The 55446-nt window shown below is 63.8% G+C and carries 61 protein-coding genes (1 of these 61 only partly in view); 30 read left to right on the top strand and 31 right to left on the bottom strand.

Annotation, left to right across the window (positions count from 1 at the left end):
- The 3 genes in view from QM797_RS24295 to QM797_RS24285 are tightly spaced (at most 32 nt apart) and all read left to right on the top strand, a layout consistent with a single transcriptional unit that may run on beyond the window.
- Positions 1–588: the 3' portion of an MlaD family protein gene (locus tag QM797_RS24295; RefSeq protein ID WP_283278243.1), read on the top strand. Its footprint begins 441 nt before the window's first position; the window shows 588 of its 1029 coding nt (coding positions 442–1029); the start codon falls outside the window, past its left edge; the stop codon is at positions 586–588.
- Positions 585–1529: an MlaD family protein gene (locus QM797_RS24290; RefSeq protein ID WP_283278242.1), complete on the top strand. Its 945-nt coding sequence runs from the start codon at positions 585–587 to the stop codon at positions 1527–1529. Before QM797_RS24295 ends, QM797_RS24290 begins: the two co-directional genes overlap by 4 nt.
- A gap of 32 nt (positions 1530–1561) precedes the next feature.
- Positions 1562–2167, top strand: coding sequence for a hypothetical protein (locus tag QM797_RS24285; RefSeq protein WP_283278241.1), 606 nt, complete (start codon positions 1562–1564; stop codon positions 2165–2167).
- 38 nt (positions 2168–2205) lie between these two features.
- Here the strand turns inward: QM797_RS24285 and QM797_RS24280 are convergent, their stop codons facing one another.
- Together QM797_RS24280 and QM797_RS24275 are read right to left on the bottom strand one after the other, a co-directional pair.
- Positions 2206–2970, bottom strand: coding sequence for a class I SAM-dependent methyltransferase (locus tag QM797_RS24280; RefSeq protein ID WP_283278240.1), 765 nt, complete (start codon positions 2968–2970; stop codon positions 2206–2208).
- Positions 2967–3527, bottom strand: coding sequence for a carboxymuconolactone decarboxylase family protein (locus QM797_RS24275; protein WP_283278239.1), 561 nt, complete (start codon positions 3525–3527; stop codon positions 2967–2969). Before QM797_RS24275 ends, QM797_RS24280 begins: the two co-directional genes overlap by 4 nt.
- 91 nt (positions 3528–3618) lie before the next feature.
- Between QM797_RS24275 and QM797_RS24270 the strand changes: the two genes are divergently transcribed.
- Positions 3619–4548 (top strand): ABC transporter substrate-binding protein, encoded by a 930-nt coding sequence (locus QM797_RS24270; RefSeq protein ID WP_283278238.1) that lies wholly within the window; start codon positions 3619–3621, stop codon positions 4546–4548.
- Between the two features lie 4 nt (positions 4549–4552).
- Here the strand turns inward: QM797_RS24270 and QM797_RS24265 are convergent, their stop codons facing one another.
- The 6 genes from QM797_RS24265 to urtA form a co-directional block, all read right to left on the bottom strand.
- Positions 4553–5221: a GntR family transcriptional regulator gene (locus tag QM797_RS24265; RefSeq protein ID WP_283278236.1), complete on the bottom strand. Its 669-nt coding sequence runs from the start codon at positions 5219–5221 to the stop codon at positions 4553–4555.
- Between the two features lie 11 nt (positions 5222–5232).
- Positions 5233–5925, bottom strand: a complete 693-nt coding sequence (gene urtE / locus QM797_RS24260) for an urea ABC transporter ATP-binding subunit UrtE (protein WP_283278235.1) — start codon at positions 5923–5925, stop codon at positions 5233–5235.
- Positions 5918–6748: an urea ABC transporter ATP-binding protein UrtD gene (urtD, locus tag QM797_RS24255; RefSeq protein WP_283278234.1), complete on the bottom strand. Its 831-nt coding sequence runs from the start codon at positions 6746–6748 to the stop codon at positions 5918–5920. The genes urtE and urtD overlap by 8 nt, the downstream gene beginning before the upstream one ends.
- A complete protein-coding gene (gene urtC, locus QM797_RS24250; RefSeq protein WP_283278232.1) occupies positions 6745–7836 on the bottom strand; it encodes an urea ABC transporter permease subunit UrtC in 1092 nt (363 codons plus the stop codon). The genes urtD and urtC overlap by 4 nt, the downstream gene beginning before the upstream one ends.
- The gene (gene urtB / locus QM797_RS24245) at positions 7833–8717 is read right to left on the bottom strand and encodes an urea ABC transporter permease subunit UrtB (protein WP_283278231.1); all 885 of its coding nucleotides are present in this window, start codon (positions 8715–8717) and stop codon (positions 7833–7835) included. The genes urtC and urtB overlap by 4 nt, the downstream gene beginning before the upstream one ends.
- Positions 8718–8788: 71 nt before the next feature.
- Positions 8789–10066 (bottom strand): urea ABC transporter substrate-binding protein, encoded by a 1278-nt coding sequence (gene urtA, locus QM797_RS24240; protein ID WP_283278230.1) that lies wholly within the window; start codon positions 10064–10066, stop codon positions 8789–8791.
- A gap of 207 nt (positions 10067–10273) precedes the next feature.
- On the opposite strand from urtA, the gene QM797_RS24235 reads away from it, so the two are divergent.
- Together QM797_RS24235 and QM797_RS24230 are read left to right on the top strand one after the other, a co-directional pair.
- Positions 10274–10795: a hypothetical protein gene (locus tag QM797_RS24235; RefSeq protein ID WP_283278229.1), complete on the top strand. Its 522-nt coding sequence runs from the start codon at positions 10274–10276 to the stop codon at positions 10793–10795.
- Between the two features lie 225 nt (positions 10796–11020).
- The gene (locus QM797_RS24230; RefSeq protein WP_283278228.1) at positions 11021–11455 is read left to right on the top strand and encodes a hypothetical protein; all 435 of its coding nucleotides are present in this window, start codon (positions 11021–11023) and stop codon (positions 11453–11455) included.
- Between the two features lie 19 nt (positions 11456–11474).
- Here QM797_RS24230 and QM797_RS24225 read toward each other — a convergent pair whose 3' ends face one another.
- Entirely contained in the window at positions 11475–12494 is a 1020-nt protein-coding gene (locus QM797_RS24225) for an agmatine deiminase family protein (protein WP_283278256.1), read from the bottom strand.
- Positions 12495–12517: 23 nt separating this feature from the next.
- Positions 12518–13504 carry a nitrilase-related carbon-nitrogen hydrolase gene (locus tag QM797_RS24220; protein ID WP_283278227.1) on the bottom strand — a complete coding sequence of 329 codons (987 nt, stop codon included), beginning with the start codon at positions 13502–13504 and terminating at the stop codon, positions 12518–12520.
- An 82-nt stretch (positions 13505–13586) separates the two neighbouring features.
- Between QM797_RS24220 and QM797_RS24215 the strand changes: the two genes are divergently transcribed.
- From QM797_RS24215 to QM797_RS24190, 6 genes are all read left to right on the top strand, one after another.
- Positions 13587–14183 carry a TetR/AcrR family transcriptional regulator C-terminal domain-containing protein gene (locus QM797_RS24215; protein ID WP_283278226.1) on the top strand — a complete coding sequence of 199 codons (597 nt, stop codon included), beginning with the start codon at positions 13587–13589 and terminating at the stop codon, positions 14181–14183.
- A 98-nt stretch (positions 14184–14281) separates the two neighbouring features.
- On the top strand, positions 14282–14491 hold the full coding sequence (locus tag QM797_RS24210; RefSeq protein WP_283278225.1) for a helix-turn-helix transcriptional regulator: 210 nt from the start codon (positions 14282–14284) through the stop codon (positions 14489–14491).
- A gap of 1 nt (position 14492) precedes the next feature.
- Positions 14493–14975: a DUF2029 domain-containing protein gene (locus tag QM797_RS24205; protein ID WP_283278224.1), complete on the top strand. Its 483-nt coding sequence runs from the start codon at positions 14493–14495 to the stop codon at positions 14973–14975.
- Positions 14976–15043: 68 nt separating this feature from the next.
- On the top strand, positions 15044–15664 hold the full coding sequence (locus tag QM797_RS24200) for an MFS transporter (protein WP_283278223.1): 621 nt from the start codon (positions 15044–15046) through the stop codon (positions 15662–15664).
- A gap of 26 nt (positions 15665–15690) precedes the next feature.
- A complete protein-coding gene (locus QM797_RS24195; RefSeq protein ID WP_283278222.1) occupies positions 15691–16254 on the top strand; it encodes an MFS transporter in 564 nt (187 codons plus the stop codon).
- Between the two features lie 18 nt (positions 16255–16272).
- Positions 16273–17061, top strand: coding sequence for a MerR family transcriptional regulator (locus QM797_RS24190; protein WP_283278221.1), 789 nt, complete (start codon positions 16273–16275; stop codon positions 17059–17061).
- Positions 17062–17072: 11 nt separating this feature from the next.
- On the opposite strand, the gene QM797_RS24185 is transcribed toward QM797_RS24190, so the two are convergent.
- From QM797_RS24185 to QM797_RS24165, 5 genes are all read right to left on the bottom strand, one after another.
- Positions 17073–18590, bottom strand: a complete 1518-nt coding sequence (locus QM797_RS24185; protein ID WP_283278220.1) for an APC family permease — start codon at positions 18588–18590, stop codon at positions 17073–17075.
- Positions 18583–19473, bottom strand: coding sequence for a universal stress protein (locus QM797_RS24180; RefSeq protein WP_283278219.1), 891 nt, complete (start codon positions 19471–19473; stop codon positions 18583–18585). The genes QM797_RS24185 and QM797_RS24180 overlap by 8 nt, the downstream gene beginning before the upstream one ends.
- A 28-nt stretch (positions 19474–19501) precedes the next feature.
- Entirely contained in the window at positions 19502–21439 is a 1938-nt protein-coding gene (locus QM797_RS24175; protein ID WP_283278217.1) for a primary-amine oxidase, read from the bottom strand.
- Positions 21436–22875 carry a gamma-aminobutyraldehyde dehydrogenase gene (locus QM797_RS24170; RefSeq protein ID WP_283278216.1) on the bottom strand — a complete coding sequence of 480 codons (1440 nt, stop codon included), beginning with the start codon at positions 22873–22875 and terminating at the stop codon, positions 21436–21438. The genes QM797_RS24175 and QM797_RS24170 overlap by 4 nt, the downstream gene beginning before the upstream one ends.
- A gap of 97 nt (positions 22876–22972) precedes the next feature.
- Positions 22973–23650 carry a TetR family transcriptional regulator gene (locus tag QM797_RS24165; protein WP_283278214.1) on the bottom strand — a complete coding sequence of 226 codons (678 nt, stop codon included), beginning with the start codon at positions 23648–23650 and terminating at the stop codon, positions 22973–22975.
- A 70-nt stretch (positions 23651–23720) separates the two neighbouring features.
- On the opposite strand from QM797_RS24165, the gene mqo reads away from it, so the two are divergent.
- Positions 23721–25043, top strand: a complete 1323-nt coding sequence (gene mqo, locus QM797_RS24160) for a malate dehydrogenase (quinone) (protein WP_283278213.1) — start codon at positions 23721–23723, stop codon at positions 25041–25043.
- 9 nt (positions 25044–25052) lie between these two features.
- Positions 25053–26048 carry an MBL fold metallo-hydrolase gene (locus tag QM797_RS24155; RefSeq protein ID WP_283278212.1) on the top strand — a complete coding sequence of 332 codons (996 nt, stop codon included), beginning with the start codon at positions 25053–25055 and terminating at the stop codon, positions 26046–26048.
- A 209-nt stretch (positions 26049–26257) separates the two neighbouring features.
- Here QM797_RS24155 and QM797_RS24150 read toward each other — a convergent pair whose 3' ends face one another.
- On the bottom strand, positions 26258–26845 hold the full coding sequence (locus QM797_RS24150) for an LLM class flavin-dependent oxidoreductase (RefSeq protein WP_283278210.1): 588 nt from the start codon (positions 26843–26845) through the stop codon (positions 26258–26260).
- A 17-nt stretch (positions 26846–26862) separates the two neighbouring features.
- On the bottom strand, positions 26863–28275 hold the full coding sequence (ramB, locus tag QM797_RS24145; RefSeq protein WP_283278209.1) for an acetate metabolism transcriptional regulator RamB: 1413 nt from the start codon (positions 28273–28275) through the stop codon (positions 26863–26865).
- A 147-nt stretch (positions 28276–28422) separates the two neighbouring features.
- Between ramB and QM797_RS24140 the strand changes: the two genes are divergently transcribed.
- Complete coding sequence (locus tag QM797_RS24140) at positions 28423–28827, top strand: SPW repeat domain-containing protein (protein WP_283278207.1); 405 nt, start codon at positions 28423–28425, stop codon at positions 28825–28827.
- A gap of 84 nt (positions 28828–28911) precedes the next feature.
- On the opposite strand, the gene QM797_RS24135 is transcribed toward QM797_RS24140, so the two are convergent.
- The gene (locus QM797_RS24135; protein ID WP_283278205.1) at positions 28912–29814 is read right to left on the bottom strand and encodes a DUF559 domain-containing protein; all 903 of its coding nucleotides are present in this window, start codon (positions 29812–29814) and stop codon (positions 28912–28914) included.
- Between the two features lie 532 nt (positions 29815–30346).
- Here QM797_RS24135 and aceA point away from each other — a divergent pair.
- The 4 genes from aceA (at position 30347) to QM797_RS24115 (ending at position 34153) form a co-directional block, all read left to right on the top strand.
- Entirely contained in the window at positions 30347–31636 is a 1290-nt protein-coding gene (gene aceA / locus QM797_RS24130) for an isocitrate lyase (RefSeq protein ID WP_283278204.1), read from the top strand.
- A 163-nt stretch (positions 31637–31799) separates the two neighbouring features.
- On the top strand, positions 31800–32675 hold the full coding sequence (locus QM797_RS24125) for a 3-hydroxybutyryl-CoA dehydrogenase (RefSeq protein ID WP_283278202.1): 876 nt from the start codon (positions 31800–31802) through the stop codon (positions 32673–32675).
- Between the two features lie 65 nt (positions 32676–32740).
- Positions 32741–33016, top strand: coding sequence for a DoxX-related protein (locus QM797_RS24120; RefSeq protein WP_283278201.1), 276 nt, complete (start codon positions 32741–32743; stop codon positions 33014–33016).
- A gap of 96 nt (positions 33017–33112) precedes the next feature.
- Positions 33113–34153 carry an NAD(P)-dependent alcohol dehydrogenase gene (locus QM797_RS24115; protein ID WP_283278200.1) on the top strand — a complete coding sequence of 347 codons (1041 nt, stop codon included), beginning with the start codon at positions 33113–33115 and terminating at the stop codon, positions 34151–34153.
- 79 nt (positions 34154–34232) lie between these two features.
- Here the strand turns inward: QM797_RS24115 and QM797_RS24110 are convergent, their stop codons facing one another.
- Entirely contained in the window at positions 34233–35090 is an 858-nt protein-coding gene (locus QM797_RS24110; RefSeq protein WP_283278199.1) for a PPK2 family polyphosphate kinase, read from the bottom strand.
- A gap of 33 nt (positions 35091–35123) precedes the next feature.
- Here QM797_RS24110 and QM797_RS24105 point away from each other — a divergent pair, with 33 nt between their 5' ends.
- Positions 35124–35585, top strand: a complete 462-nt coding sequence (locus tag QM797_RS24105; RefSeq protein WP_283278198.1) for a PPOX class F420-dependent oxidoreductase — start codon at positions 35124–35126, stop codon at positions 35583–35585.
- A 65-nt stretch (positions 35586–35650) separates the two neighbouring features.
- Here QM797_RS24105 and QM797_RS24100 read toward each other — a convergent pair whose 3' ends face one another.
- From QM797_RS24100 to QM797_RS24075, 6 genes are all read right to left on the bottom strand, one after another.
- Positions 35651–37090 carry a hypothetical protein gene (locus QM797_RS24100; protein ID WP_283278197.1) on the bottom strand — a complete coding sequence of 480 codons (1440 nt, stop codon included), beginning with the start codon at positions 37088–37090 and terminating at the stop codon, positions 35651–35653.
- Complete coding sequence (locus QM797_RS24095) at positions 37044–37736, bottom strand: ABC transporter ATP-binding protein (RefSeq protein WP_283278196.1); 693 nt, start codon at positions 37734–37736, stop codon at positions 37044–37046. Before QM797_RS24095 ends, QM797_RS24100 begins: the two co-directional genes overlap by 47 nt.
- Positions 37733–38104 (bottom strand): hypothetical protein, encoded by a 372-nt coding sequence (locus QM797_RS24090; RefSeq protein WP_283278195.1) that lies wholly within the window; start codon positions 38102–38104, stop codon positions 37733–37735. Before QM797_RS24090 ends, QM797_RS24095 begins: the two co-directional genes overlap by 4 nt.
- A gap of 935 nt (positions 38105–39039) precedes the next feature.
- Positions 39040–40029 carry an iron-siderophore ABC transporter substrate-binding protein gene (locus QM797_RS24085; protein WP_283278194.1) on the bottom strand — a complete coding sequence of 330 codons (990 nt, stop codon included), beginning with the start codon at positions 40027–40029 and terminating at the stop codon, positions 39040–39042.
- A gap of 16 nt (positions 40030–40045) precedes the next feature.
- The gene (locus tag QM797_RS24080) at positions 40046–40591 is read right to left on the bottom strand and encodes a type 1 glutamine amidotransferase domain-containing protein (RefSeq protein ID WP_094617505.1); all 546 of its coding nucleotides are present in this window, start codon (positions 40589–40591) and stop codon (positions 40046–40048) included.
- 45 nt (positions 40592–40636) lie between these two features.
- Positions 40637–41362 (bottom strand): TetR/AcrR family transcriptional regulator, encoded by a 726-nt coding sequence (locus QM797_RS24075; RefSeq protein WP_283278255.1) that lies wholly within the window; start codon positions 41360–41362, stop codon positions 40637–40639.
- A 100-nt stretch (positions 41363–41462) separates the two neighbouring features.
- Between QM797_RS24075 and QM797_RS24070 the strand changes: the two genes are divergently transcribed.
- From QM797_RS24070 to QM797_RS24050, 5 genes are all read left to right on the top strand, one after another.
- Positions 41463–42737 (top strand): DUF445 domain-containing protein, encoded by a 1275-nt coding sequence (locus QM797_RS24070; protein WP_283278193.1) that lies wholly within the window; start codon positions 41463–41465, stop codon positions 42735–42737.
- A gap of 73 nt (positions 42738–42810) precedes the next feature.
- Positions 42811–43278, top strand: coding sequence for a helix-turn-helix domain-containing protein (locus QM797_RS24065; protein WP_045198858.1), 468 nt, complete (start codon positions 42811–42813; stop codon positions 43276–43278).
- Positions 43271–44059 (top strand): heparin-binding hemagglutinin, encoded by a 789-nt coding sequence (locus QM797_RS24060; protein WP_283278192.1) that lies wholly within the window; start codon positions 43271–43273, stop codon positions 44057–44059. The genes QM797_RS24065 and QM797_RS24060 overlap by 8 nt, the downstream gene beginning before the upstream one ends.
- Before the next feature lie 72 nt (positions 44060–44131).
- The gene (locus tag QM797_RS24055) at positions 44132–44419 is read left to right on the top strand and encodes a DUF2516 family protein (protein WP_371828356.1); all 288 of its coding nucleotides are present in this window, start codon (positions 44132–44134) and stop codon (positions 44417–44419) included.
- An 80-nt stretch (positions 44420–44499) separates the two neighbouring features.
- Positions 44500–45525: an alpha/beta fold hydrolase gene (locus QM797_RS24050; protein WP_283278190.1), complete on the top strand. Its 1026-nt coding sequence runs from the start codon at positions 44500–44502 to the stop codon at positions 45523–45525.
- A gap of 1 nt (position 45526) precedes the next feature.
- Here the strand turns inward: QM797_RS24050 and purU are convergent, their stop codons facing one another.
- Both purU and QM797_RS24040 read right to left on the bottom strand, forming a co-directional pair.
- Positions 45527–46411 (bottom strand): formyltetrahydrofolate deformylase, encoded by an 885-nt coding sequence (gene purU, locus QM797_RS24045; RefSeq protein WP_283278189.1) that lies wholly within the window; start codon positions 46409–46411, stop codon positions 45527–45529.
- Between the two features lie 13 nt (positions 46412–46424).
- A complete protein-coding gene (locus tag QM797_RS24040) occupies positions 46425–47267 on the bottom strand; it encodes a class I SAM-dependent methyltransferase (RefSeq protein WP_283278188.1) in 843 nt (280 codons plus the stop codon).
- 59 nt (positions 47268–47326) lie between these two features.
- Between QM797_RS24040 and deoC the strand changes: the two genes are divergently transcribed.
- The gene (gene deoC, locus QM797_RS24035) at positions 47327–47977 is read left to right on the top strand and encodes a deoxyribose-phosphate aldolase (RefSeq protein WP_502942392.1); all 651 of its coding nucleotides are present in this window, start codon (positions 47327–47329) and stop codon (positions 47975–47977) included.
- 18 nt (positions 47978–47995) lie between these two features.
- On the opposite strand, the gene QM797_RS24030 is transcribed toward deoC, so the two are convergent.
- Entirely contained in the window at positions 47996–48742 is a 747-nt protein-coding gene (locus tag QM797_RS24030; RefSeq protein ID WP_283278186.1) for an LmeA family phospholipid-binding protein, read from the bottom strand.
- A 110-nt stretch (positions 48743–48852) separates the two neighbouring features.
- On the opposite strand from QM797_RS24030, the gene QM797_RS24025 reads away from it, so the two are divergent.
- Positions 48853–49440, top strand: a complete 588-nt coding sequence (locus tag QM797_RS24025) for a type IV toxin-antitoxin system AbiEi family antitoxin domain-containing protein (protein ID WP_283278185.1) — start codon at positions 48853–48855, stop codon at positions 49438–49440.
- Between the two features lie 49 nt (positions 49441–49489).
- On the opposite strand, the gene QM797_RS24020 is transcribed toward QM797_RS24025, so the two are convergent.
- The 3 genes from QM797_RS24020 to QM797_RS24010 all read right to left on the bottom strand — a co-directional run bounded on the left by QM797_RS24020 (position 49490) and on the right by QM797_RS24010 (position 51328).
- Positions 49490–50188, bottom strand: coding sequence for a class I SAM-dependent methyltransferase (locus QM797_RS24020; protein ID WP_283278183.1), 699 nt, complete (start codon positions 50186–50188; stop codon positions 49490–49492).
- A gap of 115 nt (positions 50189–50303) precedes the next feature.
- The gene (locus QM797_RS24015) at positions 50304–50807 is read right to left on the bottom strand and encodes a DUF2505 domain-containing protein (protein WP_283278182.1); all 504 of its coding nucleotides are present in this window, start codon (positions 50805–50807) and stop codon (positions 50304–50306) included.
- Between the two features lie 11 nt (positions 50808–50818).
- The gene (locus QM797_RS24010; protein ID WP_283278181.1) at positions 50819–51328 is read right to left on the bottom strand and encodes a DUF2505 domain-containing protein; all 510 of its coding nucleotides are present in this window, start codon (positions 51326–51328) and stop codon (positions 50819–50821) included.
- 58 nt (positions 51329–51386) lie between these two features.
- Between QM797_RS24010 and QM797_RS24005 the strand changes: the two genes are divergently transcribed.
- The 3 genes from QM797_RS24005 (at position 51387) to QM797_RS23995 (ending at position 55353) form a co-directional block, all read left to right on the top strand.
- Positions 51387–52403 (top strand): UDP-N-acetylmuramate dehydrogenase, encoded by a 1017-nt coding sequence (locus tag QM797_RS24005; RefSeq protein ID WP_283278180.1) that lies wholly within the window; start codon positions 51387–51389, stop codon positions 52401–52403.
- Positions 52404–52465: 62 nt separating this feature from the next.
- A complete protein-coding gene (locus tag QM797_RS24000; protein ID WP_283278179.1) occupies positions 52466–54016 on the top strand; it encodes an MBL fold metallo-hydrolase in 1551 nt (516 codons plus the stop codon).
- A gap of 62 nt (positions 54017–54078) precedes the next feature.
- A complete protein-coding gene (locus QM797_RS23995; RefSeq protein ID WP_283278253.1) occupies positions 54079–55353 on the top strand; it encodes a L,D-transpeptidase in 1275 nt (424 codons plus the stop codon).
- Positions 55354–55446 lie beyond the last annotated feature (93 nt).

Below are 55446 nucleotides of genomic sequence, written 5' to 3'. Positions count from 1 at the left end.
GCCGACGTGGTGACCGGCGGGCACGTGGTGGAACTGCAGGAGGCGGTGAACAACGTCAACGCAGCGGTGCCGCACGATCCACAGATGTTCGACCGGGTGAACAACGCGGCTCGTGCTGCCATTGCCGATCTGGGAGCCAACACCGGCGACATCGACCGTATTCTCGCAGCAGCAGAGGGAGTTTCGAACACTCTGGTGCGGCAGGAATCGGGCCTGACACGGGTACTCGATCTTGGCCCGTCGCGGGCGCAGGGGCTGTCCGAGGTCCTCTTCAGCGTGGTGAACCTGATCTTCGCCCTCGGCTACATGTCTCATAACGTCGGCGACGTACTCGGCCCGCCCTACCCGGAGTTGAGCGGTGCAATCGGAATCATCCTGCCCGCGATCATGACCATTTCCTCGGCCGACACCACCGTGCCGATGAACGCCGAGAAGGTGAACACTCTGCTGCGTGAACGCCTCGTGCCGTTCTTCTCGACGACGCCGAACATTGCGATCGATTCTTTTCGGGCAGAGGGTGTGCCGGACCCAGGGGTCAGGGCCGACGAGATGATCGGCGTGCTGCGATCGATCGGAATAGTGCGATGAAGTTCTCCACGGTGTTCTCACTCGTCGCGCTGTTGGTGCTCACCGTTGCCGGCATCGGCTACATGAGTATCGGTGTTCTTGGCATGGACCCGCGCCGCGACCACAACACGGTCATCGTGGAACTGGCGAGCTCGGGTGGTCTGATGGATACCTCGCAGGTCACGTCACGCGGAATGAAGATCGGCGAGGTCGACGACATCGCCGTCACCGGCGCCGGACTGAGTGTGACGCTGAGTCTGGATGCCAGCCATCGCATTCCGGCCGATTCAGACGTCGTCGTGGCCAACCTGTCGGTGGCGGGGGAGCAGTACCTCGATATCCGACCGCGCCGCGCAGGCGCGCCGTTCCTGCACGACGGGTCGGTGATCCCCGTGGATCGGACGCTCGTATCGGCCACCGTCAGCGACACCCTCGGGAAAGTCGATGCTCTCGTGGCTCAGATCGACACCGGTGCGCTCTCGGGACTGGCGGAGACCGCGAACACCGCAGTGCTGGGCCGCGACCCCGAGATCGACAACCTCGTCGACACCTTCAGGCTGCTCGCTCTGACGTTGCGGGACAAGAGCGAAGAGATTCGGCACCTGTACGACAATGCCCAGGAACTCGGACGAAAGGCGTACGGGTACGGGCCGGTGCTCAGTGACGCAGGTCCGTGGGTAGGTGCCACCGGCCAGGGAGTGTCGAGTCTGCTGCAAGCATTCGAGCAGTACTCCTACGTGGCGTCGGATGTGTGGGACGACCCGATCGGTCCACTCATCACCAAGATCGACAGCTATCTCACCCCCACATCCCCGGACCTGGCGCTGATCGCCACGTTGTTGAAGCCGTACACGGCGCCCATCAAGCCTCTGCGGGTGGACGCGGGGAAGATCATCGACATGTTGGGTGGGATCTTTCCGGAGGGAGGACCCGCGCGAGTAGCCGTGACCATCCCGAACTGACCGATTTCTCTATCCGACACTGGAGTGACCCCATGACCGATACTGCACCCCCTCAGGAACACGACGTCCCGGCCGAAGCGTCGACAGCCTCCGAATCGACTGCCCCCGAGGCGTCGACGACCCCCACTCCGCGGGAGTCGGGTCGCTCGATCCACACGGTTGTCGCGGTCGTCGTTGCGGTTGTCGCCGTCGTGATGGCAGCGGTGTTCGGCTACCTGTGGCACTCCGCCGCCGGCGATCTCGACGCTACGCGGCAGCAGGAGACCGATCGGCAGATCGCATTGAACACAGCCCAGGAATACACGACCAGATCGCTGACGTACGACTACAACGATCTGGACGCGTTCTTCGCCAGTGTCAAAGACGGTGCGGCGCAACCGCTGCAGGATCGGTACGACGGCGTGAAGGATGCACTGACGGCGATCATGACCGAGTCGCAGGTGGTGGCCACGGGCGAAGCGCTCTCGGCCGCAGTCGATTCCGAGACCGACGGTGTGTACAAGATCTCGGTGTACGCGCAGCAGCAGACGCGTAACGTGCAGTCGCCCGACGGCGGTACGGTGGCCAACATCCTCGCCGTGACCGTCTCCGATCACGACGGGCGATGGATCGTGGACGATTACGGACCCAAGAGCTGAAACGGACCCAAGAGCTGAGGCCGGTTCGTCTGTAGCGGTTACTGTTTGGTGGCGCTGACGAACTGGGCAAGTCCCCGGACGTCCTGCTCGATCTCGGTCAGTCCCGACGCCGCGAACACGTCCACGAACAGGTTCTTCGGGAACATCTTGACGCCCGCCAGGCCGGTTCCGAAGCCGACGACGGAACCGAGTGGTGCCGGGCGAGGCTCGCAGCTGGTCATGATCGCGATGCGTCCACCGGGGCGTAGTACGCGAATCAGTTCGTCGAGTACCGTCATGGGCTTTGGAATAAGATACAAAGCGGCATAGCAGCATACGGCGTCGAAGGTGCCGTCGGAGAAGGGTAGACGCGCCGCGTCGCCGCGCACGTACGCAGCCCTCGGTCCACGGTTGTCCTGCACTGCCCGGGCGATCATGGCCTCGGAGATGTCGAAGCCTATCGCGATACCGTCCCCCGTGAGCTGCTCGGAGAGAAACCTCGTGAAATTGCCGGGACCCGACGCCACGTCGAGGACCTTCTGGGGGCCGTGCAACCGCAGATCGGCGACGGCTTTGGCACGCTCGGCAGACATCGACATGCCTGCGATGCCCATCATGGATACCCCGAACGGCCGCCACAGCTGTTCGTAGATGGCTGCCACCACGCGGTTGTTCATCGCGATGCTCGCAGGCGACGGGTTCGGTGCGGGCAGGTTCGGCAACAGTTCGACATAGCCGCCGTCGGTGCGCGCCATTGCCCGCAGCACCTCGGGCTGGATCATGTCGAGCGCGCGTTGCAACGCGGCATCAGGTCCGCCGCTCATCGTCGTGGGGCCCGGTCGCCATAGTCGCGCTCGACGCGAAGGGTACCCAAAGTGGTTGCCAGACCGTCGTATTGAGTGACCAGCAGCACGAACTCGATCAGCCGACGCTCGTCGAACTGGGCACTGAGTTGGGCCCACGTGGCGTCGGCGAGGGTCTTGGTGTCGACGAGCTCGTCGACGGCGGTCAGAATGGTGCGGTACCGAGTGGACAGCCCGGGTGCTTCGGGTCCGGCCATGATCGAATGAAGCAGATCCCGGTCGATTCCCGCACGCCTGCCGAGGCGAATGTGGTGGTCCATCTCGTACGCGGAATCGCGCAAGTGAGCCACGCGCAGGATCACCATCTCGGATTCCTTGCGCGAGATCTTGCCTCCTGGCATCAGATGCCCGCTGTAGAACAGCCATGCTCGGAACAGGCCGCCGGTGCGACCGAGGGTGGTGAACAGGTGGGGATTCGGCACGCCGGCACCCTTGGCGATCACCTTGCAGATGACCCAGTTGATGGGCCCGAGAGTCTTGGCGGTACCGGACGGAATGCGTGGAGTGGTCACAGCCACACCGTACCGACTGGCCGGCCGAACGTCACCGGACAGTAAGAGGATAGGCTACCCTATTTGTGATTCCGAACAATTTTCCCACGGAGGACCCTTGACGACGTTCCACGCCCGTATCACTGCCCTCGCCCTCACCGTCGCCGCCTTCGGTGTGACTGCGACGGCGTGTTCGTCCACCGACGCCACCTCCGACGGGGCGGGCAGCGCAACGCGATCGATCGAGACAGTCCGGGGAACGGTCGACGTTCCGGAAACCCCACTGCGTGTGGTCACACTCGAGCCGGTCGAGCTCGACACTTCCGTCGCCCTCGGTGTCGTACCCGTCGGCACCGCGGTGCTCAGTGACGTGAGCGGTGTGCCGTCGTATCTCGGCGCCGAAGCGGCCGACATCGCCACTGTCGGCACGGTGGCCGAACCGACCATCGAGGACATCGCGGCCCTGCAACCCGACCTCATTCTCGGCACCGAGACTCGGCACGCCGAGTACTACGACCAACTCTCCGCCATTGCGCCGACGGTGTTCATCGCCTCCCAGTCCGATCCGTGGCGCGACAGTGTCCGGTTCGTCGGGCGCATTCTCGGCAGGGAGGCGAAGGCGGAGGAACTGCTCACCGCATACGACGACCGGTGCGGCGAGATCGCCGAAAAGTTCGGAACCGAAGGGGAGACAGCACAACTGATCCGGCCTCGTAACGGTGAGTTGACCCTGTACGGACCGTCCTCGTTCGCCGGCAGCACCCTCGAGTGCGCAGGGTTCACCACTCCGCCGCGACCGGAATGGGCCGACGAGATCTCGGTCGACCTCTCACCCGAACTGGCAGCCCAGGCGGCAGCGGACTTGATCGTCGTCACCGCCACCGATCCGTCGGACCCGGCGGCGATCCCGGCGTCGATCACCGCCAATGCAGCCGCGCTGCCCAATCCGCATGCGGTGGATCAGTCTTACTGGATCACCGGCGTCGGACCCAAGGGTGGACAGTCCGTGCTCGACGACATCGATCGAATCCTGTCGGGTCGCGCCTGACGCGTCAGATCCGGACGGCACCCGCCAGCGCCGCGGCCTGCTGGGCGCGCTCGACCACTCGATCGCGCGAGGAATCGATGTGGGCGAGAAGTAGTTCCAGAGCCGTGTCGAGGGTCCCGGCCAACAGATGCTCGACGATGTCGATGTGCTCATCGATCGCCGAGACGACGGCCGATGCATCGAGTCCGCCGAGTATCCGTACCGGACGTACCTTGGCGTTGACGGTGCACAGGGCATCGGTGAGTGCCGAATTGCCGGACGCGGCAAGCAATGTGACGTGGAAGTTCTCGTCCAGCGCCACCAGGTCGTCGGTGGTGTCGGGCGGGTCGGTACGTAGCGCGACCCAGGTGGCCGACAGCGTCGACAGCGACTCCCGATCGAAGGACTGCGACGTCGAACGTGTGATGCCGCGGGCCTCGAGTGTGGCCCGTAGCTCGTAGAGATCGGGCAGGTCGGTCAGCCGAGGGCGATAGGCGTGCAGGCCCGCCTCGTCGCGGGTGACGAGACCGTCGGCCTGCAACCGTGCCAGGGCCTCCCGCACGGGAGTGCGTGAGACCCCGTACAACTCGGCGAGACGCTCCTCGCCGAGCCGCTCGGTGGAGCTGATGGCACCGGAGATCAGATCCCGGCGCAGTGACGAATAGACCTTCTCGCGAAGGTCGCTGCGCGGCACGACTCGACCGGTCAGATCGCCATGGCTGCGCGCACGTCGGCCTCGGACTCGGTACCGCCGACGCCGGTCGAGGTGATGCGGCCGGCTTCGAGGATGTAATAGTTCTGCGCCGACTCGAGGGCGAACCCGATGTGCTGCTCCACCAGCAGTACTCCGAGACCACCGCGGCGGGTGAGCTCGAGAATGGTGCGTTCGATCTCGGCGACCACCGACGGCTGGATACCCTCGGTCGGCTCGTCGAGAATCAGCATCCGGGGTTCGGTGATCAGCGCTCGCGCGATGGCGAGTTGCTGGCGCTGCCCGCCCGAGAGCAATCCTGCTCTGCGGCCGAGCAATTCCTTCAATGCCGGGAACAGATCGAGTGCCTCGTCGATCAGAGCCTTGCCGCGCTTGCGGCCGTCCGCGACGACCTGCAGGTTTTCGGCCGTCGTCAACTGACCGAACGACTGCTGGCCCTGCGGCACGTAGGCAAGGCCGCGGGCGACGCGGGCGCTGGGCCGCAACGCACTGACGTCCTCGCCGTCGAACATGACCTTGCCGGAGTTGACCTTCAGCAACCCGACCGCTGCCCGCAGCAGGGTGGTCTTGCCTGCGCCGTTGTGGCCCATTACCGCCGCGACTCCGTCGGCCGGAACCGTCAGCGAAGCACCGTGAATCACCTCGCTGCGGCCGTAACCGGTACGCACATCTACCAGTTCAAGCATGACCGGCTCCCTCTTCTGCGATCTGTTCGAGTTCCTCGCCCGCCGCTGCGGTGCCGAGGTAGACCTCCTGGACCTTCGGATCGGCCTGTACCTCGGCCACTGTGCCCTCGGCCAGAACGCGTCCGGCAGCCAACACCGTCACGGAGGTGGCGAACATGCGCATGAAGTCCATGTCGTGCTCCACCACCACTACGGTCCGCTCACCGCCGATCCGTTGCAGCAGCTGGCCCGTCTCCTCGCGTTCCTCGTGGCTCATACCGGCGACCGGCTCGTCGAGTAGGAGCACATCGGCGTTCTGCACCAACAACATTCCGATCTCGAGCCACTGCTTCTGGCCGTGGGCGAGGATTCCTGCGGCCTTGTCTCGTTCGGCCGTCAGACCGATGGTCTCGAGAGCCTCCTCGATCTGCGGAAGCACCGATCCGCGTCGACGCAACATCGTGAGTACCGATCGACCGGACCCGGCCGCGATGTCCAGGTTCTGCAGCACCGTCAGGTTCTCGAAAATGCTGGCGGTCTGGAACGTTCGGCCGATGCCCAGGCGCGCAATCTGATGCACCTTCTTGCCCAGCAGTTCGACGCCGGATTTGGTGACCGACCCGGTAGCCGGGACGAGGCCCGTGATGGCGTCGATCAGCGTCGTCTTGCCTGCCCCGTTGGGGCCGATGAGAAAGCGCAGATCGCCCTGCATCAGCGTCAGATCGACGTTCGTGTTGGCCTTGAAACCGTCGAAACTGACCGTCAGGTCGCGGACTTCGAGGTACTGACTGGACATGCCGGCGTTGCCGCCGAACGTGGGCTGCGGGCCTTCGACATGAATCATCGTGCGAGTTCCTTCTCTTGTTCTGCGCTCGATTCAGGGACCGATTCGGTGTCCTGCTTTCGCTTGCGCAATGCGAAGAGTCCGGCGATGCCGGCGGGGAAGAATCCGACGACCACCACGAACAGCAGACCCTGTGCGTACGTCCAGCCGGACGGGAACTGCTCGGACAGCGTGGTCTGAGCCCACGCGACGCCGAGGGCGCCGAGGACCGGCCCGAGCAGGGTGGTGCGGCCGCCGATGGCGACGCCGATGAGGAACGCGATGGACGGGACGATGCCGACGTCGTTGGGGGAGATGATGCCCACGATCGGAACGAACAGTGCCCCGGCCAGTCCCGCGAAGAACGCCGCGGCCACGTACGCGACGATCTTGACGTTGGCGGGGTCGTAACCGAGGAAGCGGACGCGCTCCTCCTGATCGCGCACCGCCACCAGCAGCTCGCCGTAGCGCGAGTACATCAGCTGGCGGGTGATGGCGACGACGGCGAGCAGCACGCCTGCGGCGATGAAGAACAGCATCTGCTTGTTCGCGGGGTCGTTGAGGTTGAACCCGAAGAACGTCCGAAACCTGTTGAGCCCGTTGGAGCCGCCGGTGCTCTGCTGTCCGATGAGCAGAATCGCGAAGGCGGCGGCCAGGGCCTGGCTGAGGATCGCGAAGTACGCGCCCTTGACTCGGCGCTTGAACACGCCGAGGCCGAGAACCAGTGCCACCAGGGCCGGCACGAACAGGATGCCCAGGATCGTGGAGATGGGTGAGGTGAACGGCACCCAGTACGAGGGAAGTTCACGGATACCGGCGATGGACATGAAGTCCGGTACGTCGTCGCCGCGCAGATCTGCGTCGGAGATCTTCAGGTGCATGGCCATGATGTAGGCACCGATACCGAAGAACACGCCCTGGCCGAGAGTGAGCATTCCGCCACGACCCCAGGCCAATCCGATTCCGACGGCCACGATCGCGTAGCAGATGAACTTGCCCAACAGATTCAACCGGAAGTCGCTGAGGACGGCCGGAGCAACGGCGAACAGCAGGATCGCGGCGAGTGCGAATCCCAGTAGAGCGCCGCGCTTGGCGATGAACTCGCTCATACCAGGCTCCTTGTCTTGACGGCGAACAAGCCCTGCGGGCGGGCCTGCAGGAAGATCACGATGAGGACGAACACGATGACCTTGGCGATCGAGGCCGTGGTGCTGTATTCGATGAACGAGTTGAGGATTCCGAGAGCGAAGGCGGCGATCACCGCGCCCTTGATCTGGCCGAGTCCGCCGACGACGACCACGAGGAAGGCGTCGATCAGATAGCTCTGTCCCACAGTGGAACTGGTGGATCCGATCAGAGTCAGTGCCACGCCCGCGACGCCCGCCAAACCGGAGCCGAGAAAGAACGTCGAGATGTCGGTCCTGCGGCTCGAGATGCCCGAGGTCTCCGCGAGATCGCGGTTCTGCACCACCGCGCGGATGCGTCGACCCATTGCGGTCTTCTTCAGCGCGATCGACAGTGCAACAACGGCAACGACCGCGAGGACGAGAATGAAGATTCTGGTCTTGGGCACCACGGCACCGAGAATGTCGACGCCGCCGGTCAGCCATTCCGGGGAGACGACGTTGACCGCCGGAGCGCCGAAGATGTCGCGAGCGAGCTGCTGCAGGATCAGCCCGACGCCGAAGGTGACGAGCAGGGTGTCCAGTGGACGGTGGTACATGCGCTGGATCAGCGTCACCTCGAGCAGCACACCCATCGCGCCGCCGACGAGGAAGCCGACGATCAGCGAGATGAACAGTGAAGCGCCGCCGGTGGAGACGATCTGCTGCACAACGTAAGCCGTGTACGAACCGGCCATGATGAACTCGCCGTGCGCCATGTTGATGACGCCCATCTGACCGAACGTCAGTGAGAGCCCGAGGGCGGCGAGCAAAAGAATGGATCCGATCGACAGGCCGGTGAACAACTGTCCGATCACGACGTCCATAGAGAGCTCCTTCGGAGCATGTGAGTGGAACTTCGTAGCAGGCTACGAAGTTCCACTCACATGGGTGGTGGTCAGTTGAGGTCGGAGGCCCAGTCGTAGGTCTCGAGGAACGGGTCGGGTGCAATCGCTTCGGGGGACTCCCACACCGTGTAGATCAGTCCGTCGGGGCGGATCTCTCCGATGCGGGCGGTCTTGGAGATGTGGTGGTTGTCGCCGTCGATGACGACCTCGCCCTCGGGAGCGGCGAAGCTGACGCCGTCGGCCGCGGCCTGAATATCGGCCACCGCAAAGGAATTGGCCTTCTCGACGGTGTTCTTCCACAGGTAGACCGAGGTGTAGGCGGCTTCCATGGGATCCGAGGTGGGCTTGTCGGCACCGTACTTCGCCTTGTAGTCGGCGACGAACTTGGTGTTCTCCGGGCTGTCGACGGTCTGGTAGTAGTTCCAGGCGGTCAGCTGGCCCTCGATGTTCGCGGCTCCGATACCCGCCACTTCCTCCTCGGCGATGGACACCGAGATGACCGGCATGTCAGCAGCTTTGAGGCCGGCGTTGGTGTACTCGCGAAAGAATGCGACGTTCGAGTCGCCGTTGAGGGTGTTGAACACCGCGTCGGCGTCGGCCGAGCGCACCTTGTTGACGATGGTGGAGAAGTCGGTCGAGCCGAGTGGGGTGTAGTCCTCGCCCTTGATCTCGATTCCGTTGGCCGCGGCGTAGGCCTTGATCTCGCGGTTGGCCGTTTGCGGGAAGACGTAGTCGCTACCGACCAGATAGAGGGACTTGACGCCCTTCTCTTTCAGGTAGTCCAGGGCCGGAATGATCTGCTGGTTGGTAGTGGCACCGGTGTAGAAGATGTTCTTCGACGCCTCGAGGCCCTCGTACTGCACGGGGTAGTAGAGGAGCGCATCGTTGTCCTCGAACACGGGCAGCATCGCCTTGCGCGACGACGAGGTCCAACCGCCGAAAACTGCTGCGACACAATCGCTGCTGATCAACTTCTCGGCCTTCTCGGCGAAGACCGTCGGCTCGGACGCGCCGTCCTCGGCGACGACCTCGATCTGCTTGCCGTCGACGCCACCCGCCGCGTTGATCTGCTCGACGGCCAGTGCGATCGAGTCACGAACCGTCACTTCGCTGATCGCCATGGTGCCGGACAGCGAGTTGAGCGAGCCGACCTTGATGGTGTCACCCGAGGTGTCCACACACGAGGTGGCCGAGCTGCCGCCGCCCTCGGCGGAGGTGGTGTCGCTCGCCTTGCTTCCGCAGGCGGTGGCGACCAGGCTCAATGCAGCCAGAGCTGCGGGAACGACCATGACGCGCTTGACGGACATGCGCTTCGAGACAGCAGGCATCTACGGCCCTTTCGGAGTTTGTATACAGAGGTGTATTCGCGATTGCGAACAGTAAAGGGCAGTTATTGCGTTGGTATGTTCCGCGGTGACGAGTCTGTTTCCCGCGTTACGCCGAGGTAAAAGCAGTTCGATGTCAATCATTCTTGACATTTTTTGACAAGCAGAGTTGACTTTCGGCATGTCCAAAGACGAAGGAGAGGATCGATCATGAGCGCATTCGTCAGAGCAGCACGATTCGTCGGCGACCTCGACGACGACTTCTACAACGACGAGCTGCAACGCGACATCTGGAACGAGGCCTCGGCCGTCGGGTTCCAGTCTTTACTGTGGATCGGACTGATCGGTGGCGCGGTCCTGCCCTACGCGGCGGGTGTCACCGGGGCGTGGATTGCGCTCGGCCTGTTCTCCGTGCTCATCTCCGTGTCCTTCGTGGTGTTGGGATACGCCAGGGTGCGGGGGATCGACATGTACGCCTCGCAGAAACTTCGACGCACACGGATAGTGCTCGCCGGACTGCTCTTCTTTCTCAGTGGTGCAGGAGCGGCGCTTCGACTCCTGGCTCATTACGGCGGCGGCAATCTCCAGTCCATGTGGATCGGAGCGGCGATCGCTGCGCCGGTGGGGCTCGCGGCGGGAGTGGTGGGTATCAAGAATCGGCGGCGTCGGGTGCACGAGGCCGAGCGCGCCGCCGAGAAGGCCGAACTGCTCGGGTTCGACCCGAACAAGTGACGTGCATTATGTGAATCGTCCTAGACCTGGGGTGACAGGACGTAAAGATACGTAAAGGTATCGGTTTCGATCAGTCCGTTCGCAGATCCGCCGCCCGGGAGGTATGTTCTGTCCGATGACATCACGATTGTCCGGTGTCAGCGGCTGTTGCAGGGCTGGTCGGACGCGGGTTCGTAACGTGGCCGAGCTTGCGCCCGATGATAAGAGAGGCTCGGTTCGAGGCCGATGACGATGTGCACTACCAATCCGCCCTTCGTCGCGCCACGAAGTACCAACGAGACCACGTCGGACGTTCACCTCACGGTGGAGCACGCTAACAGGGAAGTCGAGGCCGTGCGCAGAGACAAGAGCTACCTCAGACTCGTTGGATCGAGCACGCCGCAGCCCACCATCGAGGCTCACGGCGGACCCAAGACCATCACCGTTCACGTCGACAATGTCCTGCCGGGTCAGATGTGCGAGATTCTGCATAACGGCATGCTGTCGCTGAGCCACCGCGTCACCGTCGGCGACAACATCTCGAGCATCGACATCACCACGTTCGCCCTCAAGCCGGGTGAATACAACGTGTCGCTCCGTCTCGACGGACGCCTGGACTGCGTGACCGAGGCCCAGACCGTCGTCGTCGGCGAGCACTTGGAAGTTCGACGCAGCTCGTAGGACGTCCGAATGCCAACCGTCAGCCGCGAGCGCGTGCCGACGGTTGGTGCTGGGTGATGCAGTGGATGCCTCCGCCTCTCTCGAACAGAGGCCTCGCGTCCACGCTCACCACCGTTCTTCCCGGATACGCGTCACGTAGGACCGCCGCTGCCTCGTTGTCGGCAGGGTCGTCGTAGCTACAGGCAATCACGCCGCCGTTGACGACGAGATGATTGATGTAGCTGTAGTCGACGAACCCGTCCGCATCCCGCAATGTCCGCGGAGCCGGCACCTCGACGATGTTCCAGTCTTCACCCGAGCCACTGTGAGTAGCGCGCAAAGTCTCGATGATCAGTGCGCTGACCTCGCAATCGGGGTGAGCCTGATCACGTTGCCGGTGCACCAGAACGGTTCCCGGTGAGGGAATGGCAGCGACGATGTCGACGTGGCCGCGGGTGCCGAAGCGCTGGGAATCCCGTGTCAACCCACGAGGTAACCAAATGACGTGCTGCGCACCGATGGTCCGCGCCAACTCCGCTTCGATGTCCCCTTTCGACAGACCGGGGTTGCGGCCGGGATCGAGCTGGACGGTCTCGGTGACCAGCACCGTGCCTGCGCCGTCGACCGCAATGCCGCCACCCTCGTTGACGATCGGTGACGTAATCCTCTGCACCGCAGCGTGATCGGCGACGAACTCGCCGATGCGGCAGTCCTTGTCCCACTGCGCCCAGTCCTGTGCGCCCCAGCCGTTGAAAATCCAGTCGACGGCAGCGACCGAACCGTCATCCGAATGAACGAATGTCGGGCCTATGTCGCGCATCCATGCGTCGTTCAGCGGTGCCTCGACGATGTCGATATCGCGAGAGAGGTACGTAGCGGCCACCGCATGCTCGGCCGGATCGACGACGACGGTCACCGGCTCGAAATCCGCTACCGCATGCGCGACGGCCGCCCAGGTGGAGCGGGCCTCGTGCTTGGCTTCCGGATCGTCGCCGAGGGAGTAGCCCTCGCACGGGAACGCCATCCACACCTTGTCCTGCGGTGCCGTCTCGGACGGCATCGTGTATTGCGTTGCGGCCGTAGTCACTTGATCACCGGCGTCGCAGCGTGTCCGTCGCCGTATGGGGCGTCCGAGCGCACCGGCTCGATCAGGCGGGAGTAGGTGTCCGGTCTGCGGGTGAGCAGAAAAGGGAAGAGCTCCAACCACTCTCGGCGCTGGTCGAGGTCGAGATCTGCAACGAGCACGGCCGGTTCGTCGCGCGGTGCCTGAATCAGTATGCGGCCATAGGGATCGGAGATGAACGACGACCCGTAGAACGTGATCGCGCCTTCGTCGCCGCACCGGTTGGGTACCACCATGAACAGGCCGTTGGAAATTCCATGTCCGACGATCACGTGCTGCCACAGCGGCTGAGTGTCGAACGCCGGGAACGACGGCTCGGACCCGATGGCCGTCGGATACGCAAGAATCTCTGCGCCACCGAGTGCATAGCTGCGCGCGACCTCGGGAAACCACTCGTCCCAGCAGGTGGGTAGACCTACCCGGGCACCGCCGAGTTGTTCCGGTGAGTAGACGGGGTACGGGTCCTCGGCCGGGCCGGGGCGGAAGTAGGTGTCCTCGTAGTATCCGGCCGAGATGGGGATATGCAGCTTGCGGGTTCTGGCCAGCAGTTCGCCGGAGGGGGAGACCATGATGGAGGTGTTGAAGCCCAATCCGTCTGCTGCCTCCGACTTCTCGTACAGCGAGGCATGGACCACGATGCCGTTGGCGGCGGCGGCTTCGGCGGCCAGGCCGAAGGTGGGTCCGGTCGTCAGATCCTCGGCCGCGCTGCCGGGGTTCGCACCGGCGGGGGTGTCGGCCGGGTAGCGCAGCAGGGTGATCTCGGGCAGGAAGACGACCTGCGCCCCGAGGCCGGCGGCTGTCGAAATGGCTTGGAACAGTTCGCCTTTCGATTCGGCTGCATCGGGATTCCAGCGATGCTGCACCAGACCGACCCGCAGTGGCGGCCGATCGGTTGGGGTGGTCCGGGTCAGCGCCTCGGGAGGCGTGAGATTGGTGAGGGTCAGCATGCCGATCTCCTGTTAAAACGAATGTGATTCGTTAAGTATCGTTGATGTCTGCCTCGAACGCAACGGATACGGGAGAAATGCTGTGGGAAGACCGTCGGCACCCCTTCTCGACGTCGATCGCATCACGACGGCGGCCCTGACTCTCGTCGAAGAGTCGGGTGGATTCACCATGCCTCAGCTGGCCAAGAAGCTGAAGGTCAGTCCGTCCTCGCTCTACAACCACGTGTCCGGACGTGACGAGATCATCGAGTTGCTGCGGGGTCGGGCGATGTCCGAGGTGGAGATGCCGGAGGCCGGTACGCCGTGGCGTGAGGCGCTCGCCTGGATCGCGCGCGGGTACCGAAACAGCTACGGGCGGTACCCACGGCTGATTCCACTGCTGACGGCTCAGGCCGTGAACAGCAGTGCTGCGTTCGGGATGTACAACACGTTGGCGCGGGTGCTGACAGACGCCGGATTCGAGCCCGCCGACGTGCTCCGCATCATCACCGTGCTCGACAGTTATGTGTTGGGTTCGGCCCTGGACCTGGCAGCTCCCGAGGCACCGTGGCGCAGCAGCCGCGACGTGGAACCGGAACTGAAAGCCGCACTGGACGCTGCGGGAGATCTGCACGAGCGGTCCGAGGACGCCTTCGAGTTCGGGCTGCAGGCGCTCCTGATGGGACTCGATCCTCGGTAGCGGACGTCAGGGCATCGAAGGCGACGCGGCTCGATGTCGGGCGATGGTCAATGACAAGAGGGGTTGACATTTTCTGACAAGTCGGCTTGACTTTTGGCATGAACAACGCGCTGAGGACCAATGCGGTGCGTGAACACCGGAAGGCTGCGCGGCTGACCCAAGCAGAGCTCGGTAAGGCCTGCGGGGTTTCCCGGCAGAGCATCGTCTCTGTCGAAGGCGGCGACTACGCACCGAGCGTCTACCTGGCATTGAAGCTGGCCGGGGCATTGGGCACCACCGTCGAAATATTGTTCGGAAACGAGGAGTGACATGAGCGCATTCACCAAGACCATGCGATTCGTCGGGGATCTGGACGACGAATTCTACGATGACGAACGCCAGCGGGATGTGTGGAACGAAGCCTCCGCCATAGGTTTTCAGCTGTTTTACTGGTCTGCACTCATCGGCGCAGCGATTCTGGCGTGGACTGGGAGCACGGCAGGAGCGTGGTTCGCGCTCGGGATTCTCGTCCTGGCCACACTGATCAGCTGTGCAACGCTCGCCTATTCGGCGGCGCGCGGGGTGAACTTGTACACCGCAGCAAAGCTCGGACGGGTCCGAGGGGTTGTTGCCGGCGCGATCATGGCAGCCGGTTACATCGGAGCCCTCGTCAGGCTGCAGCCAGACGTCTACTCGCAGGTGAGCTCGTGGGCAGGCGCAGCCGTGGGTGCCGTGGCCGGGGGCGGCGTCGCCGTACTCATCATCTGGCAGATGCGGAAGCGCAACGCGCGTTTCGAGGCAGGGGAGATCTGAGCGACAGCCCAGCCCGTCGGGCACGTACATCTTGACCTTGACGCAACGTCAATCGTGATGATCGAGTCATGAGTCGCATCCGTTTTGCTGTCCCGCTGTACATAGGTGGCGCGTCGTTGTCGCTTTTCGGCAACTCGGCCATCACGATCGTCCTGCCCTGGTTGGTGCTTGCCACGACCGGAAGCCTGTCGTCGGCCGGTCTGATCGCCGCGGCAGCCGGCATCGCTGCGGTGCCGGCAACATTCGCCGGTGGTCGGCTGATCGACCGATTCGGGGCACGCAACGTGGCCGTCGTCTCCGATCTCGGCAGCGCGACTGCGGTACTCGGCCTGATCGTGGTGAGCGCGACGGTGGGGATGTCGGTGCCATGGTTCGTGGTGCTGGGAGTCGCAGGCGCTGTCTTCGATGTTCCGGGGATGACGGCTCGTCAAGCGATGCTCGCCGACGTCGCGTCGATCTCGGGAGCGTCGGTCACCACGGTGGCCGGGTTCTTTCAGACCGGGTTCTCACTGGCGTTCCTGGCCGGACCGGCTCTGGCAGGCCTGCTGTTGAGCATGCTGGATCCGATCGACGTCGTTGCCGTCACCGCCGCGTCGTCGGTGGCCGCTGCGGTGCTGACTGCGTTGGTTCCGGTCATGGGCAGGCATTCCCGACTGCCGCCACGGGCTCCGGGAGTGCGCTGGACCTGATCCGTGCCACGCCCGCACTGCGGGCGATGCTGATTTTCGCGTTCCTCGCGAGTCTGGTCACCCCGCCGATGATCAGCCTGCTGCTGCCCGGCCACTTCAACGAGATCGGCGAACCCGGGCAGCTGGGCCTGGCGATGTCGGCGTTCGCGATCGGAGCCCTGGCGGGGTCGGCACTGTTCGCTTTGTTGGCCGCTCGATCGCGACGCGTCACTTTCGTCACGGGAATGGCTGCGATGACGGCCGGCATCTGGCTGTTCGCACAGCTGCAGGGATTCTGGATCGTCGCGGCCGGGATGCTGGTGATGGGTCTCGGATCCGGCCTGTTCGGTCCGATCTGGAATGTCTACGTGGCCGAACAGGTCCCCGCAGACGTTCGGGGGCGCGTCCTCGGCTGGCTGAACATGAGCGGGCTCGTGGCCGGGCCGATGGGGTTGGGACTGATGTCGGTGGTCCTCGTCGGGGGCGATCTCGGTCTCGGGGCCGTCGTGATGGGAATCGGATGGACCGCTGTCGCTGCCTATGCAGTGCTGAGTCCGGGTGCGCGTGCGCTGACCGAACCGGTGCCGCACTCTGCCGGTGTGAACGGTTGATCGGCAAGAATGGTCGCCATGCTGCGTATCGGTGAGCTGGCTTCCTATGTGGGAGTGACGACCCGAACCGTGCGGTTCTACCACCAGCAGGGGCTGTTGGATGAGCCACGACGCGACACGTCGGGCTACCGTCTCTACGACGGGGAAGCGGTGCTGCGGCTGTCACGCGTCGTGGCTCTTGCCTCGGCCGGTGTGCCACTGGCGCGCGTCCACGAGCTACTCGACGCCTCGCAGGAAACTTTCGACATCGCCTTGGTCGAGATCCACGCCGACCTGAACAACAGGATCGAACGTTTGGAGAAGGATCGCGACAGACTCGAGCGGTTGCGCGCCGGCGACGCGCTGGTCCTTCCCGAGGTGATCGTCGGCCTGATCGTGCACCTGCGTGAAGCGGGTATCGATTCCGGAGTGGTCGATCATTATCGCGACGCCTGGGTACTGACGTATGCCGTCTACCGGTCCAGGCTCGATCCGTGGCTGGAGGAATTCGGTGCCCTCATGCTCAGGGACCCGGGCTATCTGGCGATCATGGTGCGCTCTTTTCGAGCAGCAGAGCTCGAACCTGACGACCCACAGATCAAGGAGCTCGCGGACGACACGGTCGAGTGGATGGTGAACGCCTGGGACAGTGATGCCCTCGAATGGTCGTTCGAGAGAGGTCTCGACGACCATCGAGCCAACGCACTGCTCGAAGCGCAGTGGGCCGACCGGCCTGCCTGGGTACGGGTCAGCGAGCTGATCTTGCAAGGCCTGCAGGAGCGCGGCATCGCGCACTCCAGACCCTCACGGAGGCAAGAGGACGGCTGACCGTCGGATCGTCAGTCTTCGACGATCAAGGACGGGGTGTCGCGGCGGAGAATGTTGCCCTTGAAGAACTCCGGCTTGCGCAGTGCCACCACCAACATGATGACGATGCCGAGAACGATGATCCCGACGCCGATGAGGAAGACCATTCCGATGCCGAACAGCGATGAGCCGCTACCGAACTCGGGGTCCCAGGCATCGACCGAGGTCTGCACGAACACCACGGCCATCCCGACCCCACCGAGTAGCGGCGCGAGGAACTTGAAGAACACGTTGCGCGTACTGGTGAACAATTCCTCGCGGAAGTACCAGACGCAGGCGAACGCCGTGATGCCGTAGTAGAAGCAGATCATCAGTCCGAGTGCGGCGATGGTGTCGGTGAGTACGTTGTCGCTCACCACTCGCATCACGGCGTAGAAGCCGGCCGACGCGCCACCCGCCACCAGCGTCGCGAAGCCTGGAGTGCTGAATCGCGGTGTGATGGAGGCAAACCGCTTCGGCAGTGCCTGATAATGGCCCATCGCCAGCAGAGTGCGCGCCGGTGAGATGAACGTGGCCTGCAACGAACTGGCCGAGCTGCTCAGCACGGCGAGCGAGAGCAGAATCGCGAACGGTCCCATCACCGGCCCAGCGAGAGCCGCGAACACGTTGTCGGTGGTGTCGGGATTCTGCAGTCCGTTTCCGGTGTCCCCGGTGCCGGCGAACAGCAGGGTGGCGACCGCGGTGAGCAAGTACAACACGATGATGAAGAACACCGTCACCAGAGCGGCGCGGCCGGGAATCTTTGCGCTACCGGACGTTTCCTCGTTGACCGTCAGACAGACGTCCCAGCCCCAGTACATGAAGATCGACAGCGACAGGCCGGCTGTGAACGCCGAGAAGCTCGGAATGCCGAACGGATCGAACCAATCCAGGCTGAACGAGATGTCGTCGGCCCCGTCGCCTGCCCCGACCTTGACGAACGCGGCAACGATGAACCACGCCATCACCAGCAACTGGAAGCCGAGCATCGTGTACTGGACTCGCTTGGTCTCCTGCATGCCGCGATAGCAGAGCCACGCCGACAGAGCCATGAACACCAGGCACGTGACGATGTTGACGAGCTTGTTGCCGGTGAGGTCGGCCACCGAATCGTTGCTGGTGACCTGCGCGAGAAAGAGATAGAAGAAGTCGACCGCCACCCCGGCGAGGTTCGAGAGCACGATGATGGTGGCCGCGATCAGACCCCATCCGCCCATCCAGCCGACATAGGGGCCGAAGGCTTTCGACGCCCATGTGAAGGACGTGCCGCTGTCGGGTTCGGCCGCATTGAGCTCTCGATAGCCCAACGCCACCAACAACATCGGGATGAAGCCGACGATGAAGATCGCGGGCAGGTGCACCCCGACCTCGGTGACCGTCGGCCCGAGCGATGCCGTCAGCGCGTACGCGGGTGCGATGGTCGAAATGCCCAGCACGACACTCGCGAGCAGCCCGAGCTGGCCGGCCGATAGGCCCTTGGACTCGACGTCCACTACCGGATGCTCATTCATCGCCGGCCTCTCTCGGAACAACGATCATCGGAACAGGGACGACTCGAAGCATCTTGGCGGCCACCGATCCCAGGAAGAGCCGGTGAGGTTGCGCGAGTCGAGACGAGCCCACCATCAACACATCACCGTCGTGCCAGTCCAGTGAGGAGGCGGCCTTCTCGATGCCGGAACCCTCGGCCACCGTCAACTGCACCTCCGATCCCTCGGGCAGTCCCGCGTGCACAGCGCGCAGCACGTCCTCGGCCTTGGCGAGACCTCCTGGCCCCCGTGTCGATTGCTCTTCTGCGGAAACGAGGGAGAGCAAGCGCAGTGGCACCTCGGTGGTGGCGGACAGGTCGGTGGCCGCCTCGACGAGTTCGGCTGCCCCCGGACGATTTCCGATGGCGCAGGTGATTTCGCGAATGCGCTCCGGGGGCGAGTGCCGATACCCGCGCGGTGCCAGCGCGAGGGGTACATGCGCGACGTGCAACAGATCGCTGGTGACGGTGCCGATCGAGTGGCGTCCGAGCAGACCGTCACCGGCTGCACCGACGACGATCATGTAGGCGTCACACTCGTCCACGTGTTCATGGGTCGTGCCGCAGGCTCCACTCCTGGTTGCGTCGAGCAGGCCCCGTGCGAACGACTCGTCGAACAACAGGTGAGTACGAGCCTCGACGTCCTCGGGTACCGATTTCAGTGCCTCGGCCAGCCAGCTCGTGGCCTGGTCGATCAAGATGTCGTCGTAGGCCGCCTCGACCGGTGCCTTGGACGGCACCGGACGCTCCTGCGGCAGCACCAGGCAGATGTCCAGCGATGCCTGTAGCGAACGCGCGAGCGTTGCCCCCAGGGCGATTCCGTCCGCGCCACTCGGTGTTGCCTGGTACCCCACGATCAGACGCATGGGCGGACCTTCCCTGAGGTTGGGCGAGCTAATGACAGGTGCTGCCGGGATCGGTGTGGCACGACTTCGGCTCCGACGCCACGACGTCGAGAGAGGGGTTGCGGTCGAAGAACCCGAAGGGCTTGAGCCAGAACGAGACGGTGTCCGCGGGCATCACCGGCCAGTCCTCCGGCCGGGTGATGTGGTGGATACCGAAGGTGTACCAGACGACGACATCGGTGTTCTCGATGCTTCGATCTTTCTCGGTCCACTCGGGCAGGCCGTGATCGATACCGCTCTGATTGACGAATTCTCCACTGGGCCAACGTTCGTCGGGTGAGTTGGGGGTGACCCACACGGTGTGGCCGATCACCTGCGCTCGTTGGAAGATCGGCGACGCCGGATCGAACATCGACGGGATCGCCGATCCCGGCACCAACTTGTAGGCGGGACGGGTGCCGAGGCCGTTGGTGACGTTGTCGTTGACGACCTTCCATGCCTTCTGGGTGTTCCAGTCGTAATCCTGCTTGCCCTCCGACTCGGTGGTCAGGGGAGTGTTGACCTGAGTGAGGGCGAGGCCGTACGGATTGTCGGGGCCCATCGGAACCCGTTGCGTCTCACTGGCATAGACGGTGTTCTCGGTGCCGTCGATGTCCAGATCGAGCCGCGCGACGAGAAAGTGCTGGTGATACGGCGCGTAGGTTCGGTTGTCGACCAGCGTGCCCGACGGGTGCGCGCCACCCTCGTCGAAGTGAGTGACGACCATGATGCCCGTTGCGCGAACCTCGCACTCGATGTTGCCGTCCTGATAGAACCGCCAGTAGACGAGGTACTCGTAGTTGGCGACCGTTGCGTGGAAGCTGACCGTGAGCCGGCGCATGCGTCGTACTTCGGCTCCGGCGTCGTGATCGACGTGCTTCCACAGCACGGCGTTGTCTTCCTCGTGGATACAGATCGCATTGGTGATCGTGTACGGCTCACCCTTGCTGTTGTGCAGCACCGCGTCGAGGTAGCGGATCTCGCCCAGACAGTCGCACCCGAGCTCGAGCGAGGTGGTCATGAAACCGAGACCCCACTCGCCGATGTCGAACGCGGTGCGCCGATAGTGATCCTCGGTGTGATCGCGATAGGGAACGACCATCTCCGCGAACGACATTCGGTTGGCGACGGACCGCACGTTCCCGTTGTCGTTGTAACTGACGGCATGCAGTGTCATGCCCTCGCGGTAGTTGAACCCCACGCGCAGCGACCAGTTCTGCCACGTCAACTTGTTGCCGTCGAGCTCGAACGACGGCCCGTCGGGTTGAGTGATCTCGAGGGGCTTCAGCGGCGGACGCGTGCTGGCGTTCCTGATGCGCTCCGGGATATGACGAGGCACGTACTCGCCCATGATCTCCGGGCGCTCGACGCGATACGTGTCCTCGATCTCGAGCAGTTCCATCGTGTTCACGTCGATGACGCAGTGGAATCCACCGACCGGCCCGGCATAGGGATTTGCCCCCGCCGCAGCTTTGACCCAGGTGTCGGACCAGCCGAGGCGTCGACCCTTGTACTTCTCCGGTGTCACCGCCTCGCCGTAGGTCCAGGTGTCCATGAACACCAGATCGAGATCGGTGATGCCTCGATCAGCAAGGGCGGCAATCACATCGGGGTGGGCGCGCAGGGCCGCGTCGGCCTCTTCCCACTCGTCGACGGTGAAGTTGGGTTGTACGTCCGGGATGTGCGTCCACGATTCGACGGTGCGATCGTCCAGCGACACCACGGCCTTGAAGGTCGTGTTCTCGTTGCGGTTCAGCACCACCGACACCGCCCGACGCGCAGGCACGGTCCCGTCCGCGTCGAACGCGGCGATCTCGGACTTGGCCGGTTCGATCATCTCGATGGAGGCGTAACGCCAACCGTCGCCGACGCCGTGATCGCGGCCGAGAACCTCGGCCACGGTGGCGAATTCGTCGCTGGACAGGGGATCGAGGGGATGAAAGGTCATGCGATGGTCTCCGTCGAGCTCATGACGTGCTTGATGCGGGTGTAGTCCTCGACACCGTAGGCCGAGAGGTCCTTGCCGTAACCGGAGTACTTGAATCCGCCGTGCGGCATTTCGGCCACCAACGGGATGTGGCAGTTGACCCAGACGGCACCGAAGTCCAGAGCTGCCGACACACGAAGTGTGCGTGCGTGATCGGAGGTCCACACGCTCGATGCGAGACCGAAGTCCACATCGTTGGCGAGAGCGATCGCCTCGGCCTCGTCGGCGAATTTCTGCACCGTGAGAACTGGGCCGAACGTCTCTTCCTGCACGATGGGATCGGACTGCTGCACGCCCGTGATGATGGTGGGCTCGAAGAAGAAACCCTTGTCGCCGATGCGCTTGCCGCCGGTGACGATGGTGGCATGTGCACCGATGCCCTCGACCTTGGCGCTCACCTGACCGAAATGGTTGACGTTGTTCAGTGGTCCGAGGAAGGTGTCGGGGTCGTCGGGGAGTCCGACTTTCAGTGTCTTCGCCTTGGACACAAGGGCATCGACGAGGGTGTCGTGTACCGACTCGTGCACCAGCACGCGGGTGACGGCGGTGCAATCCTGACCGGCGTTGAAGAACGCGGCCTCGGCGATGCCGTCGGCGGCCTTGGTGATGTCGACGTCGTCGAAGACGATCGCCGGTGCCTTGCCGCCGAGTTCGAGGTGCGCCCGCTTGAGCTGCTTGGCGGCGGCCACTGCCACGGCGATGCCGGCGCGCACGGATCCGGTGATCGACACCAGGCCTGGAGTCTTGTGTTCCACGATCGCCGCACCGGTGCCGCCGTTGCCGAGGACGACGTTGAGCACGCCGTCCGGAACGATGCCCTTGGACAGCTTCGCGAGCACCAACGTGCTCTCGGGGGTGGTGTCACTGGGTTTGAGCACGATCGTGTTGCCGGCGGCCAAGGCGGGCCCGATCTTCCAGATCGCCATCATGAACGGGTAGTTCCACGGGGTCACCTGGCCGACGACTCCGATCGGTTCGCGGCGCACGTACGAGGTGAAGCCGTCCATGTACTCGCCCGCCGACTTGCCCTCGAGCATCCGCGCCGCGCCTGCGAAGAACCGAATCTGATCTGCGCCGACAGTGACTTCCTCGGCGGCGATGGTGGCCTTGGGCTGGCCGGTGTTGCGGCTCTGCGCTTCTACGATCTCGTCGCTGTGCGCCTCGATGGCGTCGGCGAGCTTCAGTAGCACCTTCTGCCGCTCACTCGGCGTCGTCTTGCCCCAGGTCTCGAATGCGCTGGCGGCGGCCGACATTGCGGCCTCGACGTCGGCCGCGTCGGAGATGGGGGAGTGGGCGACGACAGTCTCGTCCACCGGACTGATCACATCGAGCATCTCGGTACCCGACGGCGTGACGAACGCCCCGTCGATGTAGTTCTGCAGGACAGGCACCGTCATCACTGAACCCCTAGCGTCGACTGTTTCGGTTCTGCAAAGCCTGCACCTACGGACGAGACTTCGCCACCCGACAAGATGTCCAGTGTGTCGTGATCGATCAGGACGAAATGTCACGGTCGTCGGCGAGCGCTCTGACGCCGGCGATATACGTCTCGAGACCGAGCTTCTCGAACGCTGGCCGGGAGGTGGGATCGCCGAGATGTTCGGCCGACGCCAGGATGTTCGGGAACTCTTCTGGATCGAGTGATTCCATCGTCGACGCCACCTCCTGCTCGACGTGTGCCCGACGCTCCGGCTCGACCTCGACGGCGTTGGAGAGGGGGCCGGTGAACAAGGGCTCGGTGATGAGCGAGATGGCGACCCGGACGCCATGGCGGGCGAGTTGGGTGGCGTCGGGAAGGGAGAAGCCGGCCTCGCCGAGAGCCTTCAGCGCCAACTCCATCGCCTCTCTGCTGTTGGGGGAAAACAGCATTCGAGGAACAACGATGTCGGCTGCGCCCGGGTGGGCTCGCAAGGCGCGCATGAAATCCTCGAGCACGGTGCGTAGCTGCTGCCACCACGGGGCGGCGGGATCGACGGTGAGTGCGAGATCTTGGCATACGCGGTCGCCCATGGCGTCGAGCAGCTCGTCCTTGTTCTTCACATGCCAGTAGATCGCCATGGGGGAGACGTCGAGTTCGGTGGCGATCTTGCGGATGGTGAGCGAGTCCAAGCCGTGGCGATAGGCGACGTCGAGAGCGGCGTCGACGACGGCAGTCCTGCTCAGGCGTGGCATCGGCAAAACTATACAGGTGTACGAGTCGGTGCTAGCGTGACTTGTACTTAGTACGAGAAAGGGGCCGACGGTGGACGACGTCATTCTTGTCGGCGGCGGAATCATGAGCGCAACGCTCGGGACGCTGCTGCAGAAACTGGAACCAACCTGGTCGATTCGGGTGCTCGAGCGCCTTCCTCGGGTGGCTGCGGAAGCATCCGACGGGTGGAACAACGCCGGAACCGGACATGCCGGTCTGTGCGAAACCAACTACACCACAATGCGATCCGACGGTTCTGTCGACATCGACCGTGCCGTGCGGATCGCTGAGCAGTTCGCGACGACTCGACGTTTCTGGTCGACGTTGCCCCGAGCCGACTTCGTGCGCCCGGTGCCGCATATGACTCTGGTCCAGGGCTCAGACGACGTCGAATTCCTCCGCGCTCGGCATCGTGCGCTGAGCAGTCACCCGATGTTCGAGTCGATGGAGTACACCGAAGACGCTGCGGTGCTGCAGCAGTGGTCGCCGCTGGTTGCCGAGGGCCGCACCGGTAGCTGGGCTGCGACCCGAGACGTAACGGGTACCGACGTCGACTTCGGCGCAGCGACGCGGCAGCTGTTCGAAGCCATGACAATGGCAGGGGCACGCGTGGAGACCGGACGGGAAGTACGAGGGCTTTCGCAGGATCGGGATGGATCTTGGCGACTCGACGTTCGAGGTGGTCGACCGGTGGAGCGCGCTCGATTCGTTTTCGTCGGTGCCGGTGGCTGGGCCCTGAAGTTGCTGCGCAGAGCCGGAATTCCCGATGCGCGTGGCTTCGGGCTGATGCCGATCAGTGGACAGTTTCTGCGCTGCGACGGGCCCGAGGTGGTCGATCGCCACGACGCCAAGGTGTACGGGACGCCGCCTATCGGTGCGCCGCCGATGTCGGTGCCGCACCTGGACACTCGCATCGTAGACGGGCAGCGCTCCCTTCTGTTCGGCCCGTACGCCGGCGCGAACCCCAAGTTCCTGAAACACGGATCACTGCTGGATCTTCCGGGTTCGATCACCCGCGACAATGTCGGATCGCTGCTGTCGATGGCCCGGGCCAACACGCCGTTGATCGGGCTCCTGCTCTCCGAGTTGACCGCGACCCGAGGAAAGAAGATTGCCGCACTACGTGAGTTCGTGCCGGGCGCTGATTCGGCCGACTGGTCCATCGTCAGTGCCGGTCAGCGTGCCCAGATCGTCAAGAACGGGGAACTGCGGTTCGGCACCGAAGTGATTGCCTCGCAGGACGGCACCATCGCATCCGTACTCGGTGCATCCCCCGGGGCATCGACGGCCGTACCCATCATGATCGAGGTGCTGAACAGATGCTTCCCCGAACGACAGTGGGACTCTCGCCTACGTGAGTGGCTCACCGGCTAGCCTGAGCCAGTGACGGACACAGAGGTGGGATACCGGCAGATCGCCGATGGGACCTGGGCTTTCATGCGGCCGCCCGGCAGTTGGGGACAGACCAACACCGGACTGATCGTGGGGCCGGGCGGAGCGTCGATGTTGATCGACACTGTCTGGGACACAAATTGGGCAGCGCGCGTCGCCGCCGATACTGCCGAACTGATCACCGATGCGCCGATCACCGAAGTGCTCAACACCCACTCCGACGGCGATCACTGGTGGGGAAACGACACCGTTCCCGCCTCCGCCCGCATCACCACCAGCGCCGCGTCACTGCACGCGATGAAGGAAGAAACACCACCCAAAGGGGTCGACGCGTTCGCGTCCTTCGGCGGCAAGGTCGGGTGGGTGCCCGGACCGCTCGGAGCAATGGGCTCGTACATGAACCGAGTCCGGGGCGATGCCACCTTCCCGAGCTCACTGCCGCGGCTGCCCGACCACACCTTCGAAACCACCGAAACCATCGACGTCGCAGGTCGATCCGTCCACCTGCGCTACCTCGGACCGGCGCACACCGAGGGCGACCTCATTGCTCACCTACCCGATGTCGGAGTCGTGTTCGCCGGCGACCTGCTGTTCATCGACGCCACACCGGTGCTCTGGCACGGACCGCTGCAGAACTGGATCGATGCCCTCGACCACCTCCTCGAACTCGATGCAGCCGTCTACGTTCCCGGCCACGGCCCTCTGTGCGGCACAGACGAGATCCGCGCCGTCCGTAATTACTGGAGCTGGGTGTCCGAGGCCGGACGCAGCTGCTTCGACGCCGGGCTCGGATCGACCGACGCGGCCCTGAACCTGCTGAAATCAGGCGAATTCGGGCAGTACGCCCACTGGGACTCACCGGAACGACTCATCCTGAGCATGAGCACCCTCTACCGCTTGTGGCGAGGCGAGCCGCCCGCGCCACCCACGCTGACGCGTCGAGCACGGGCGTTCGCAGATGCGGGGCGGTTCTTGCGAGAGCAGTAGGTGTGCTCACCGCGAGTGCATCTTCACTGCGAGCTGAAATGTGCCGTCAAGGACGCGGCATGCGCGAACAAAGTGGTCGGATCCGCTTCTTCCGCAGAGGGTTCGAGCACAACGGTGGTGGCTCCTGCGTCGATCCAGCGTTGGATAGCGCCCGGGGCCACATCCGAATCGGACCCGACCGACACATAGACGACCACGTCGTGGTCGGGTCAACCGTCTATGTGCTCGATGGCTGAGCGGAGCTGTTCCGGTGTCGTCTCGCTGGTGAGAATTGTTCCGACACTGTGTCGACCGCTCAGGGCGAGCGTCTTCGGCCCGGTCGCACCGACGAGAAGGGGCGGTGGTTGCATCGGCGGCCAGTTCAACTTCACCCCGTCGAGTGAGACATATCGTCCTTGGACACTGACCATGTCGCCCGCCAGCAGACTCGTCAGCGCGGCCATCTGCTCGCTCAGCAACGTCAGCGGAGACTGCACTCGCGCGCCGATCTGAGCCATCCACGACTGGACCCCGTGACCGAGTCCCACGCGGAACCGACCCGGATGGACTCGGGCAACAGTGGCGATCTCCATGGCCGTTGACGCCACGTTCCGCATCGGAGTGGGCAAGACCCCGATACCGACCTTCACGCGTTCGGTATTCGCGAGAATCATTGCAGCAGTGGACAGTCCGCCGGAGAAGAAGCAGTCTTCCCACAGCCACACCTCGTCGACGCCCGCGGCGTCGGCCGCACGCGCTGCTTCGATCAGTGCCTCCGGGGCAATTTCCGGTCTGAGTACAACGCCGACTCGCGTCATTGGAATTCTCCTTCTTCTCAGCGAACGAGGTACGGGGACACCGAACTGCGGTGCTCGTCTATGTCGAGATCCTTGCCGAGCGGTGGGAAGGCGCGCTGCGGGCAGTTCGAGCGTTCGCAGACTCGGCAACCCGCTCCGATCGGCGTGGCGGCCGCCGAGCCCTGCACATCCAGTCCGTCGGCGTACACGAGCCTGCCGGCGTGGCGCAGTTCGCAACCGAGGCCGATGGCAAAGGTCTTACCCGGCTGGCCGTACCGCGCGGCTCGCCGCTCCACGGTGCGCGCGATCCACAAATAGCTGCGGCCGTCGGGCATCTCGGCGATCTGCGTCATGATCTTGCCGGGATAGGCGAACGTTTCGTACACATTCCACAGTGGGCACGTGCCGCCACTCGACGAGAAGTGAAAGCCGGTGGCGGACTGCCGTTTCGACATGTTGCCCGCACGATCCACGCGGACGAACGAGAACGGCACGCCCCGCAACTCGGGCCTCTGCAGGGTGGAAAGTCGATGGCAGATGGTCTCGTAGCTGACCGAGAAGAAGGCGGAGAGCCGCTCAATGTCGTAGCGGAAATCCTCGGCGACGTCGTGGAAGTGGTTGTACGGCAACACCGTCGCGGCAGCGAAGTAGTTCGCGAAGCCGAGCACCGCCAGCTTCTTCGACGACTCGCTGGAGAAATTGCCTTCCTCGGCCATCTTGTTCAGGAGATCTCCGCATTCGAGGTAGGCCAGTTCGGCGGCGTATCTGAACACCTTCTGCCCACCGGACAGATGTGATGAAATCTCCAGCACTCGCGTCTGCGGGTCGAAACGGTGCAATACGTTCTCGCCGAGGTCGATGCGATTGACTATCTGCACGTCGTGCACCGTTCGGAGCCGTTTGGCGATCTCGCCGCCCACGTCGGCGCGATTCAATCGGATCCTCGAGGTCAGTGCCTCCGCCGCAGTGTCCAGATCGTGCAGATAGTTCTGTCGCTGATAGAAGTAGTCGCGCACTTCTTCGTGCGGCTTGCTGATCGAACCACTGCCACTGCCGTCGGAGAAGCGTTCCTCGGTCGCGGCCAGCAGCTGAGCCGTCGTATTGCGGTATCGGCGATGCATGTTGACCATTGCCCGCGCCAACTGTGGGTGCGAGCTGACCATCTGGGCGATCTCGTGTGCATCGGCGTCGATACCCATGTCCTGATCGAGCGCCACTTCACGGAGTTCGGCAACCAACCTGGTGTCGTCCTCGGAGGAGAAGAACGATGTGTCGACGCCGAACACCTCGGAGATCCGGAGTAGCACCGGCACCGTCAGCGGGCGCACATCGTGCTCGATCTGGTTGAGGTAGCTGGCCGAGATCCCCAGCTTCTGTGCCAGCGACACCTGGCTCATGCTGCGTTCGCTGCGGAGCTGCCGTAGCCGCACGCCGACGAAGGTCTTGGACATATCGCCAGGCTACGCCTGCGAAGAATTGCCTTAACACCGTTCGCAACTAGCTGCTGGATCACAATTCGGTGATCATCGGGAACATTAGCCGAAGTAAAGGCGTATACCGGTATACGAGCTATTCACCACGCACTTCGAGGAGCGGCCATGTCCAACCGTCAACGCACATCGGAAATCGTCAGGGACGTCGTCGTCTTCGTCACCGGAGCTGTTCTCGTCGCAGCCACCGTCTGGCTCCCGGTTCAGGGAGACCAGGAAGTCACCGGTGCCATCCTCGTACTCGGCGTACTCGCCGCATCCTCCGCTCTGTGGGCCCTCGGATCCTCGTCGAGGCAGAGCCATTGGACCCACGTGGGCCTCGGTCTGCTGCTCGCGGTGTCTCCCGCATTGATGGTGTTCCCGTCCGGACTGTTGGCCGCGGACCTGTTCGCCATCGTCGGCGGACTCGTGATCGCCGCCATGGGCGCGCTCGGAGTGGTCGCGTCGCGTCGGGCTCCGATCACCTCGCACGTGGTGGCGTCCAGCGACGAGCACACCGGCGTTCGTATCTGAGCCTTCCTGCACTCGATGCTCCACTCCTTGGAGCGGGCGCGATGAACCTCGTGCTCGCTCCGGGGAGTGGAGCATTGTCTGCAGTCATCGCCGCGATTCCCGACGCCGCCGGATTACCGCTGCGATTTCGCCTGCAACGACGTCAGGCGCGGCGAGCACATCGAATGCCGAGTAGCGCAGCACCAGCCAACCGTCGAGGACCAGGGCATTCTGCCTGCGGCGGTCCTTGCTGAATACCTCTGCTGCACTGTGGAATTCGCGTCCGTCCACTTCGATGATCGTTCGGCTGCGGCGGTCGACGAGGTCGCAGACGTACGGACCGACCGCCGCGTTCATCTCCAGGCGAAGTCCTATTCGATGCAACGCTCGTCCCAACGCCCGCTCCGGTTCCGAGGCGAACCTGGATACTGCCAGCCGAATCTGGCGAGCCAACTCTGCGTTGCCGTGTCGACCCGGGAACCGCTCGAGTAGGCACATGAGCGATGCGGGGTCGAGTCCGAACTTCAGGCGCTCGTCGATCAGCAACTCGGCCTCTGGGCCGGGGAGTACCGCCAGGCAATCGAGCATCGTCTGCGCAGGAGTGGTGCAGGGCAGAGACTCGACCTCGTCGACGAGCCGGGAATCGAGTGCCCGACGGTGCAGCCGAAGCCATGGTGGTGGCCGCAACCGTGCAGTGCGAGGAACGGTTGCATCGAGAGTGGACGGCTCGGTAGTCCAACCGCGCAGGTACGCGGCCGACCGGTGACTGAGCACGGCATCGGGGCGCCACAGTGAAATCGCGCGACATCGATCCATCGTCGACGGTTCCCCGCGCATGTGGACCGTCGGCAGAACGCGAGTGAAGCGACGCGAGACGGTGCTGGGATTGAGTCCGGAGGCGACGAGCTCTCGGAGGGTGGCGGGAGTGGAGCCTGCGGAATGACCTTGGGGTGCGGGAGTGGAGCCTGCGGAATGACCTGGAAGGGTGCGAGTGGAGTTGGTTGCCATGGGTGCAGCGTCGGGGATGGCGTGGGTGGTCTCCGATGCTCGACCTGGGGAAATCGAATGCCCTGTGGACAGGTGCCTACCTGTGGATGAGTGCAACTTCTGCTCCACTCGGTGGAGTCGGTCGGGGGATCCCCGCGAAAGTGGTGTCGAGTGGAGCAACCCGTGCCATGCTCACATCGTGGGATGAGCCCGCTGTGATGTCGATCACATCAAGCCACCGCTCTGACTCGATTCAGACGCCGTCGCCAAACCGTACAAGCGTCCTGTATGAGTTTTTGTTCATTGCGTTCATCAACTGGGGATTCTTCGCTACCGACGAGTAACACAGCCGTCCGATCGGCGAGGTTTGTGGCGGTCGAAAATTTGCAAACTTAGCAAGGGTGCCGGGAAAGCTAGCCAAGATTGGCACTAACAACTGGTAGACGCATGTTTTCGGTTATGTCATTGTTTTGGAGTACACCAGAAGGGCCTGGCAACGATGTGAAGATTCGTCTCGAGGCAGGCCGAGAAGCAGAAGAGACTGGAGCTGAAGATGTCGACCACCGGCACCCCGAAGACCACCGCCGAGATCCAGCAGGATTGGGACACCAACCCCCGCTGGAAGGGCGTCACCCGTAACTTCACCGCACAGCAGGTCTCCGACCTCCAGGGCACCGTCGTCGAAGAAGCGACACTCGCTCGCCGCGGCAGCGAAATCCTCTGGGATCTCGTGAACAACGAGGACTACATCAACTCGCTCGGTGCCCTGACCGGCAACCAGGCCGTGCAGCAGATTCGCGCCGGCCTGCAGGCGATCTACCTCTCCGGCTGGCAGGTCGCCGGCGACGCAAACCTCTCGGGCCACACCTACCCGGACCAGAGCCTCTACCCGGCCAACTCGGTGCCGTCGGTCGTCCGTCGCATCAACAACGCACTCCTGCGCGCCGACGAGATCGCCAAGATCGAGGGCGACACGTCCGTCAAGAACTGGGTCGCACCGATCGTCGCCGACGCCGAAGCCGGCTTCGGTGGCGCACTGAACGCCTACGAGCTGCAGAAGGCCATGATCGTGGCCGGCGCCGCAGGTGTGCACTGGGAAGATCAGCTCGCGTCGGAGAAGAAGTGCGGCCACCTCGGTGGCAAGGTGCTCATCCCCACCCAGCAGCACATCCGCACCCTGACCTCCGCACGTCTGGCATCGGACGTCGCCGACGTGCCGTCGGTCATCATCGCCCGCACCGACGCCGAGGCAGCAACGCTGATCACCTCCGACGTCGACGAGCGCGACCGTGAGTTCCTCGACGGAACTCGTACCGCAGAAGGCTTCTACGGCGTCAAGAACGGCATCGAGCCCTGCATCGCCCGCGCCAAGGCCTACGCACCGTACGCAGACCTCATCTGGATGGAGACCGGCGTGCCGGACCTCGAGGTCGCCAAGAAGTTCTCCGAGTCGGTTCGCAGCGAGTTCCCGGACCAGCTCCTCGCCTACAACTGCTCGCCTTCGTTCAACTGGAAGGCACACCTGGACGACGCCACCATCGCAAAGTTCCAGAAGGAGCTCGGCGCGATGGGCTTCAAGTTCCAGTTCATCACCCTCGCGGGCTTCCACTCGCTCAACTACGGCATGTTCGACCTGGCACACGGCTACGCCCGCGAAGGCATGACCGCGTTCGTCGACCTGCAGGAGCGCGAGTTCAAGGCTGCCGAAGAGCGTGGCTTCACCGCCATCAAGCACCAGCGTGAGGTTGGCGCTGGCTACTTCGACCGCATCGCCACCACCGTCGACCCCAACACCTCGACGGCTGCTCTGAAGGGCTCCACCGAAGAAGGCCAGTTCCACTGAGCTAGCCCGCCTCCCCGGATCTTCAACGCACCAGTCAGGCGGTCCGCAACTTTCGTTGCGGGCCGCCTGTTCTGTATCACCTGGGTTCTGGGCGTGCCCCTGCAGGGTTACCCTCATCTCGCCTAAATCTGTTGTTGTGCAATGCATTTCAAAGGAGTTTGCCTTGACGGTCGAGAGGGTGGGGATCGTCGGAGCCGGGCAGATGGGTGCAGGAATTGCGGAGGTCTGCGCCCGCGCGCACGTCGACGTGTTGGTGTACGAGCAGACTCGCGAACTGGCGACGGCCGGCCGCAACCGCATCCTTCGATCACTGGACCGCGGCGTCAGCAGCGGCAAGATCACCGAACGTGAGCGTGAGCAAGCAGCATGCAGGCTGCGTTTCACCTCGGATCTCGCAGACTTCGCCGACCGTCAACTCGTCGTCGAAGCAGTACTCGAGGACGAGAAGATCAAGGCCGACATCTTCGCCGAGCTCGACGCCGTCGTGATCGACCCCGGTGCCGTACTCGCCTCGAACACTTCCTCGATTCCCATCACGACGCTCGGATCCGCCACCACGGCCCCGAACCGAATCGTCGGACTGCATTTCTTCAACCCGGTACCGGTACTGCCGCTCGTCGAGCTCGTCACCACCGATGCGACCTCCGAAGCAGTTGCCGACCGCGCCGAGAGATTCGCCGGCGACATTCTCGGCAAGCAGGTGGTGCGCTCCGCGGACCGCTCGGGCTTCGTCGTCAACGCGCTGCTCGTGCCGTACCTGCTCTCGGCGATTCGGATGGTCGAATCCGGATTCGCCACCAAGGAAGACGTCGACAAGGCCACCGTGCTGGGACTCGCGCACCCGATGGGGCCACTCGCACTTGCGGATCTGATCGGCCTCGACACTGTCAAAGCCATTGCAGATTCAATGCACTCAGAGTTCGCGGAGCCTTTGTTCGCCGCCCCTGCGCTGCTACTGCGCATGGTCGAGGCCGGGCAGGTGGGCAAGAAGACCGGAGCCGGGTTCTATCGCTACGAGAACGGCCGGGTCGCAAAGTAGCCGCCGTCTCGTAGCGCTATTGTCGTTTTGCCAGTTCAACTACGTCGATCGCAGGGAGCGCGTCAGTGAGCAAGTCCAAGAAGTCGAACGGTCTGGTCGCCAAGGCATTCGGAATCGGATTGGCCGCCACCGGCGCCGCCCACTTCGTGGTGCCCGAGGCCTTCGAGGGAATCACCAAGCTCCCGTTCCCGAAGGACACGCGAACCTGGATCAGTCGCAACGGTGCCACCGAATTGGCAGTCGGTGTCGCGATCGCGTACCCCAAGACTCGCAAGATCGGACTGATCGGTCTGTGCGCGTACGGTTTGTGGCTCGGAGCGAACATCGCCAAGAACGGCTGACGTTACTGTTGCGAACGACTCGTTTAGCTTAGGAATAGCCTGGTCGAAGCGGTAGCTGTGTTGCGTTTACACAGATGCGTAGGTAGCAATGTAGTTATGACTTCAGCTACCGCTTACCAGGCCACCGCGCCGGACGCTCCGCTCGAGAAGGCGACGATCGAGCGACGCGCTCTCGGCCCCAACGACATCCTCATCGACGTCAAGTTCGCCGGCATCTGCCACTCCGACATCCACACCGCTCGCAACGAGTGGGGCGGCACCACGTACCCGGTCGTTCCCGGACACGAGATCGCCGGCATCGTTGCCGAGGTCGGCACCGATGTGACCAGCCGCAAGGTGGGCGACCGCGTCGGCGTCGGCTGTTTCGTGGACTCCTGTGGCGAGTGTGAGGCATGCAAGGACGGCGACGAGCAGTACTGCACCAAGGGCGTCGTCCAGACCTACAACTCGAAGACCTACGAGGGTGAGTTCACCAACGGTGGCTACTCCACCCAGATCGTCGTCACGGAGAAGTTCGTGCTCGGCATCCCCGAGGGCGTCGAGCTCGATGTCGCGGCACCGCTGCTGTGCGCGGGCATCACGCTGTACTCGCCGCTGAAGCACTGGGGTGCGGGCCCCGACAAGAAGGTCGCCATCATCGGTATGGGTGGCCTCGGACACATCGGCGTCAAGATCGCCCACGCCATGGGTGCACACGTCACCGTGCTGAGCCAGACGGACGCCAAGGAAGCCGACGGCAAGGCCTACGGTGCCGACGAGTACTACGCCACCAAGGACACCACCGCGCTCAAGGATCTGCAGGGCAAGTTCGACCTGATCCTCAACACCGTTTCCGCGAACCTGCCCATGGGCAAGTACCTGGGACTGCTGGCCCGCAACGGCACCCTCGTCGAGCTCGGCGTTCCCGAGAAGCCCCTCGAGGTGCCGGCCTTCAACCTGCTGGCCAACCGCCGGTCGTTCGCAGGCTCCATGGTCGGCGGCATCGCCGAGACCCAGGAAATGCTGGACTTCTGCGCCGAGCACCACATCGGTGCCGAGATCGAGGTCATTGCGGCCGAGAAGATCAACGAGGCCTACGACCGCGTCGTCAAGTCCGACGTGCGCTACCGCTTCGTGATCGACGCAGCGACGTTCTAACTATCTCCTTGGACGCGTGAATGGTTCATTGACCTGCCCAGACGGGGGTCGATGGACCATTCACGCCTTCGAAGCGGGTTCAGCTCTCGGCGAGTCGCTTCTTCTCGTGCTCGACGTCGAAATCGGCTGCAGGCCAATCGAGATCGAGCTTTTCCAACGTATCGATCATGATCTCCGTGACAGCCAAGCGGCTGTACCACTTGCGATCGGCCGGGACGACGTACCACGGCGCATGATCGACATCCGTTCGATCGAGAACTCGCTGATACGCGGCCCGGTACTGCGGTAGGAAGCCGCGCTCGGTGACGTCGCCCGGGTTGTACTTCCAATGCTTCTCGGGTCGATCGAGCCGTTCTTGCAACCGCTTCTTCTGCTCGTCCGCCGAGACGAACAACGCGACCTTGACCACGATGGTCCCCTCGTCGGTCAACTCCTTCTCGAAAGCGTTGATCTCGTCGAACCGCTTCTCCCACACCTGTCGTGGCACCAGATCGTGGACCGCGACGACGAGTACGTCCTCGTAGTGGGATCGATCGAACACTCCGATTCGGCCGGCCCGCGGAAGCGCCTTTCGGATGCGCCACAGGTAATGGTGCTGCTTCTCCTCCTGCGTCGGAACCCCGAACGACGCCAGGTCTACACCCTGCGGATCGACCATTCCGATGACGTGCTCGACTATCCCGCCCTTGCCTGCGGTGTCCATGCCCTGCAGCACCAGCAATACGGACTTGGTCCCCCCGGTGCGCCCGTGGGCGTACAGCTTCTCCTGCAGTGCGGCCAGGACTGCGCCGCGCTGTTCGAGGACGTCGTTGCCGTGGGCTTTGGACCCGTCGAAACCCGGAGTTGCAGTGAAGTCGATGTCCTCCACTCGGGGAGAGGCACTGGCACGCAGCACCTCGACGGGAGACAGCGTCCACAATTTCGACTTGTCGGCCATAGCGGAGAACACTACTTCTCTACGATGGAGTTCATGGCCCCTACCATTGCAAAAGCCGACACGGTATCGCGTGAGCAGCTGCTCGAATTCGTCTCTCCGCGACACCACCACACGTTGATCACCCGCAAACGCGACGACGGTCTACAGGTCTCGCCGGTCTCCGCCGGAGTGGATTCCGAGGGCCGCATCGTCATCGCCACGTATCCCGAGCGCGCCAAAGTGCTGAACATCCGCCGCAATTCGGCCGTCACCGTGCTGGTGCACAGTGACGATTGGAACGGCGACTACGTGCAGGTCGACGGTACGGCCGAGATCATCGATCTACCCGACGCCGTCGAGCCTCTGGTGGAGTACTTCCGCAGCATCGCCGGCGAGCACTCGGATTGGGACGAGTACCGTGCGGCGATGGTGAAGCAGGGAAAGTCGTTGATACGCATCGTGATCGACACCTGGGGCCCGATCGCCGCGGGTGGTTTCCCGCCAGGGAGGGTGTAACAAGCCCGCCGGGGAGGGTGCGACAGACCCTCCCCGGTCAGGTGCGTTCCGAGCTGCATATCAAGTCAACGCTCGGACAGCAGGCCGGTTGGCGACGAAGAGGCGATGCGCATCCACTCGGTGCCCCCTTCCCCCCACTTCTTCCAGACCCACGCCATGTATCCGACCGGGATGAGCACGACCATCGCAACCAGCAAATAGAGCGCCGTGGTCGATCCCCGGGACTGCGCATAAGACAACGCGTCGAGCAGGGCTATCGAGACGCTGCCGAGCAGGACCTGAACAAGTTGAAAAACCAGTTCGTTGGATCGGCTGTTCGGGTCGGCGAATTGCGGCGCTCGCCCTACCGCGCGCATCGCGCACACCAAGAATACCCAAGGTACAACCAAGGCATCGATCAATCGTCCGTCGAACATGCGAAGCACGCCGAGGACAACCCAACACGGAGACGCACCGACGAAGGCCACCATTATCCGAGAGACGAGGTCGCGACGCACTCCTCCTGGAATCGCAAGCGCCCAAGAATTACCGATGCCATCTGTTCGCAAACTATAAGCAGCCCCAAGCATCGACAGGGCACCGAGGATACCGGCGACGGTGACAAGGTCGATCTCGAAAGGGGATGCACGCCATATCAGCACGAATGCTGCGAACAATGCGGACGTCAGAAACCACCTCCGCAGTTCCCCCGACCTGACGAGCGAGATGGTCAGCACCCGAAACGGAACGGTGCGAGCCGCTGCCGCATCCGACAGCGCGCCTCCGAACCTCTTCCTGCTCGGTCTTCGATCGAGCGACGGCTGCACGCTCGTCAGAGCTGTCGCTACTGTCCGCTCTCCGCATACTGCCGCAGCGACAGCACACGCACAGCCCACTGCCAGTGCCGTACCCGTTGAAATCAACTGCGCGGTCACCGCCGTGGACGTTGCAACGCCGGCGATTACGACAAGTGTCCGCGTCGAACGCATCATGAGACGCTCCGCGGTCGACTTACTGGCGCCGGCATCGATGACCGCGCAGGCCCCTCCTAGAACGGCGACGACCGCTGCCCCGGATATGAGCGGAATCGCCGAGCCGACACCGCGAACAGTGGCGAGCCCGACGGAAACGCCGATCGTCACGCCAACGGCCCCAGCTGATGCGGGTCCAAAATCTTGCCGACACCGGGCTGAGACGAAGCCCAGGAATACAGAAGTGCTATCAGCAGTAATACCCGCCAGATGACGTATTCGAAATGCGCCCGGCGGAACGGGAACAACCAACGCTTGCACCGCTCGGAAGGCTGGGACTGCCAGTAACGTCCCGCACACAACTCTGATAACGAAGTCTGGATCTACGGTGCCGAGCCGGTATCCGGCAACGAACCAACCGAGCAACACAGAAGCTGCAAAGACCACGGCCGGTAGCGCGACCCGGAAAGGTGAAAGAATCCTTGCGCTCGAACGTGTGGAGGTTCGTTCAGCGGTTCGCGCCAGGGTGTTCGCTAAATCCGCTTTCGCCGACATGAATTCTTTCCTCCGAGACCGTGAGTACCGAATTGGCCAGCCCTACCATGAATCGGGTGCGGTGCGTGCAAATGAGGGCAGCACCCCCAGTGTCGACGAAACCACGGATCAGATCGGTGACGGCGTGCACTGAGTAGCCATCCAAGCCCTCGAAAGGTTCGTCGCACAACAGTAGCGACGGCCGGTGCAGCAGCGCGGCCGCGAATCCAACTTTCTTCGCGGTCCCAGTGGACAATTCGGAAAGCCCGCGCTCACGATGCGCGGTCAGCTGTAACACTTCGACCAATTCTTCGAGGCGGTCGGGCCAATCCGTCGGCAACATGCCGCGCGCGATAGCAACTACCCGCAAATATTCGTCCAGTGTCAGAAAACCTGGCGCGTCGAGATCAGCCGGCATGTACCCGATGCCATTCCGCCACCCGCCCGCAGCGGTCACGATTGCCGTTCCATAGGCGATACGACCGACTGAATGCTCGAGCCGTCCCGCAACTGTCCGCAGGAGTGTGGACTTACCGGATCCATTCGGCCCAGTGAGCCCGACGCACTCACCCGCAGCGACTGCAAAGCAGGCGCCGCGGATGAGTGTGCGATTCGGTACCGATACCGTCAGATCATCTACCTGCAATGCTGCGGTTACCGAACTCATACCGCATTCAGCAACCTGTTGATTTCTGCAACGCGTTCGCCTAATGCGTCGCCTTCGCTTCGGACCCGGAACACAACGCCGGTGGTGTCTCGGAGAGTAACCTTGACGGACGCTTTGCCGTCGTTGATATCGATCGAGACAGTGATGGGCAGGCTTCGACGCCCGAGCGACAACGAGGTTCCCAACATTCGGTAAACAGCAATGCTGCCGGCATCGATCGTTGCTTGTGTCTCGCCTTTTCGCGTCACCCTGCCCTTCAAAGGCGCGAGTGCATCGATAATGCTATTGAGCGGGGTACCTTGCGGCACTCGTGACCCGACCTTGATGGGTGCTGGAATTTGCGACGAATTGATCAGTGGTGCTGCCATCTCGCATCCTCTCGCGTGTTTCGGTTGGCTGACGGGCGTCGAGTCAGAACAGTCCTCGGACTACGTTTCCGACCGAACCACCCACAAGCCCTGTCAAACCACCCGCGGCTGCTCCGGGAACGCACCCAACGCCGCCCGCAAGCGCGCCTCCGGCACACCCGCCTGCAGCACCGGTCGCCGCACCGGCAGTACCGCCTTCTACAACCTGATCGTATACCCCGCTTCCGGCACATCCTCCGTCGTCGTTGCCCACGATGCATCCAACTGTATGTAGGGGTAATCCAAGCCCGCTGGCTGCCGCAGCCGGCGTGAGTGGCAGCGGCACCGCCGGTGCCGCCGGAACGATCTGAGCTGGCACCTGTGGTTGTGCCGGCTCTGCCGAGGCCGAGTGCGCCCCCAGTACAGCGAGTGCAGGGACAGCGACCGCCGTAATAATTCCCCCGAGAGCTCGTCTGATCTGCATTTCTACTCCTCATGTTATGAGTGGTTTCGTGCTTCTGGACGATCTCCACGCTAAACGGGGACGCTATCGATCGCAATGGTTTACGCGAGATAATTTGCAAAGGTATTAAAAGTTCACTATTGAAGTATTTTGAATATGGCGTAAAAGTCGCATACGTCCGATCCGTACGAATCGTAGGGCTGTCGAAAGTCGGCGCTTCGCACTGAAGGTCCCCACACATGAGGAACTGTGTGTATGCCGACAATTTTTGGGCTGACGTGGCGCAACGTCGGGTCGAATCGACAACCGTGCGGATTTCAAGTCCCCGGAACGATATTCAGCCGGACGTTGATTGGCAGGGTCGTGGACCTCGGACGCCAGACCGAGCGACATCGGCCAGGCCACCCTGCCCGAGGCCGTAGTTCGGCTCCAGCGCAAACACCTTCGAGTCAGTAAGGCAAACAACACCATCCGAAAGAAAGATTGCGGCTCGTCAGCCCTTCAGTGGTGCTGCGAACAGTGGCACGGCGTTTTCGAGTGCGTATCGGGTGCCCGCGACCGAGGCGGCCGAGAATGCGTTGGACAGGTTCTGGTCGCCGAGTACGACGAGGCGTCCGTCGCGTGCCGACGGTAGGCCCTGGATGGACGGGTTGTCGGTGATCACCTCGGGTCCGGTGCCGATGGGGAACATGACGGTCAGGTCGGCGTCGAGCGCGGAGATGTTCTCCTCGGACAGGTCGATGCTGAACTTGCCGGGTTCGGCGAGATCCTGGACGGCCGGCGTGTTCTTCAGGCCGAGGGATTCGAGGAAGTCGACGCGGGTGTCGCCGCGGACGTAGGCACCGACCTGTCCGCTGTAGAGCGTGCCGACGGCGACGGTCTTGTCGGCGAACTCCGGGTTGGCGGTGACGGTGTCGTCGAACAGGGCCTTGGTGTCGTCGACGAGTTTCTTGCCCTCGTCGACTTTGCCGAGAGCCTGCGCGACGATCTCGGTCTGGCCGTCCCAGGTGGTGCCGTAGGCGACGTCGGTTCCCGGCGGTGCCGCGACGGTGGGTGCGATGTCGGACAGCTGGTCGTACACGGCTTTGTCGTTGGTGCTGCGGGTCCACAGAATCAGGTCCGGTGCCAGCGCAGCGACGGATTCCATGTGGACGTCGAAGGTGCCGACGATCGTGGGGTCGGTGTCGTAGGACTCGTCGACCCACGGGCCCAGACCGTTTCCGCCCACTCCGAGCCAGTCACTTGCTCCGACGGGTTGTACGCCCAGTGCCAGCGCTGTTTCGGCATCGGACCAGCCGAGTGCCACCACGCGCTGGGGGTTTGCCGGTACCTCCACCTCGCCGAACATGTCGGTGACGACAACACCGCCGGCCTCGGCGGGATCGGCGCTGCCGCCGTCACCGGCGTCGGAGCTGCATGCGGTCAGGGCGAGAGCGAAGGCAAGGGCTGCCGCAGGCAGAGCCAACGAACGAGAAATGCGCATAGGGCACGCTAACCTATCAAGCGGCGAAATGCTCCACGATCTTCGCGCAGAAGGCCGGCAGGTCGTCCGGGTTACGGCTCGAGACCAGGTTGCCGTCCACTACTACTTCCTCGTCGACGACCGTCCCGCCTGCGTTGCGGATGTCGGTGCGGATGCTCGGGTAGGACGTCAACGTTCGGCCCTTCAGTACGTCGGCTTCGACGAGGGTCCAGGCTCCGTGGCAGATCACGCCCACCGGCTTGCCTGCGGCGACGAGATCACGCACGAACGCGACCGCTTCGGCGTCGACGCGGAGTTGATCGGGGTTGGTGGTTCCGCCGGGCAGGATCAGCGCGTCGAAGTCGTCGGCCGAGACGTCGGCGACGACGCGATCGACCGTGAAGGTATCGGCGGCATGGACGTCGCTCTCCATCGCTTGGATGTCGCCGTGGTCCAATGAGACCAATGTGACTGTGGCTCCGGCGTTTTCGACGGCTTCACGGGGCTGCACCAGCTCGACTTGCTCGACGCCGTCGGTAGCGAGAATGGCGACGCGGCGTCCGGTCAAGGTATCGGTAGTCATACCTGATCGAATGTCCGACCGGGTCGATTCTCAAACAGACGAGCGTCAGGACTCGTTCGGCTCGTCGACCAGCGGGTGCGGTTGGGATTTGAATTTGGCGGGCGAGCCGTCGGCCATCGCGACCCCGTGGATTCCGCCCCACATCATCATGCAGAGGTAATCGATCAGGTCGTCCGCCGACATGGATTTGTTGGAAATCCACCAGTGTGTTGCCAACTGGACCGCGCCGACGATGGCGAAGGCCCACGGCACCGATCCGCCGGAATCCATTTCGCGTTGACGCAGACGTTCACCGAGGACGGTCGAGAGCAACTCGGCAATCATCCGTTCGGACTCGGCGACGACATCGCGGTTGTTGCCCGCGTTGTTCGCCATGACGTAGAGGTACACCTCTGGATCGGTGGCGACTGTCTCGACGTAGGCGGTCACCACCACACGGGTGAGCTCGTACTCGTCGAGTTCGTGCGAGATGGCGGAGTAGATCCGCGGGGCGAGCGTCGTCTCGACGTACCGCGACATGGTGGCGCTGGTCAGATCGTTCTTGTCGGTGAAGTACCGGTAGAGCACCGTCTTCGAGATACCGATCTCCGACGCGATCTCGTCCATTCCGATCTCGCGGCCGCGCAACCGGATCGCGGCCAACGTGCCGTCGACGAGTTCCTCGCGTCGAGCGATCTTGTGCTCGCGCCACCGACGTTTGCGGCCGTCCGGCTTTTCGACCTTGGCCTTGTCCGCCTCGGTTCCATCTGCAGTCGGCCCGCACTCGTCCAGCTTTGCCTCCGTCGTATTTCTCGCCACAACGCCACCTTATGCGCCTGCTCCGACACCATTGCAGGCTGTGTCCGGTTGATCCGTCACATTTCTGGGCACAATGACGGTTGTGCAGCTCATGAACTTCGATGACGACACCAAGCGTCGCGACCTCCGCAAGATGAAAACTGTCGCGACGGGCTTTCTCGTCTTCGCATCGATCGTCTACCTGTTCTGCCGGTGGCAGGAGTCGACGGGTGCGGGCGCGTGGGTGGGGTACGTACGCGCGGCGTCGGAGGCGGGAATGGTGGGCGCGCTCGCGGACTGGTTCGCGGTGACCGCACTGTTCAAGCATCCGCTGGGCATCCCGATTCCCCACACGGCCTTGATCAAGAAGAAGAAGGACCAGCTGGGCGCGAGCCTGAGCTCGTTCGTCGGCAGTAATTTTCTTGCACCCGAGGTGGTGTCGGAGAAGGTTGCGTCGGCGCAGGTTCCGTTGCGGTTGGGTACCTGGCTCGCCCAGCCCGACAATGCCGAACGCGTTGCGGCCGAGGCAGCGACGGTGCTGCACGGTGTGGTCGACGTGCTCAACGACGAGGACATCACCGCTGTGATCGACAGCACCATCGTGCGCCGACTCGCCGATCCGCAGTGGGGGCCGCCCATCGGCCGCATCCTCGACGAGTTGCTCCGCGAGAACCGTCAATTGCCGCTGATCGACATGCTTGCCGAGCGCGCTCATCAGTGGGCTCTGGGCAGCCAGGAAATGATCGATCGCGTCGTCTCGAGAGATTCCCCGAACTGGTCGCCGAAGTTCGTCGACACCTTGCTGGGGGAGAAGGTCTACAAAGAGCTCGTCGAGTTCACCTGGAAGATTCGCTCCAACCCGGAGCACGACGTACGTCAGGCCGCGAACAAGTTCCTCGTCGACTACGCCAACGATCTGCAGCACGACCCGACCACCATCGAAAAGGCCGAGAAGCTCAAGGCGCAGATCATGGGCCGAGAAGAGATCACCGGGCTTGCTGCGGCGACCTGGAAGGTCGCCAAGCGTCTGATCACCGAGTCGGTGGACGACCCGACGAGTACGTTGCGCACCAAGATCAAGGAGAACACCGTCAACTTCGGAATTCGTCTCCGTGATGATGACGAATTGCGGGGGAAGGCCGACGGCTGGTTGCTCGGTGGTGCGAGTTATATCGCCGCCAACTACGCCGACGAGATCACCACGATCATCGGCGACACCGTTGCTCGGTGGGATGCAGAGGAAGCGAGCAAGAAGATCGAACTGCAGGTCGGACGTGATCTCCAGTTCATCCGAATCAACGGAACCGTCGTCGGATCCATCGCCGGATTGGCCATCTACACGATCTCGGATCTGATCTTCGGGCACTAGTGCTAGCAGAGTGCTTGCAATAGTTAGCACCCTTCGGTACCGTCCAGTAGGACACCGAAAACAGGAGGCCGAGATGGCCGAGAACGAGGGGGATCTGGTCGCCAAAGCGACCGAGGCGACGCAGGTTGTTGCCGAGGCGGGGGATCTTGTCGCTGCAGTCGTGACGACTGCGGCCCAGGACATCGGGAGCTACATCCGGTCACAGCGAGAAGCCGCCCAGGTTTCGATGCGTCAACTCGCAAGCCGTGCCGGGGTGAGCAACCCCTACCTGAGCCAGATCGAACGCGGACTGCGCAACCCGTCCGCAGAAGTGCTAGCGCAGATAGCCAAGGGTCTGCGCGTCTCCTCGGAGGTGCTGTATGTCCGGGCCGGGATCTTGGAAGCGCGTCCCCACGGTCCGGTGCGCGAAGCTCTGCTCGGCGATGAGCACATCACCGAACGGCAGAAGCAAGTGCTGATCGAGATCTACGACTCGTTCTGTCGTGAGAACGAGTCGACGCAAGAGCCCGAACCCGACGAACAGGAGACACCCGATGTCTGATTCCAAGAACTTCGAGAACGTCAAGACCCCCATCTTCGCAGCCGTCGGTGCCGGCGACGCTGTCGTCCAGGCTGTAGCGGACGTCGTCGCCCAGGTGCGCTCGCGCGCCGAGAGCCGCACCAGCGAGGTCAACGCTCGCATCGCCGACCTTTCCGAAGAGGTCACCGAGGGCGTCGAGAGCCTGCGCGAGCGCCTGGCGAACCTGCCCGCAGAGCTCCCCGACGAGATCGCCGAGCTGCGCGAGCGCTTCACCCCGGAAGAGCTGCGCAAGGTTGCCGAGGCGTACCTCAAGGTTGCCTCTGACCTCTACACCTCCCTCGCCGAGCGCGGCGAAGAGGCCGTCGAGCGCATCCGTCGCACGCCTGCCGTCGAAGAGGGCCTCGAGCGTGCCAACTCTGCAGCCAACGACGTCGTCGACCTCACCGAGCAGGCTCTCGGAACCGTCGCTTCGCAGACTCGCGCAGTCGGCGAGCGCGCCGCAGCTCTGGCCGGCATCGCGTCGGACAAGGTTCGTGAGGGTGCCGAGGAAATCTCCGACGCAGCCGACGAGCTCGCCGAGAACATCGACGAAGCAGGCGACGAAGCCAAGGACAAGGCCATCGAGGCATCCGACAAGGTGAGCGGCGTGGCGGGCACGGTCGAGGCCAAGACTCGCAGCAACGCGAACTCGCCCATCAAGAAGACCCCGGCACCGGCCAAGAAGACGGCACCGGCACCGGCTGCCCAGAAGGCCACCCCGGCTCCGGCCAAGAAGGCTCCGGCGAAGAAGACCACTCGCTAAAGCATTCGTAAAGAAAACGACCCCTGCGCCGTGCGGTGCGGGGGTCGTTTCTCGTACACTGACCGCGTGAGCATCGCCGGCAGCTTCAGCTACTACATCCTTACTTTTCTGCAGATCCTCGGAGTGGTAGGCGCAGGATTCGCGATCTTCCACGCACTGCGGCAGCGTGCCGACGCCTTTCCCGCGGTGGACAAGCTCACCAAGAACGCCTGGCTGGCCATCCTGTTCGTGGGTCTGCTCCTTATCCTGGTCTCCGGAGTGATCGGATTCCTGGGCATCATCGGCGTCGTCGCAGTGTGCGTTTACCTCGTCGACGTCCGACCCAAGATCGACAGCATTCAGCGCGGACCCCGCTGGTAGGCAGGCGCATCGATGCCCACCGGATCGTGGGCGTACCGTCTACCGAACCCGCCAGGGGGTCGAGGTAGAGGGGATTTTCTGTGGTTTCACGCAAGGTAGTCGAACGTGTGCTGTTCGGAATCGGCAGCGCGGCTGCGGCGGCATCGGTGGGTGCATTCGTCGTCCGGCGGCGTCGCCTGCATTCGTTCACCAAGACGACCGACGTTCGGCCCGACGAGCTTCTGAAGCACCCCACGATCGAGCCGCACATCACCGAGGTGGTCACCGACGACGGCGCTCACCTGCACGTCCGTAGCTACGGTGATGCAGATGCAGAACCGATCGTCTTCAGCCACGGATGGACCTGCTCGGCCGACTACTGGTTTCCGCAGATCAACGCCCTCGCCGGGCGATACCGCGTCATCGCGTACGACCAGCGCGGCCACGGCCGCAGCGACGTCGGAACGCGGCCGCTGAGCCCGGATGTGCTGGCCGACGACCTCGCTGCGGTGCTCGCCGCGACTGTCGTCGAAGACAACAAGGCCGTGCTGGTGGGGCACAGCATGGGCGGCATGTCGATCATGGCGTGGGCCGGAAACTATCCCGAACAGGTCGACCGACTCGTCAGTGCCGTGCTGCTTGCCAGCACCGCAACCGACTCACTCCTCAGGGAAACCACCGTCATCCCGCTGCCGCAGCGCTTCCCCCGTGTTCCCGCACCGGTAGGACGCGCGGTACTCCGCTCGTCGCTGCCGTTGCGGCCGTCACCGGTGACGCGCCAAGCCATCAAATACATCTCGATGGCGCCGGGAGCGACAACAGCCGAGGTGGCGTTCTGCGAGAAGATCGTGCTCGAATGCGCCCCGCGAACCCGAGGCATCTGGGGAGCAGCCATCAGCGACCTCGACATCCGCGAGGCGCTGGCGAACATGTCCGTCCCCACCAGCGTCCTCGTCGGATCTGCCGACCGCCTGACCCCGCCGGTGCACGCCCGCAAACTCGCCCGCGCCCTGGACGATCACGACCATCTGAGCCGATTGATCGTGATCCCTGGCATCGGACACATGAGTTCGGTGGAAGCAATCGACGAATTCAACACCGAGGTGGTTCGGCTCCGTAACTTGTGATCTAGCTGAACACCACGGTTTTGCGGCCGTGAACCAACACGCGATCCTCCAGGTGCCATCGCAGACCACGGGAGAGCACCAGCTTCTCGATGTCGCGGCCCTGACGCACCATGTCGGTGACCTCGTCGGAATGGTCGACGCGGATGACGTCCTGCTCGATGATCGGGCCCGCGTCGAGCTCGGCGGTGACGTAATGGCACGTCGCACCGATCAGTTTGACGCCTCGCGCGAACGCCTGGTGGTAGGGGCGGGCACCGACGAACGACGGCAGGAAGCTGTGGTGGATGTTGATCGCCCGGCCTGCCCAGTGCGCGCACAGCGATTCCGGCAGCACCTGCATGAAGCGCGCCAACACCACTGCGTGGGGGTCGTAGGAATCGACCAGTGAGCGCACCTTCTCGAAGGCAGGCCCGCGCTCGGCCGGATCTTTCGCGAACTCGACGTGATGGAACGGTGTGCCGTGCGCGGCAGCGATCGGTTCGAGCGACTCGTGATTGCCGATCACCGCGGAGATCTGTGCAGGCAGTTCGCCGCCCGCTGCCCGTCCGAGCAGATCGTGCAGGCAGTGCGCTTCCTTGCTGACGAGCAGTACCACGCGCTTGGGTTCGCCCGAATCATGAAGTGCCCATTCGGTTTCCGGCCCCAGCTCGGCGGCCACCTCGGCGAAGCGGGCGCGCAGGTCCTCGACGCTCATGCTCACCGACGACGCCCGTACGGCCTGACGAGTGAAGAACCAACCGGTATCGGGATCGGCGTGATAGGCGGCCTCGACGATCCACCCGCCGACCTCGGCGAGGAACGTCGAGATGCGGGCAACGATGCCCGTCTTGTCGGGGCAACCGAGAGACAGAACGTAGCGGCGATCCTCGGAGACAGAAGAACTCATGCCGACGATTCTCTCAGGGCGTGCGGACCCCAGTTGCCACCAGTGTCGCGAGATCGATCGAATCGATCCCGCGCTCTGTGAGCAGAGCCGAGAAATCGATCCTGATCTGATCGCGAGTTGCGTCGTCGAACGGAGCCAGCGCACCGCGCAGTGCACTGCCGAGCACGAAATCCCAGATGAACGACTGTGTCGCCGGTACATGATTGGACAACTCGACGACCCGGACGTCGGACGTACCGGCGGCGGTGAGCCAGGCACCGAGGAGATCCGCTGTCTCCATCCTGCGGATCGGGTGTTCGTCGACACTGGCCGTCGGATCGGGCGCGGGGCCCGCGCCCGGCGGCCAGTGTCTCCCGACCACGTCGAAGAACGCGCCCGAGAAATCCCTGACCGAGCCCTCGCGCCACACCGTCACGCCGACGCGCCCGCCTGGGCGAACCAATGAGACCAGTCGCGCAAAATCCTGCTCTGGATCGGGAAGGAAGAAGATGCCGTACGAGCAGGCCAGAGCGTCGTATCCGGCGGCGGGAACGGTCGACGGGGGTTGCCACTCGGTGGCGTCGGCGACGACGAAGTCGATGTTGCGCAGTGCCCGATCGGTGGCCTTCCTGCGGCCCACCTCCAAAAGATCGTCGGCGACGTCGATGGCATGCACGATGCCGTCGGGTCCGACGGCGGCCGCCGCAGGAATTGCCGATGCCCCGGTGCCGGAGCACACGTCCAGAACGGCGTCGCCGGTTGCCAACTCGAGTGCGAAGGCGAGCGACTGCCCGGCAGGCCCCCAGACCTGCGGCGTCACCGCGTCGAACTCCCTGCTGGTGGCATTGAAGGTGGCGGCGAGCGACGCTGCGGTCATGACCGCAAATCGTAGACCGACAGGGCTGCGACCGGCAGAGCTGTGAAAAGCTGGACCGTATGACACTCACCCGCGCTGCCCTCGCCGGAATGGTCGACCACACGCTGCTCAAGCCCGAGGCCACTGCCGCCGACGTGACCGCCCTCATCGAGGAGGGCCGTGAGCTCGGAGTGCTCGCGGTGTGCGTCTCGCCGTCCATGTTGCCGATTCGCGCCGAGGGAATGCTCACCGCCGTCGTCGCCGGATTCCCGTCGGGTAAGCATCATTCGTTGATCAAGGGCTCCGAGGCGCGCCTCGCGGTGCAGCAGGGTGCCGACGAGGTCGACATGGTGATCGATGTCGGAGCCGCCATTGCGGGCGACTACAACGCCGTTCTGGCCGACATCGTGACCGTCCGTGAAGGCATCGGCAATGCAGTACTCAAGGTGATCATCGAATCGGCAGCGCTCTCCGACGAAGCGATCGTCGAAGTATGCCGCGCAGCAGAAACCGCGGGCGCGAACTTCGTCAAGACATCCACCGGTTTCCATCCGGCCGGCGGCGCGAGCGTCGAGGCCGTGCGATTGATGGCGGAAACCGTCGGCGGTCGACTGGGCGTCAAGGCCAGCGGCGGCATCCGTACGACGGAGGCCGCCCTGGCGATAATCGACGCGGGCGCAACACGATTGGGGCTGTCGGGCACCCGTGCGGTGCTCGACGGATTGAACTAGAGCGACCGCGCACGTGGGTTACGCGACCAGTGAGCAACCCTCGGGGGTCTGCTGATTCTGGTTCTGCTGGGTTGCGGGAATCGTGTACTGCCCGCCCTCGAGAGCAAGTTCGATGCCGGAGTCTGTGACCGTCAACGACGTCGGTGTCATGTCCAACGGGTACGCCTGCAGGCTGTCGGTCAGCACTCCGACGACGGAGTCGACCAGGTCGGTGGGGATACCGAGACCCAGGATCGAAGCATCGACGGTCTGAAAGTCGACCCTGCCGTCGGCGACCTGCGGCTTGACGGTCAGCTTCGCGAGCGCGCCGACGGCGAACTCGAGGGTGCCCGCCGACGCATTCGAGGTGACGCCCGAGACGATCGCGCCGATGCCCTGACTCTGCAGGGTGCGGGTGATGCCGTCGGTGGACCACGAGATATCGGCACTCGAGCTGCCGATGGTGCCGCCGGAATCCGCGGACTGAGTGAGGTTCAGATCCCGTGCCTCGGCGTGCACGACCATGCCCTCGGCCGGCCCGAATCGCGCATCGTCGCTGTCGACGGTGACCGACGAGACCTTCTTGTCCACCAAGGAGAGCAGTACCGGCTTGAGACCGAGACCGACCTCGACCTGGCTGCCGAGCTCGGATTCGAGCTGGCCGGCGAGGCACGATTTGATCTGTTGACGCACGAACAACTCGCCACCGATGACGGCGACGAGGAGGACTACAACGACGGAGACTGCGATCAACGGCACGCTGCTGCGCTTGGCTGTGGAGGACATTCCCGGCAGTCTTCCCGATGATTCTGAGCAAGCTCTGTGAAACTCGCCGAACAGATGTCTTCGGTACCAAAGTTTGTGATCTGTAACACATTTTGACGTACGCTTGCGGCATGGGTACGACAGGACCGAGTGTGCAGGAACTGCACTCGCTCGCCACTCGTCAGGACGGCTATTTCACCGCCGAGCAGGCCGGGGAGCTCGGCTTCGATTCGGCGATGGTGCGCGTCAACCTGGCTACGAACACGTGGACTCGCGTCGAACGCAACTTGCTGCGACTGGGCCAATGGCCGCACAGTGAGCTCGAGGTGTTCGCGATGTGGTGCGCCTGGTTCGGCGGCGAGGCGGTGATCTCGCACCAGAGCGCCGCCGAGTTGCACGGATTCGGTCACCTGCACCCGCAGTTCGTGCACCTGTGCGCGTTCGGGGACCTACGCCTGAGCGATACCCGACTTGCGGTTCATCGTCTGCGGCTCGAGCCTCGTGACGTCGAATCGGCCGGCACGTTCAACATCACCACGCCCGTACGGACGGTGCTCGATCTCGCTGCAGGCGGAATCTCGCAACTGACCCTCGACGAGGTGGTGTGCGACGCCGTGGCGATCGGTCGCGTCGACCCGCAGGCGCTGTACTCCGAGGCCGGCAGCAGCACCGATCGAGTGGCCGAACGCGTCGAACTGGCACTGTCGGCCTGCACATAGTTGAATCGGGTGCACTGGGCCGCGCTCAGCGCGGTCAGCTGCACCGGATTCACGTTGCCGGTGCCACCGTCGACCACGGCACCGTGAGCACGTTGTCTCGCATTCGTCGGAGGGGGAGTGTGATCGGAAGACCCTGTTCGGCAAGCACTTTCAGAGCCGCGCGCCAGCGCAGGCGGGGGCCGAAAGGGGCCAGTGGCGCCGAGACCGACCACGCTCGATCGGCGCGCTGTAGCAGATCGTGAATCAGCTCGCCCTCGATGTTGCGGTGTATCAACACCTTCGGGAGTCGCTCCGCGATATCCGACGGCATCTCGACATCGAACGGATCCCAGGCCAGAGTCAGAGACCGCGGACCGTCGGCGTCGAGCAGTACCCATGCGCAGCGTCGACCCAACTCGTCGCAGGTACCGTCCACCAAAAGACCGCCGGGTGCCAGGCCCGACAGAATGCGTTGCCACGCAGCAGGTACCGCGTCCTCCGGATATTGCCGCAATACGTTGAATGCGCGCACCAGGTTCGGGCGCAGACCGGCCAACTCGAATCCGCCGCGGGCGAACTCCACGCCGTTACTCCCTGGAACGACGCGGGCGGGGTCGATCTCGAGGCCCGTCACGCGAATATCGGGTCTGATGGTGCGCAGCCGGCCCGCGAGTTCGAGTGTCGTGTTCGGCATCGCCCCGTACCCGAGGTCGACGACGAGGGGATCGGCCGCGTCGCCGAGAACGCGTTGCACGTCCGGGTCGTGCATCAGCCACCGGTCGCTACGACGCAACCGATTGATGCCGGTGGTGCCGCGAGTGATGACGCCTTCAGGGGCAGGAGTGGAGCCTGCGGAACGACCCTTATGACCTGGGCTCAGTGGGCTAGGCGTTCTTTTCGAGCCAGTCGGCGGTCACTTCGCCTTCACCGCGCCACAGGTCGATGAGGTTGACCAGCATGAGCTGCTCGAGCTTGCCGCCGATGAACGGCAGGAACACCTTGGCCTCCGAGGAGGTGCGCAGGGTCGAACCGCCGTTGGTGGGGAAGAGCGAGGTGGTGCCCTTCAACGAACCCGGGCCGGCCGGAATCGACGCGTCGTAGTGCCCTGCCGTGGTTTCCCCGTAGGCGTCGAAATGCACGTTGCGGGTGATGACCATGTCTTTCTTCATCACCGTCTGCGCGATGTCGGGCAGCTCGGTGCGCGGGATGACGTGGTGCATCACGATGTCGATTCCGGCGTCGGTCACCTCGAACGTCTTCAGCTCGTTCTCCGAGTACTTACGCATCTCCTCGATGCGCGCGTCCCAGTGATCACGACTGGAGAGCGCTGCATAGACCTGCTGCGTCGAGTGGGTGAACCGGGCGGAGTAGTTCATTCGGCGAGCCATAGTGCGCCAGGCTAGCTGTTCGCCTGTGCGGCGATCCAGTTACCGGTGAAGTCCTGCTCGTTGTCGATGAGGGAGAGCACCTGCTCGCTGATCATCGCTTCGATCTTGCCGCCGAAGATCGGCACCTTGACCTCGGTGGTGCCTGCCAGTGCGACGGTTGTCGTCTCGCCCTTGGCGTCGAGCGTGGTGGTACCGGTGATGCGTGCCGGTGCCCCTTCGACGGTGGCTCCGAACGTGCCGGCGGCGTGCTTACCGTCGAACGGTCCCCAGCTCTCGGTGCGCTCGATGATGAGGTCGCCCTTCTTGAAGGCCGTGACCGCGGCAGGCAATTCCTCTTCGGGCACGGCCTGGGTCAGCACGACGTCGATGGTGCCGTCGCCGACGGTGATGCTCTTCACGCTCGCACCGGGGCCGCCGATCTGCTCGATGCGGTCCTTCCAGTATTGCTCGGAAGTGAGTGCGGCGTGGACCTTGTCGGCGGAGGCGGGCACAGTCGAGCTGTGCTCAATGGGGCGAGGCATCCCCGGAGATTACCGGGTGACCCTCCGCACACGTGCACGCCCGGTAGCGTCAGAGTTCGTGCCTACTGCAATTTCGGAGCTCACCACTATTCGGGTGGGCGGCCCGGCCCGCGAATTCTGTGTCGCGACGACCGGGGACGAGTTGGTTTCCCTGGTGCGCGACGCGGATCGAGCCGGAACGGACGTGTTGGTCGTCGGCGGCGGATCCAACCTGGTCGTCGGCGACGACGGGTTCGACGGCCGAGTGATTCGGGTGACCGGTTCGCGGCTGGACATCGACGGCGAGACGGTGACCGTGGACGCCGGCGTCGAGTGGGATGCCGTCGTGCAGGCGACGATCGATGCAGGTCTGTCCGGTATGGAAGCGCTCTCGGGCATTCCCGGAACCACCGGCGCGACGCCGATCCAGAACGTAGGCGCGTACGGCGCGTCGACGTCGGAGCTGCTGCACAGTCTCACCGTCTACGACCGGCAGACCCAGGAGACGGCGGTGTGGACGCCGGAGCGGTGCGGTTTCGGTACGCACCGGTCGTCGGTGTTCAAACGATCCTCGCGATACGTGATTCTGGATGTGACGTTCGCGCTGAAGAAGACGACCGAGTCGCTTCCGGTGCGCTACGCGGCGCTGTCGGAGCGTCTCGATGTGCAGATCGGCGATGTCGTACCGGTGCCGGACCTGCGTGCAGCCGTACTGGCTCTGCGCGGCGAGCGGGGGATGGTGCTCGACGCGAGCGATCACGACACGTGGAGTGTCGGATCGTTCTTTCTCAACCCGGTACTGCCGGAGGTGCCCGAGGCCGCTGCACACGCGCCGAGCTATCCCGACCCGGCAGGGACCAAGATCCCGGCTGCGTGGCTGATCCAGAACGCAGGCTTCCCGCGCGGCTACGGCACCGAATTCGGCCGCGGGACTGCGGCCCTGTCGTCCAAACACGTGCTGGCCATCACCAACAGGGGCGGTGCCACGGCGTCGGACATCATGGCGCTCGCCGCGCACGTCCGAGACGGTGTGCAGGAGAAGTTCGGTGTCACGCTGACGCCCGAGTGTGACCTCGTCAACTGCGCGCTGGGTTAGAGCCGCCCGAAACGGCGCATACGATGGAGCTTTGAAAAGCCCGGCTCGTAGGAGGTAAATCAGTGCAGGTCACCAGCGTGGGACATGCGGGATTCCATATTCGGACCGACGCCGGGAGCATCCTGTGCGATCCGTGGGTGAACCCGTCGTTCTACGCATCGTGGTTCCCGTTCCCCGACAACTCGGGCCTGGACTGGGACGAGTTGGGCGATTGCGATTACCTGTACGTCTCGCACCTGCACAAGGACCACTTCGATCCACGCAACCTGGCCGAACACGTCAACAAGGACGCCACGGTTCTGTTGCCGGACTACCCGGTGCTCGATCTCCGCCACGAGCTCGAGAAGCTGGGCTTCCACAAATTCTACGAGACGACGGACTCGGTCAAGCACACGATCTCCGGGCCCAAGGGCGATCTCGACATCATGATCATCGCGCTGCGCGCACCCGCAGACGGTCCGATCGGCGACTCGGGCTTGGTCGTCTCCGACGGCAAGACCGTCGCGTTCAACATGAACGACGCGCGTCCGGTGGACCTGGACGTGATGACCGAGAACTTCGGCCCCGTGGACGTGCACATGCTGCAGTACTCGGGCGCGATCTGGTATCCGATGGTCTACGACATGGTCTCGCGGGCCAAGAAGAACTTCGGCATCCAGAAGCGTCAGCGGCAGATGGATCGAGCGCGTCAGTACATCGAACAGGTCGGTTCGACGTGGGTCGTCCCGTCGGCAGGCCCGCCGTGTTTCCTCGACGACGAGCTGCGCTTCCTCAACGACGTCTACGGCGACCCGGCCAACGTGTTCCCGGACCAGATGGTGTTTCTCGAGCAGATGCGCCTGCACGGGCACGACAAGGGTCTGTTGATGATGCCGGGCACCGCCGCAACGTTCGACGGTTCCGAGCTGCTCTCGCACGAGCACCCCATTCCCACCGCCGAGGCGGAGGCCATCTTCACCACCGGCAAGGCCGAGTACATCGAGGCCTACGCCCAGCGTCAGGCATCGGTCATCGCGGCCGAGAAAGCAGGTTGGGCTCCGGCCGAGGGCGAGCCGCTGCTCGAGCCGCTTCGGGGTCTGTTCGAGCCGATCATGGCGCAGACGGACCTGATCTGCGACGGCATCGGCTACCCCGTCGGGATCACGATGGGTGACGAGACCGTCGTGCTGGACTTTCCGAAAAGGATTGTGCGCGAACCGATCTCGAACGAGAAGTTTCGCTACAGCTTCACCATCCCGCCGGAGCTGGTACGCACCGCGGTGCGCGACCAGGAGCCGGATTGGGTGAACTCGATCTTCCTGTCCACCCGTTTCCGGGCCCGACGCGTCGGCGGCTACAACGAGTTCCTCTACACGTTCTTCAAATGCCTCACCGACGAACGCATCGCCTACGCAGACGGCTGGTTCTCCGAGGCACACGACGACACCGCCACGATCACGATGGGCGGCTACGAAATTCAACGCCGCTGCCCACACCTGAAAGCGGACCTGACGAAATTCGGCATCGTCGAGGGAAAGAAGCTCACCTGCAACCTGCACGGTTGGGACTGGAACCTCGAAACCGGCCGCTGCTTGACGTCGAAGGGCCATGAGCTCCGCACGCAGAAGTTGTGAGTCTGACCCCAAATGCAGCCGGAAAAGTGGGGTATCTCGCAGACGCAGGTACGTTGGACAACGTGCATGAGCAGGTAGAACAGACAAAACGGACGCGCGCGGTGTGGTTGATCGCCGTGCTCGTCGCCTTGGTGGCGTTGGTGGCAGGTTGCACCGTCGGATCGGGCGACGGCGGCGCGGGAGCCGCAGCCCCCACCACCGAGGCCGCGCCCGTTGCGGAGATCACCGCGAACCCGGCCGCCGGTGCCGTCGACGTCAGCCCTGTCGCGCCCATCTCGGTCTCCGTGGCCGATGGAACGCTGACCGAGGTTGCGCTGACGAACCCGGAGGGCAAGGTCGTCCAGGGTGCACTCTCACCCGACAAGACCTCGTATGCCGTCACCGAACCGCTTGGCTACGGCGTCGAGTACACGTGGTCCGGCTCGGCTGTCGGCAGCGACAACAAGGCCGTGCCCATCGACGGTGGGTTCACCACCGTCGAACCGGGCAGCCGAACCTCGGTGAGCACCAACATCGGCGACGGCCAGGAAGTCGGCATCGCCGCGCCGATCATTCTGCAGTTCGACTCGACGATCGAGGACAAGGCGGCCGTCGAGAAAGCGTTGACGGTGACCACCAACCCGCCGACTCCCGGCGCATGGGCCTGGTTCCCCGACGACAACGGCTCACGCGTCCACTGGCGTCCCACCAACTACTGGGCTCCCGGCACGACGGTATCGGTGGTCGCGAAGCTCTACGGCGTCAACTACGGCGACGGCGCGTACGGTGCCGACGACGTCACCTTGAATTTCAGTATCGGACGCAGCCAGGTGGTCGTCGCCGACGCCACCAGCCACCGCATGCAGGTGGTCCGCGACGGCGCGACGATCATGGACATCCCCGTCAGCTACGGCGAGGGCAACGAGGACCGCAACGTCACCCGCAGCGGCATCCACGTCGTCACCGAGAAGCACGAGGACTTTCTGATGTCCAACCCGCCGTTCTACGAGAACGTGCGCGAACGCTGGGCCGTGCGCATCTCCAACAACGGTGAGTTCATCCACGCCAACCCGCTGACCACCGGCGTACAGGGCGCGTCCAACGTCACCAACGGGTGTATCAACCTCTCCACCGAGGACGCGCAGCAGTATTTCGGTACGGCGATGTACGGCGATCCGGTGGAGGTCACCGGCACCCGCATCGACCTGTCCGCAGCAGACGGGGATCTGTACGACTGGGCCATCGACTGGCCGACCTGGGAGTCGATGTCGGAGCTTCCTGCCGGCGGAGCGACCGCAACCACGACACCTGCGACCACTGCACCAGCGACGACGACGGCACCGGCGCCCGCTGGGTAGAGCGCTGCGCGCATGTGAGTGGAACTTCGTAGCCCACTTCGGGCGGATTCGAGCGGTGGTTGCAACGTGCCTGATCATTAGGGATGTTTGCAA

The organism is Rhodococcus sp. IEGM 1381 (assembly GCF_030056795.1).
Taxonomy (GTDB): domain Bacteria; phylum Actinomycetota; class Actinomycetes; order Mycobacteriales; family Mycobacteriaceae; genus Rhodococcoides.
The sequence above is the reverse complement of the archived record's forward strand: the minus strand, read 5'-3'. Positions and strand labels throughout refer to the sequence as shown.

Excerpts from the sequence above, each read along its gene's own strand:
- QM797_RS24105 (WP_283278198.1), top strand. The coding sequence starts at position 35,124 with ATGGCCCCTACCATTGCAAAAGCCGACACGGTATCGCGTGAGCAGCTG.
- QM797_RS24085 (WP_283278194.1), bottom strand. The coding sequence starts at position 40,029 with ATGCGCATTTCTCGTTCGTTGGCTCTGCCTGCGGCAGCCCTTGCCTTC.
- QM797_RS24040 (WP_283278188.1), bottom strand. The coding sequence starts at position 47,267 with ATGACCGCAGCGTCGCTCGCCGCCACCTTCAATGCCACCAGCAGGGAG.
- QM797_RS24135 (WP_283278205.1), bottom strand. The coding sequence starts at position 29,814 with ATGGCAACCAACTCCACTCGCACCCTTCCAGGTCATTCCGCAGGCTCC.
- urtE (WP_283278235.1), bottom strand. The coding sequence starts at position 5,925 with ATGCTTGAACTGGTAGATGTGCGTACCGGTTACGGCCGCAGCGAGGTG.
- QM797_RS24080 (WP_094617505.1), bottom strand. The coding sequence starts at position 40,591 with ATGACTACCGATACCTTGACCGGACGCCGCGTCGCCATTCTCGCTACC.
- QM797_RS24235 (WP_283278229.1), top strand. The coding sequence starts at position 10,274 with ATGAGCGCATTCGTCAGAGCAGCACGATTCGTCGGCGACCTCGACGAC.
- QM797_RS24170 (WP_283278216.1), bottom strand. The coding sequence starts at position 22,875 with ATGACGGTGCCTGTCCTGCAGAACTACATCGACGGGGCGTTCGTCACG.
- urtD (WP_283278234.1), bottom strand. The coding sequence starts at position 6,748 with ATGATTCATGTCGAAGGCCCGCAGCCCACGTTCGGCGGCAACGCCGGC.
- QM797_RS24100 (WP_283278197.1), bottom strand. The coding sequence starts at position 37,090 with ATGTCGGCGAAAGCGGATTTAGCGAACACCCTGGCGCGAACCGCTGAA.
- QM797_RS24190 (WP_283278221.1), top strand. The coding sequence starts at position 16,273 with ATGCTGCGTATCGGTGAGCTGGCTTCCTATGTGGGAGTGACGACCCGA.
- QM797_RS24225 (WP_283278256.1), bottom strand. The coding sequence starts at position 12,494 with ATGCCGTCCGAGACGGCACCGCAGGACAAGGTGTGGATGGCGTTCCCG.
- QM797_RS24010 (WP_283278181.1), bottom strand. The coding sequence starts at position 51,328 with ATGCCTCGCCCCATTGAGCACAGCTCGACTGTGCCCGCCTCCGCCGAC.
- deoC (WP_502942392.1), top strand. The coding sequence starts at position 47,327 with ATGACACTCACCCGCGCTGCCCTCGCCGGAATGGTCGACCACACGCTG.
- QM797_RS24195 (WP_283278222.1), top strand. The coding sequence starts at position 15,691 with ATGCTGATTTTCGCGTTCCTCGCGAGTCTGGTCACCCCGCCGATGATC.
- QM797_RS24090 (WP_283278195.1), bottom strand. The coding sequence starts at position 38,104 with ATGGCAGCACCACTGATCAATTCGTCGCAAATTCCAGCACCCATCAAG.
- QM797_RS24110 (WP_283278199.1), bottom strand. The coding sequence starts at position 35,090 with ATGGCCGACAAGTCGAAATTGTGGACGCTGTCTCCCGTCGAGGTGCTG.
- QM797_RS24290 (WP_283278242.1), top strand. The coding sequence starts at position 585 with ATGAAGTTCTCCACGGTGTTCTCACTCGTCGCGCTGTTGGTGCTCACC.
- QM797_RS24210 (WP_283278225.1), top strand. The coding sequence starts at position 14,282 with ATGAACAACGCGCTGAGGACCAATGCGGTGCGTGAACACCGGAAGGCT.
- QM797_RS24095 (WP_283278196.1), bottom strand. The coding sequence starts at position 37,736 with ATGAGTTCGGTAACCGCAGCATTGCAGGTAGATGATCTGACGGTATCG.
- QM797_RS24065 (WP_045198858.1), top strand. The coding sequence starts at position 42,811 with ATGGCCGAGAACGAGGGGGATCTGGTCGCCAAAGCGACCGAGGCGACG.
- QM797_RS24180 (WP_283278219.1), bottom strand. The coding sequence starts at position 19,473 with ATGCGTCTGATCGTGGGGTACCAGGCAACACCGAGTGGCGCGGACGGA.
- QM797_RS24185 (WP_283278220.1), bottom strand. The coding sequence starts at position 18,590 with ATGAATGAGCATCCGGTAGTGGACGTCGAGTCCAAGGGCCTATCGGCC.
- urtA (WP_283278230.1), bottom strand. The coding sequence starts at position 10,066 with ATGCCTGCTGTCTCGAAGCGCATGTCCGTCAAGCGCGTCATGGTCGTT.
- ramB (WP_283278209.1), bottom strand. The coding sequence starts at position 28,275 with ATGTCCAAGACCTTCGTCGGCGTGCGGCTACGGCAGCTCCGCAGCGAA.
- QM797_RS24230 (WP_283278228.1), top strand. The coding sequence starts at position 11,021 with ATGACGATGTGCACTACCAATCCGCCCTTCGTCGCGCCACGAAGTACC.
- QM797_RS24070 (WP_283278193.1), top strand. The coding sequence starts at position 41,463 with ATGACGGTTGTGCAGCTCATGAACTTCGATGACGACACCAAGCGTCGC.
- QM797_RS24025 (WP_283278185.1), top strand. The coding sequence starts at position 48,853 with ATGGGTACGACAGGACCGAGTGTGCAGGAACTGCACTCGCTCGCCACT.
- QM797_RS24015 (WP_283278182.1), bottom strand. The coding sequence starts at position 50,807 with ATGGCTCGCCGAATGAACTACTCCGCCCGGTTCACCCACTCGACGCAG.
- aceA (WP_283278204.1), top strand. The coding sequence starts at position 30,347 with ATGTCGACCACCGGCACCCCGAAGACCACCGCCGAGATCCAGCAGGAT.
- purU (WP_283278189.1), bottom strand. The coding sequence starts at position 46,411 with ATGAGTTCTTCTGTCTCCGAGGATCGCCGCTACGTTCTGTCTCTCGGT.
- QM797_RS24165 (WP_283278214.1), bottom strand. The coding sequence starts at position 23,650 with ATGCCACGCCTGAGCAGGACTGCCGTCGTCGACGCCGCTCTCGACGTC.
- QM797_RS24280 (WP_283278240.1), bottom strand. The coding sequence starts at position 2,970 with ATGAGCGGCGGACCTGATGCCGCGTTGCAACGCGCGCTCGACATGATC.
- QM797_RS24140 (WP_283278207.1), top strand. The coding sequence starts at position 28,423 with ATGTCCAACCGTCAACGCACATCGGAAATCGTCAGGGACGTCGTCGTC.
- QM797_RS24030 (WP_283278186.1), bottom strand. The coding sequence starts at position 48,742 with ATGTCCTCCACAGCCAAGCGCAGCAGCGTGCCGTTGATCGCAGTCTCC.
- QM797_RS24020 (WP_283278183.1), bottom strand. The coding sequence starts at position 50,188 with ATGCACGACCCGGACGTGCAACGCGTTCTCGGCGACGCGGCCGATCCC.
- QM797_RS24285 (WP_283278241.1), top strand. The coding sequence starts at position 1,562 with ATGACCGATACTGCACCCCCTCAGGAACACGACGTCCCGGCCGAAGCG.
- urtB (WP_283278231.1), bottom strand. The coding sequence starts at position 8,717 with ATGGACGTCGTGATCGGACAGTTGTTCACCGGCCTGTCGATCGGATCC.
- QM797_RS24175 (WP_283278217.1), bottom strand. The coding sequence starts at position 21,439 with ATGACCTTTCATCCCCTCGATCCCCTGTCCAGCGACGAATTCGCCACC.
- QM797_RS24205 (WP_283278224.1), top strand. The coding sequence starts at position 14,493 with ATGAGCGCATTCACCAAGACCATGCGATTCGTCGGGGATCTGGACGAC.
- QM797_RS24115 (WP_283278200.1), top strand. The coding sequence starts at position 33,113 with ATGACTTCAGCTACCGCTTACCAGGCCACCGCGCCGGACGCTCCGCTC.
- QM797_RS24150 (WP_283278210.1), bottom strand. The coding sequence starts at position 26,845 with ATGACGCGAGTCGGCGTTGTACTCAGACCGGAAATTGCCCCGGAGGCA.
- QM797_RS24200 (WP_283278223.1), top strand. The coding sequence starts at position 15,044 with ATGAGTCGCATCCGTTTTGCTGTCCCGCTGTACATAGGTGGCGCGTCG.
- QM797_RS24220 (WP_283278227.1), bottom strand. The coding sequence starts at position 13,504 with ATGCTGACCCTCACCAATCTCACGCCTCCCGAGGCGCTGACCCGGACC.
- urtC (WP_283278232.1), bottom strand. The coding sequence starts at position 7,836 with ATGAGCGAGTTCATCGCCAAGCGCGGCGCTCTACTGGGATTCGCACTC.
- QM797_RS24060 (WP_283278192.1), top strand. The coding sequence starts at position 43,271 with ATGTCTGATTCCAAGAACTTCGAGAACGTCAAGACCCCCATCTTCGCA.